Origin of the sequence: Streptomyces zaomyceticus (assembly GCF_014656215.1) — a bacterium.
GTDB classification, from domain to species: domain Bacteria; phylum Actinomycetota; class Actinomycetes; order Streptomycetales; family Streptomycetaceae; genus Streptomyces; species Streptomyces zaomyceticus.
Genome location: NZ_BNBZ01000022.1, coordinates 1 through 57671, shown reverse-complemented (window position 1 = coordinate 57671; position 57671 = coordinate 1). Strand labels below are relative to the sequence as shown.

Genomic DNA, 57671 nt, shown 5'->3' with positions numbered 1-57671 from the left:
GCCACATAGGGCGCGTCCAGGGCCTTGACCAGGACGCCTTCGTGCCCACGGGCCAGCGTGTCGCTGAAGAACCGCTCCGCTTCCTCGACCTGTGCGGGATCGGCCGGGTCGTTCACGACGAGACGGCGGACCCGCTGGCTCTCGGGGAGCAGTCGTGCGAGCACCTCGTGCCGGTCGTGGCCCGGCCGGTCGATCAGCCCCTCGCCCTCGACCGCGAGAACGTCGAAGAAGACGGGCGTGAGAGGCAGGCCGGCGTGTGCGCCGGCCACGTCGGTGCGGGAGCCGACCCGGGCGGCGATGGACTGGAAGGAGACAGGGCGTCCGGTGTCGGGATCGAGGGCGATCACCTCGCCGTCCAGGATGAACGCGTCGTCCGGAACGGCGCGCGCGGTCGCGACCACTTCGGGGAGCCGGTCGGTGATGTCGTCGAGCGAACGGGTGTGGACACGGACGTCTCCACCGTGCCGATGCACCTGGATGCGGATGCCGTCGAGCTTCTCCTCGACGACGCAGGGCCCGAGGGCGGCGATCGCCTCGGTGACGGAGGCGGAGGTGTGCGCCAGCATCGGCTGCACGGGATTGCCGACCCGAAGGGTGAAGCGGTCGAGCGCGGCGGCACCCTCGGCGAGCACTGCCTGGGCGACCGGCGGCAGCGACCCTTCGAGCATGACGGCACGGCGCAGTCCGACGGCGGGCACCGTGGCGGCCCGGGCGACGCCTTCCAGGGCGACGGCGTCGAGGGCCCCTTGACGCACCTCCCCGGAGAGCAGCCGCAGCAGGAGCCGCTGTTCTTCATCGGTGGCGGCCGCGAACAGGGCGTGGACGAGCCGGGTCCGCTCGGCGCGGGCGCCGGTACCGGAGACCGCGGCGAGTTCCGTCAGCACCTCGTCGACCCGCCGGATCGTGAGGCCGGGTTGTTCGGCGGGTGATACGGCGGGTGGGGCCACCTCTTTGAGGACGCTCCACCCGATTCCGATCCGCCCCTGCGGCAGTCGACCCGAGAGGTAGGCGATGACGAGAGGGCTGTCCTCGGGCTCGGCCTCCGCGAACAGCTCGGCGAGGAGGCCGATCTTGCGCGAGCGCGCGGAGGTCTCGGAGACCTCCCGGGACACCTCCGCTACACGGGCGAGCAGCATGGGCCCATCCTCCCCACACCCCGCCCACCACGCACGCCGACACCGCCGCGGGGCCCCGTCGCAGGCGTCGCCGTCAGGGCCAGGCAGCCGGTCGCTTTCGTCCCCCGGAGCGTCCCCCCACTCGCCCCTCGCCCGCCCCCCGCCCGCGCCGCAGCCGGTCGAGAAGGCTGGTACGGCCCCGGCGGCCCGGTCGACGGCCGTCCGCCACCGGACGCCCCGCCGGCGCCGAAGGCGTCACGGGTACGGAAGGGTGGACGGACACGGGAGGCGTCGCGGGCGCCTGACCGGTGGCGGGCACCCAAGGCGTCACGGGTGCCGCCGGCACTGAAGGTGGCGCCGGGGGCATCGGTGGCGGCGCCTGGACCTCAAGCCGCCTCCTCCCCACGCCCGCTCCGAGCGGAACGACCGACGCCGGCCGTGCGGACCGCTCGAACGGCCCCAGCGGGGCGAGCGGCACGGACGGTACGGGCGCCGTCGTCAGCACAGGCGGTCGGGGCAGCGGCACACGGCCGCCGAAACCGGCCCGCGTTGCGACCGACGGCTCAGCCCTCGACGTGATCGCATGCTTCTCACCGGGATACGGAGCCGGCTCCATGGCGCGCGCCTCGTCCAGGGACATGACCAGGCTCACCCGGTGCCAGAGGATCTCGTCCGGGTCGTCGGCCCGTGTGAGCCGCTCGGCGATGTCACGCGCCGCCGTCTGCACCGGCATCCCTGGCGGCGCCGGCGGATGCAGTCGGTCGAGGTGGGCGCGCTCGTACGGGTCGTCGACCACCTCCGCCACGTGGACCGGGTCGAGCAACGAGGCGATGGCGGCGGTCCGTGCCCATGGGTCGTCCGTGGCTCGGAGGAGCATCCCGAGCCGTCGCGCCCGCCAGTTCCTGGGCCTCAGGTCCTCGTGCGCGGCGAGGCGCTCGCGGAGTTCCAGGGGCAGACGCCCGGTGAGCAGCCCCGGGCAGGTGGGACCGAACTCGGCGACCTCCTCCGCGAGATACGTCCACACCACCGCCCGGTAGCGGTTCAGGGAGAACCGCACCGGGCTGAGGTGGCCCGTCCGGACCAGCTTGGTGAACCGCTCCGGTGTGATCTCGAGGAGTGCTGCGGCCTCGCCGGTGCCGACCGCCCTCACTCGCTCGCGCAAACCGACGGGAAAGTCCGGCGCGGCCTTGAGGCGGTCGAGCTCACACCGCTCGATCCGCCTCCGTCCGCGCTCTCCCGCCGGGACGGTCCTCACCAGGCCGAGCTGGACCGCGAGCCGGAACTCGTCGCGCCCAAGTTCCAGTTCCTGCGCGGCCCGCACCGGTGACACCGTGCGCGCTCCTTGGTCCACCGTCATTCCGTGGCCCTCCCCCGTACGTCCGTGTTCTCTCCGTGTCGCGGATCTCCTCGACCCACCACCAAGAACGTAACGCAGAGTGACGAACCCCGCACGACCTGTGGACAACGCCCTGTGGACAACTCATCACCCCATCGCCCACAGCCCCGTCCGCCGAAACGCCACGGCGTCGAAACGTCAGAGCGTCAGAGCCGATGAGCGTCAGAGCCGATGAGCGTCGGAGCCGATGAGACCCGGAGCCCAGAGCGTCACGGCCTCAGAGCACGCCACCGCCCGGACGGCCCGGCTGCCGCGCCTCCACGCCGAGGTGCTCACCGACACGGTTGACGAGCAGCGTCATCTCGTACGCCACCTGGCCGACATCCGCTTCCGCGGCACTCAGGACGCACAGGCAACTGCCCTCGCCCGCAGCCGTCACGAAGAGCAGCGCCTCGTCGAACTCCACCATCGTCTGCCGTGCACGGCCCGCCCGGAAGTGCCGGCCGGAGCCTCGGGCAAGGCTGTGGAGACCTGACGAGACGGCCGCCAGATGCTCCGCGTCCTCGCGCGCGAGCCCGCTGCTCGCGCCCGTCACCAGTCCGTCGTTCGACAGCACGAGCGCGTGCCGTATGAATCCGACCCGCTGGGTCAGGTCGTCGAGAAGCCAGTCCAGTCCCTTGTCCAACGCCATCAGTGGTCCTCCCCCTGGGTGGTGCGTCCCCGTCGACCCGGCCGCGCCGTGGTCCCCGTGCCGCAATGGTCCGCCGTATCACCCGCAAGCCTTACGCACTGTCGTGAACAGGGCAAGCACTGCACCACGCCCGCGCGTGCCGCAGGATGGGGACATGACGAGGATGACCGACGAACAGTGGCGGGCCTTCGTGTCCGCGGGAACCCGAACCGGCAAGCTGGCGACCGTCCGCGACGACGGCAGTCCGCACGTCGTACCGATCTGGTTCCTCCTCGATGGCGACTCGTTCGTGTTCAACACGGGCAAGGACACGGTGAAGGGGCGCAACCTCGCCCGCGACGGGCGCGTCTCCCTTTGTGTCGACGACGACAGGCCGCCGTTCGCCTTCGTCTCGCTCAGCGGTCAAGCCGAACTGAGCGAGGACCCGGCGGAGTTGCGTCACTGGGCCGGCCGCATCGGTGCCCGCTACATGGGCGCGGACCGGGCGGACGAGTTCGGGGAACGCAACGGCGTCCCGGGCGAACTCCTCGTCCGCGTACGCATCCAGAAGGTGATCGCCAAGGGCGGCGTCGCCGACTAGGGCTTGTCCGGGATCCGGCCGCTGCCGAGTGGGAACGGCTGCGGCTGTCGGTTCAGGATGCTGCTCACCCGGGCGTCATGCCCGACAGCCACGACCATGATCGGCGGGACAGGTCCTGAGTACCGCCGGCTGGACGCCCGCGCTCCTGAACCCAACCCTGCCCAAAGCCGCCCCCGCACCCGTAAACCGGATCCCGTGAACCGGATCCCGTGCTCCGGAACCCACTCGTCCGGACGCACGGGCGTTCTAGCGTGCCTGTCATGACCTCGCTCAGGTGTTGGCGGGCGCTGCTTCCCGCCCTCGCGGCCGCGCTGCTGTTCGTCCCCCAGACGGCCGTGGCGCAGGACCCAACAGAACCCACAGACCCCGTAGCCTCCGCGGCCCGGCCCCGGGCGGCGACCCCGGACCGTCCCTCGTACGACGTGACGCTCCGCGCGGACGACGACGGCTCGCGGTGGACCGGACGCCAGACGGTGTCCTTCCGCAACGCCGATCGCGCTCCGCTGCGTTCGGTGGACCTACGGCTCTGGGGCAACGGCACCGACGGCTGCGGAGCCGCGGACAAGCCGTCCCCGATCCGGGTCGGCAAGGTGGCCGGCGGCACCGCGCGGCCGCTCACCGTCGACTGCACCGCGCTCCGGATCGACCTGCCCGAGCCGCTGCGGTACGGGGCCCGTACGAGCATCTCGTTCGACGTCTCGATCACCGTCCCCGACCGTGTCCACCGTTTCGGCAAGGACGGTGCGCACCGCTACCTCGGCAACGCGCTGCCCCTGCTGTCCGTACGCGACGCGCAGGGAGAGCACCTCGATCCGGACGTCGGCTTCGGCGAGAGCTTCCACACCCTCACCGGTGACTTCAGAGTCGTCCTCGACCATCCCCGCGCCCTGCGCGTCCCCGCGACGGGCACCACCACCCGGCGCGCGGGAGCGCCCGGCCGCACGGTCAGCACCAGTGTCGCGCGCGGGGTGCGGGACTTCGCGTGGGCGGCGGGACCCTTCCGGTCGAAGACGGTGACCACGCCCGGCGGGGTCCGGCTGAACGCGTACTGGACCGCCGCCACGTCCCCCGAGGGGGTCGCCGTCGACCTGAAGGACGCCGTCGGCTCGGTCGACGAGTTCGGGAAGCGGTTCGGGCGGTACCCGTACGGCGAGCTGGACCTCGTCATGAGCGACAACCTCGACGACTTCGGCAGCATGGAGTTCCCGGGCCTGGTCCTGCTGTGGACCGAACCGGAGGGATCCGCCGTCGTCCACGAGATCGCCCACCAGTGGTTCTACGGGATCGTCGGCAACGACCAGTTCGCCTCGCCCTGGCTCGACGAGTCCTTCGCCCAGTACGCGACGGAGCTGTACTACCGGGAGGACACCAGCACCTGCTGGGACGACCACGGTGAGTGGCCCAGCGACACGGCCGCCGTCACCCGGTCCATGGCCTACTTCGCCGAGGGCCACCGCTCGGAGTACGGCCAGGTCGTCTACAGGCGCGGTTCCTGCGCCCTGCACGACCTGGAGCGTGTCCTGGGCGGCCCGGCGATGGCGGGCATGTTGCGCGGCTACGTGCGGGACCACTGGCTGGGCGTCGCCACCACCGCGGAGTTCAAGCGCGCGGCACAGGCGGCGGCGCCCCACGACCTCGGCCCGTTCTGGACGGAGCACAGGATCCACTAGCCGCACCCCGGCGACTCAGCCGACGGTGTCCAGGAGCCGGGCGGTGTGCATCCGGCCCGCGTACTCGACCAGGCGGATGAGCACCTCCTTGCCGGAATCGCGGTCACGTGCGTCGCACAGCACCACGGGGGTGCCCCGGTCCAGGTCCAGCGCGCGGGAGACGTCGGCCGCGCCGTACGTGCGCGCGCCCGTGAAGCAGTTCACGGCGACCACGAAGGGGATCTTCCGGTGCTCGAAGTAGTCCACCGCCGGGAAGCAGTCCTCGAGCCGCCGCGTGTCGGCGAGGACGACGGCCCCCAGGGCGCCCTGGGACAGTTCGTCCCACAGGAACCAGAACCGGTCCTGGCCGGGGGTCCCGAAGAGGTAGAGGGAGAGACCGGACCGGATCGTGATGCGGCCGAAGTCCATGGCGACGGTCGTGGTCGTCTTCTGGTCGACTCCCCCCGTGTCGTCGACGAGCTCCCCGGCACGGCTGAGCTGTTCCTCCGTGCGGAGCGGCCGGATCTCGCTGACCGCGCCGACGAGGGTGGTCTTGCCCACACCGAACCCACCGGCGACAAGGATCTTCAGGGCGAGGGCGGTGGTGTCCGCGCCGTCCTCCGCGCCGGTGCTCTCAGAGCGCTCGTAGGCCATCGATTACTTCCCTCAGGATTCTTTCGTCGGGGAGCTGTGCGGGCGGTACGGGCCGGCTGACGCGCACGAAGCCCGATTCGAGGAGGTCGCCGAGGAGGACCCGGACGACGCCGACGGGCAGGTCGGCGTCGGCGGAGAGTTCGGCCACCGACTGGGTCTCGGCCCGGCACAGGGCGAGCAGGGACCGGTGCTCGGGGCCGAGGAGGGACTCCTCGGCCGGTCCGGGCGGGTCGTCGTCCACGACGACGAGGGCGATGAGGTCGAACCGTACGTTGCTGGGCCCCGGCTTGGTCCGTCCACCGGTCATCGCGTACGGGCGTACGAGCGGTCCGGCATCGGCGTCGTACCACTGACTGCCCGGTACGGACGGACCGCCGCCGGCGCTGTCCTCGTTCATGGGTGTCTCCGGCTCAGCCGACGGCCGGCGGGGTCACCGTGAGCCGCGGCGGGGTGTGCAGGTGCTCGCCGACGCGCTTCACGAGGCGGGCCATCTCGTACGCGATGAGGCCGATGTCGGCGCTCACGGAGCTGAGGACGGCGAGGCAGGAACCGTCACCGGCGGCGGCGACGAAGAGGAAGCCGTCGTCCATCTCGACCATGGTCTGGCGGACGCCGCCGGTGTGGAACTGGCGCCCCGCACCCTTGGCCAGGCTGTTGAACCCGGAGGCGATCGCGGCCAGGTGTTCGGCGTCCTCGCGGCTGAGTCCGTTGGAGGCCCCGACGGCGAGTCCGTCGTTGGAGAGCACCACGGTGTGGCGGACCTCCCGGACCCGCATGGCGAGGTCGTCGAGGAGCCAGTCGAGCTCGCCGGATCGGTGGTGAGAGATCCTCTCGTGGTCGATCATGCGTGGTCTCCTTCGGAAGGGGGGTCGTCGAGGGGATTCGTGCCGTGGCCGAGGTCGTGGCCGGTGGCCGCACCATGAGTGCCGGTCCTGGTACCAGGACCGGTTCCTGTTCCAGTGCCGGTTCCTGTTCCGGTGCCGGTTCCGAGGGGGCGCCTGCTGCCCGGCGCCGCGCCGCCGCCCCGCTGCCAGCCGTCCCGGTAGGCCGACATCCGGTCCCGTACCACCTCGGGGGTGCGGGCGTCCGCGCCCGGTGTGGTCGGTACGAACACCGGTGCCGGCGCGGGTGCCTCACGCAGCTGCGGAACGAGGCTCGCCTGCCGTACGCGCCGGGGCAGTTCCCCCTCGGGGTCGCCGTGCCCGGCGGGACCGGTGGGCGTTCCGGGCCGCTGTTCCCGGGTCGGCGCGGGTACGGAGGGACCGCGGCGGCGCAGTTCGGTCACCCCGGCCGGCGGGGGTCCCGACTCCGGGGGCGGCGTGAGCGCGGGCACGACCGTCGGGCGCGTCAGGGACTGGGGGCGCGAGGCCGGCGGGACCGGTGGCCTGGGGCCGCCGCCCGCTTCCGCGGGCGGAAATCCGGGCCCGGTGCCGGCCGGTGGCTTCGGGGAGCTCCCACGGGGTGCCGGGACGGGCCCCGCGGGGGCGCCTCCCGTGATCGCGGGGCCCGCAGGGGTGCCGCCCGTCACGGTGGGGCCTGCGGAGGCGGGCGGAGTGGCCCCCGCCGGGGGGCGGGCCATCTGCGGGCGGCCGAAGCGGCGGGCTTCGGCGCGGTGCGCCTCCTCGCGTTCGCGGGCAGCGCGCGCGTCGTCCGTACGCCGGTCGGAGCCGAGCCGTTGGGGACCGAAGTGGTCGCCCGTGGTGTGACCGTCGTGGCTCCGCCGCTCATTCGTACCCAGGTGGCCCGCGCCCGGGGCGGGGGTACGGGGATCGCTCGCACGCGGGGGTCCGGCGTGCGGCGTGTCGGGTCCGTGGCCGCTCGCCGAGCGGGCGCGGCCCGGTGGCAGCGCGCCCTGGAGGAGCTCGGTCGGAAGCAGGACGACGGCCGTGGTGCCGCCGTAGGGGGAGGTCCGCAGCTGGACCTTGATGTCGTGGCGGGAGGAGAGTCTGCTGACCACGAAGAGGCCGAGCCGGTCGCTGTCGAAGAGGTCGAGGGCCTCCGACTGGGCGATGCGGGCGTTGGCGTCGGCGAGGGTCTCCCGGCCCATGCCGAGCCCCCGGTCCTCGATCTCCAGGGCGTATCCGTTCCCGACGGGTTCGCCGCTGACGCGCACCTTGGTGTGGGGCGGGGAGAACTGGGCTGCGTTCTCGATGAGTTCGGCCAGGAGGTGGGTGAGGTCGGCGACGGCGCCGCCGACGACGGCGGTCTCGGGGAGCCGTCGTACCTCCACGCGCGCGTAGTCCTCGATTTCGGAGACGGCGGCGCGGACGACGTTGGTGAGGGGGACGGGCATCCGCCAGGCGCGGCCGGGGGCGGCGCCCGAGAGGATGATCAGGCTCTCGGCGTGGCGGCGCATCCGGGTGGTGAGGTGGTCGAGCCGGAAGAGGTCGCCGAGTTCGTTGGGGTCGTCGGCGCGCCGCTCCATGCTGTCCAGGAGGTTGAGCTGGCGGTGGACGAGGACCTGGCTGCGGCGGGCGAGGTTGACGAAGACGCCGGAGATGCCGCTGGCGAGTTCGGCACGTTCGACGGCGGCGGAGAGAGCCGCGCGATGGACGGTGGTGAGGGCTTCGCCGACCTGACCGATCTCGTCCTGGGAGACGGGGCCGGGCGGGGCCTCGGCCTGGACGTCGATCTCCTCCCCGGCGCGGAGCCTGCGCATGGCGGCGGGAAGTTTCCCCCGGGCGATACCGAGGGCGGTGTTGCGGAGGCTGACGAGCTCGACGACGAGCCCGCGGCCGATCCGTACCGAGATGAGGAGGGAGGCGGCGACGGCCGCGAGGCCGAGGACCACCGCCGCGCCGCCCGCCGTGAGGACTCCGCCGGCGAAGGGGTCGGCCCGGTCGGCCGCGGCGGTGCGCGCGTCGGTCTCGATCGCGGTGAGTCCGTTGCGTACGGCGGCGAGGGTGTCGTCCCAGTCCGCGGAGGTGACCACCTGGGCGGCGGGGCGGCCGCTGCTCGCGGCGGTGATCCGGTCCTCGGCCCGGATGAGCCGGCTGTGGTCTCCGGCGGCGGTGAGGCGGGTCCACGCGGCGCGTTCGGCGGTGGGCAGGTCGACCGTGGCGGAGGCGGTGAGGGTGCGCCGGGTCTCGACGGCGCCGGTGAAGACGCGGAGCCGGTCCGCGGTGAAGCGGCCGGTGAGGTGGGCGGAGGTGAGGAGGGCGTCCTCACGGGACAGCATCTCCCCGGCCCTGCCGAATTCCAGGAGTACGCGCGCGTCGGACCCCTGCCGGGTGTCCTGGATCCCGGTGAGGGCGCCGCCGACGGCGAAGGCGGCGGAGACCACCGCGGTGTACTCCTCGTAGACCTGGTCCCAGTCGGCCCGTCCGTCGGTGGCCGCGGTGCGGAGCTCGGCCAGGCCCTCGACCTTGCCGACGAACGCGCTCACGCGCTCGCCGACGTCCCCCGGCAGGTCTCCGGTGTCGCCGACGGTGTGCGTGGCGTTCAGGCGGAGGCGGTCGACGGCCTCGTCCGTGCGCCGTATCCGGTCCCTCAGCTCGGCCGACCGGCCGGCGCCGGGGGCGGCCACCTGGCGTACGGCAGCGCGCCGTTCGGCCTGGAGGGCGGCGAGGGCGGCCGTCACGGGCTCACGGATCTCGGCGTCGACGCGCTGGAGCTGGCGGAGCCGGGCGACGTCCTGGGCGGTGGTGACGGTGGCGAATCCCCAGAGCGCGAGCAGCGAGACGACGGGGACCATCAGAAGCGAGACGATCTTTGCGCGGACGGTACGGGGGCGCAGGCCGTGACGGGAGGGGCCGGCGGGGAGGCGGGCGTCGGGGATCGAGGCGGCACGCACGGAGGACCCAGCGGCCGGGGCGGTCGCTGCGCCTCCCGCCGCGTGGCTGGTGGCGGCGTGGCTGGTGGCCGCGTGTCCTGCGGTCGTGGGCGCCTCGGGGGTGGGCTCCCCCTGCTCGTCGGCGGGCGGCCCGGCGTGTGCGCGCCGCCCGCGCGCGGCCGCCGACGGCGGCGGTGTCGCCTCGGCGTCCTTGGTCTTGCGGGGAGTTCGCATGGCCTCCTCGTTCCGGCTGCGGCTGTCTCTGGTGCGGTGGGTCCTGCGCGACGGGTGGTGGGGCAAGAGGGTGGTGAAGCGAGACCGATGGTGAAGCGAGAGGGGTGGTGAGGCGGGCGGAGTGCGGGTCAGTTCGCGGGCGTACGAGCGGTCTGAGCGGCGCGGAAGCCGGGCGGTGCGACGTCCACCGCCCGGTCGTCGGGCTCGGTGAGGCGACCCGCCGAGGCGTACGCGGCCCGCTCCTTCGCCGTCGGGGAGAGGGCCACGAACGCGGAGGTGATGAAGAGGTAGGAGCCGAGGCCGACCGCGAGCGGGAAGATGAACTGCATGACGGTGGCGCCGGGGAGGCTCGCGCCGGAGGGGACCACGTCCACGCGCACCGCGAACATGCCCGTGTAGTGCATGCTGCTGACGGCCGCGCCCATCACGAGCGAGGCCACGGCCACGGCCGCGGGTGAGTGGATGTTGAGGGCCGCCCAGAGGGCCGCGGTGGCGGCGACGACGGCGATGAGCACCGAGACACCGACCAGCAGGGGGTCGAACCGGACGTCGCCGTGGAGCCGGAGGGCGGCCATGCCCAGGTAGTGCATGCTCGCCACACCGACTCCCGTGGTGAGCCCGCCGACCAGGAGCGAGCGGACGCGGTCACGTCCGTAGCCGACGGCGAAGACACCGACGCCGACGACGGCCATGGCGACGACGAGGCTGAGGATGGTGAGCGGAACGTCGAAACGGATGTCGGTGCCGGTCACGCCGAAGCCGAGCATCGCCACGAAGTGCATCGTCCAGATGCCGGTGCCGATCGCGGAGGCCGCCGTGAGGAGCCAGTTGCGGCGCGAGCGGCCGGTCGCGTCGAGCGCCCGTACGGTGCAGCGGAGCCCGAGGGCCGCGCCGACGCAGGCCATCGCGTACGACAGTGCAGGTGTCAGCCAGCCGAAGGTGGCGTGGTCCAGGTGTCCCATGGCTCAGGGACGCTAGTGCGCATCGGGGGGCGCATCAGGGGCGCATTTCGAAAGCTGATGGAATATGACAGAGAGATGATCCCGAACGATCGCGCCGGACTCGAACGTGTACTCAGAACGTTCACCCCTCCGGGTACGGGATCATGGGTGCATGAGCGATGACCCCACACACGTCCGAGAGTTCTTCGGCGTTCGAGCCGCCGGGTGGGACAGCCGGTTCCCCGACGACGGTCCCGCGTACGCGGCCGCGGTGAACGAACTCGGTCTGCGCCCGGGCGACGCGGTGCTCGACGCGGGCTGCGGGACCGGGCGGGCCCTCCCGCCGCTCCGCGGCGCCGTCGGACCCACCGGCACCGTACTCGGCGCCGATCTCACGCCCGAGATGCTCGAACGGGCCACCGCCGCCGGTCGCGGCGGAGTCGACGGCACCGCCGCGCTGCTGCTCACCGACGTCGGGCGTCTGCCGGTGCGCGACGGCGCGCTCGACGCCGTCTTCGGCGCGGGGCTCGTCTCGCACCTCGCGGACCCCGCCGCCGGCCTGCGTGAACTCGCCCGTGTCGTCCGTCCCGGGGGCAGGCTCGCGCTCTTCCACCCGATCGGCCGCGCCGCGCTCGCGGCCCGCCACGGTCGGCAGATCACCCCGGACGACCTCCGTGCCGAGCCCCGGCTGCGCCCGGTGCTCGCCGAGGCCGGCTGGCGGCTCGTCAGCTATGTCGACGAGGAGACGCGCTACCTGGCCGTCGCCGTACGGGAGGGATGAGTCCCGCGCGGTCCCGAAACGCCGACGAGCGTGCCGGTACGGGATCCGGCCGCGCGCCCCGGCGACGCGGCGCCGGACCGTCCGCTCGTCGACACCGAAGCGGACACCGAAGCGGACGCCGAGGCCGACGTCGAAGCCGACATCGGCTTCCGTGCCGAAGGGAAGACGGAAGGGCAGACCGCCGCCCAGCCTGCGGCATCTGGCTGAGCCGCCGACTCAGGACCGAGCGGTCTCTCGACCTCTACCTCAGGGTGACACTCGAGCTCGACTTCAGCCTCGCCGTCATCGCGTCGCCCCCTCACCCCTCACTTCCTCACCCCGCCACCTCGTCATCACAGATGCCAACGCGCTCTTCTTTCCCGGCACTTCACTGCTTACCGTGGACATGCCGGGCAGTCCTGCCCGGGAAAAGGCGGTGGGACGTGGCACGGGTACCGGAAAGACTGCGCAGGCTTCTTCCCTCGGCCCGACGGGCGTCCGAGACCGCCGCACCGGCGCCACCGCGGCCCCGGCAGGGGCACAATCTCTTCGAGGCCGCGGCGGAGTACGTGGCCGCCTGCGCCGAGGGCGACCCGGCGCGGGCCGAGGAGGCGGCGAGCCGGGTCTCCCCGGGCATGCTGTCGTTCGGGGTCAACGAGCTGGCCTGCCGGGCCGTCCTCACTCTCGCCCGGGAACGGAACGAGTCGCCGAGCGCGGTGGCCCGCTCGCTGCTCGGACTCCGGGAGGAGCGCCGGACCCCGAGTCCCGCCGACGAGGCGACCGGCGAGTAGCGCCGCGGACGGGCGGCGCGAGGCCGCGGGTGCCTGCTCATTGGGCCAAGGCGGCGCGCACCGCGTGAGGTGCGGCATTCATGGGAGCGAGCTGGCAGATGACGATGACCTGACGCTTCGGGTCGTACATGGACCTGGTCGGAGGGACCGTCAGGAGAGGCGAGTCGGGCTGCACCTTCGCCACAAGAAAGTAGCCCTTCATGAAGAATTTCAGAACCTCCACGGAGGAGAAATCACTTCGATTCAGAACAGTCTGACTCCGGCTTCCCGTCAGGACGACCTGAGAGCGTGAAATGGAAAGAGATCCTCGCCATTTTCCACGCCAGATGACCAGCGCGCCGATCAGGACCCCGACGGCGTAGAGCGCGATGCCGACCAGTACGGGTACGGGATCCTCATCGAACACGCTCGGCTTGTTCGCCGGGCCGAAGATCTTATCGGAACGCTTGATGAACAGCATCACCCCGACGAAGAACCCGACGAATCCGCAGCCCAGAATCCACGCGATGGCGGATCCCGAATCCCCGGTGCGGCCTCCGTCGAAGACCACGAATTCTCCGGGCTGGACACCTGTCGGCGATGCCGCCCCACCTGCGGGCGGCGCGGCAGGCGTGCCTGCCGGAGACATGTCCCGGTAGACCTGGACGGCGATCGGCGTTGCGGCTATGACACATACACCGATGAGCGCGTACCAGACGATCGGCGACGGGTCGATTTTCGCCGTCACCACATTGCCGGCCAAAGCGAAGAGCGGCGCGCACAGTGCGACCAACCCTCCCGTGACCCGTCTGTCCATGGATTCCCCCCGAGAAAAGGTAGGCCGTTCCCCCTGCCGGGCCAACGCTACCCGCGGGAGCTCTCCTCGACTCCCCCGCTCAAAGGCTCTGTTGCGGACTCGTCACACACGACAGGGAACTGTTCGCACCCAGCGCGAACAGCATCAATTCGCACACCCATCTCTCATTCGAACACTCGCAGGAATGCAACCGGAATTCTGTTCGCTGCTTGTCATGGCGGCCGGTATCGCGGCCGCCTTCGGCGCCCGGTCCTGGGCGGCGCCCGCATCCAGGGACGGGGCGACCCCTGCGGCGATGCAGGTCACGGCGCCCACCTCTGGACAGGTCTCCCTACTCACTGGTTAAGGTGCGCCGACAACCAGATGGGGAGGCACGCGTGGCTGGGACGGACCCGATCGCCGAGGCCGAGGCCGTCGGCGACGCCGACGCCCTGTTCGTACTGACCGCGGCACTGCTGACACCCGCGCGTTTCCCGAGCGTGCTCGGCGACGACTACCCGGCGGCCTGCGCGACGCTGGGGCTGCAGCCGTACGCGGAGGGGTACGGGCTCGTGTTCGGCCAGGACGGTCTCGGGGCACGCTGGACGGTCGTCGTCGACGACGTCTCGCTTGTCGCGGTGGCCATCTCCTCCTGGGACTGCGGCATGGCCTATGACCTCTCCCCCGACGAAAGCACGGTGGTGGCGGGCTTGCCGGGCTGGCCGCTGGCGGTGCGAAGCCGCGCCCCGGGCGTACCGGCCCCGCACGATCCCGCGCCGGAGGAGGGTGACCCCGCCCCGCTCGTCCCGCCCTCCGGCAAGGAGTGGGGACCTGCCCAGCGACGCCTCGGCGCCGACGAGGTGGCCCTGCAGTGGGCGGCCTGGCGCGCCCGGGTGAGCGACGACGACCCGGCCCCGGCGGGACCGGCCGCCCCCGTTACCGGGGCCGCGGCCGCCGGGGCCGCACCCAGTGGCAGCGGTCCGTCCTCCGGGGTCAGGAGGGCCCTGGACGAGCTGCGCGGCTATCTGGAAGACCCACCGCCGGTGGGCCGGGTGCGGTCCGCCCCGGGTGCGGACGCCGGTACGCGGATGCTCCGCGCGGACGGCCCCGGCTGGTCCTTCGTGGCCAGGGCCGACGACATGGCGTTCATCCTTCTCGACGAGCTGCCGCGCGAGGTACTGCCCGTGACACGGGGGCCCCGGCTTCCCGCGCTCCTCGAATCCCTCGACGCGATGGCCGTGCGCCCGTCCTGACGGGTGGCGCGGTGCACGTGGGGTCGCCCTGACGGCGGGCCCCCGGATCGTAGGTCCGCGGTGACGGCCGCCGTGACAGACGGGCCGCCTGTCACGGCGGGCCGAGGCGGACTCAGGACCCCGGGCCCTGCCCCTGCCCCTGCCCCTGCCCCTGCCGAGCCGCGCGTACGGCTCCTCCCCCGTCGAACCGTTCGCCCACCCCGAGGAGCACGCGAGCCGTCAGGTCAGGGCGTGGCCGTACAGGGCGGCGAGCTCGTCGAGCTCCGGGTCTCCGAACATCGTGCGGAGCGCCCCGAACGCCACGACCTTGTCCTGGCCGAACCGGCTCACGGACCGGGCATAGGTGTCCGGTGAGAGGAACCTCGGCGGGGTGCTCTTGCTGTGGAACTTGTCCGCGTACATCACCAGCCGTTCCTCCCGTGTGATCGCCACGTAGTCGGCGGGAGGCAGCGGCAGACCCTGGCGGACCACGTCCTCCTTGGTCAGTCCGACCCCGGTGTGGCACGAGGAGAACCGGCACACCACCTCCGGCAGTCCCTCGGCCGTGAGGATCTCGTGCCCCAGCAGCCCATGGCGAATGTAGTTCCGGCCGTCCAGCCGCCCTTCGGAGTCGAAGAGGCGGTACACCCCGATGTCGTGCAGCAGACAGCCCGCACGCACGAGGTCCACGTCGACGTCCGAGCCGACCCGTGAGATCAGCCGCTCGGCCACCTTCCACACGATCTCGCAGTGGGTGAAGACGAGCTCGAAGGCCTCTTCATTCGGTGCGTGCCTCAGGTGCATCGCGCGTATCTCGTCCGCCGACGGAATGTCCACTCCCGCAGCGTAATGAGTGCGTCGGAGGCCTCCGACCACGGCTTGGGTGGCCCCGCCTCGATCCCGCGCCCCCCATAGGCCGACGGAACGAGATGTGGTCCCAGGACATGGCCCGGCGGGTGGGACGCGCCGCACGATGTGGCGCCCCACCCTTTCCGTCGTCCCACCGGAGGTCCACCATGCGCCTGTTCCCAGGCGTCTCCCTGCTCGCCGCGCTTCTGACGGGGGTCACCGTCCTCGCCCCCGCGAGCCCCGCCGGGGCGGAGGAGCCCGCCACCGCGCACTGCGCGCGGCAGGACCGGCTCCGGGTCCCCGGCGCCGAGCACCAGCAGTCCGCCTGTCTCACCGATCTGACGACCGCCGGGCTGGCCGGCACGCCCTACACCGACACGGCGGACCAGGCCGGGCTCGCCGCCCTGGGGACCCGTAACCCCTCGGGCGTGCCGGGCGTCCAGATCGACGGCTACTTCCCCGACGACTCCCGGCTGAACGCCACCCACGGCTGGGCTCACGACGCGCAGTTCGTCATCCGGCTCCCCGACCGCTGGAACGGCGGGCTGGTCGTCACCGGCGCGCCCGGTACCCGGCGGCAGTACTCCACGGACGCGCTCGTCTCCGACCAGGTCCTCGCCCGGGGCTTCGCCTACGCGGCCACCGACAAGGGCAACACGGGGCCGGACTTCTTCACCGACGGACGGGGTCCGGGCGACGCGGTCGCCGAGTGGAACCGACGGGTGACCGAGCTGACACTGGCCGCCAAGAAGGCCGTGCGGCAGCGTTACGGCCGGTCCCCGGATTCCACGTACATGACGGGCATCTCCAACGGCGGCTATCTGACGCGCTGGCAGCTGGAGAACCGGCCGGAGCTGTACGACGGCGGGGTCGACTGGGAGGGCGTGCTGTGGACCACTCGCGGCCCCAACCTCCTGACGAGCCTGCCCGTGACCGTGGCCAGATCACTCGGGCGGGCCTCCGACGAGGACTTGATCGGGGCGGGCTTCGCGCCCGGTTCGCGCTTCCTGTGGCCGTACCACGAGAAGGCCTACTGGGGGCTGACGCAGAAGATCTTCCGGGCCGAGTTCGACCCCTCGTACGATCCGGCCTGCCCCGGCACCACCGCCGGCGGGACCGTGGAGCAGATCTTCGCCCCCTGCGCCTCGGACGCCTCCTACGACTACGCCTCCCGGCCGGCGTCCGTCCACCGCGCGGTCGCGAAGATCGCGCTCACCGGGCGGATCGGCAAGCCGCTCATCACGCTCCACGGCGACCTGGACACCCTGCTGCCCATCGCCACGGACTCGGACGTGTACGAGCGGATGATCGACGCGCGGGGGCGGGGTGCGCTGCACCGCTACTACACGGTGCAGGACGGGACGCACACCGACGGGCTGTACGACACGTATCCCGACCGGTTGCGTCCGATCCTGCCGTGCTACCGCTCCGCGTTCGACGCGCTGACGCGCTGGGTCGAGGACGGTACGAGGCCGCCGGCGGACCGTACGATCGCGCGGCCCTCGAGCGGTGACGTGGTCAACTCCTGCGCGCTCGTGGAATAGGCCGGGGCTCCGACAGGCTCCTGCCCCGGGCCGCACCGTCCCGGCCGGCCCCACCCGGCCTCCGGGCCGCTTCGTCCCGGCCGGCCCCACCCGGCCTCCGGGCCGCTTCGTCCCGACCGGCCCCGCGCTGCCCTGCCCCGCCCCGCCCCGCCCCGAAGGGCACCGCTGTCTCGGTCAGACCCTTTCCAGCGGGCGGTGCGGGCCCTCGGGGAGCTCGGCGCGGATCGGGTCGCCGGGCCGCACCTCCCCGCCGCTCAGGACGATCCCCATGATCCCCGCCTTGCGTACGATCTCGCCGTTCTCGTCACGGCCGAGGACCTGCTTGAGCAGTCCGTGCCGGAAGGCGTCGATCTGGGCGCACGGGTTGCGCAGCCCGGTGACCTCGACGACGGCCTCGGCGCCGAGGTGCAGACGGGTGCCGGTGGGCAGACCGAGGAGGTCGATCCCCCGGGTGGTGACGTTCTCGCCGAGGTCGCCCGGGGCGACGTCGAAGCCGGCGCCCGCGACGTCGTCGAAGAGCTCGGCGTGGATGAGGTGGACCTGGCGCAGGTTGGGCTGGGTCGGGTCCTGGGCGACACGGGAGCGGTGCTTCACCGTTACGCCCGCGTGGACGTCGCCCTCCACGCCGAGCCCGGCGAGGAGCGTGATGCCCTCCCGGTTGGGCTTGGTGAACGTGTACGTGCCGTTGCTGCTGACCGTGGTGACCGTGCCGTCGCTCATGGCGAGGACCTCCCCTTCTCCGCTCTCCGGCGGGCGGGGCGCCGCCCGCCGGCGGTTCGGCGGACGACCGCCGAACCGATGATCACACCGTGCGTGACCGCCCCGACCCTACTCCGCCCACTCGGAACGCAGCGGCGCGCCCACCTCGTGGAGATGACCGAGGGCCTGGCGGTACGAGTCCACGAAGCCGGTCTCGGTGTACGGGACGCCGAGCGCGGCGCAGTGGGCCCGGACGGCCGGCTGGGCGAGGCGCAGATGGGGGCGCGGCATGCTCGGGAAGAGGTGGTGCTCGACCTGGTAGTTGAGGCCGCCGAGGAACCAGTCGGTCAGCGCGCCGCCCCGGATGTTGCGGGAGGTGAGCACCTGGCGCCGCAGGTGGCCCCAGTTGTCACCGTCCACGTGTTCGTCGGGCCGTTCCATGCCCTTGTGGTTGGGGGCGAAGGCCATGCCCAGGTGCACGCCGAACAGCATCTGGTGGGCGAGGGCGAAGACGAGGGCCTGGACCGGGGTGAGGAGGGTGAACAGCAGGGCCGCGTAGCCGGCGAAGTGGGTGAGGAGCAGCGCGCCTTCGACGAGCCGCTCGCGCCGGGTGCGGCAGGGGCCGTCCTTCGCCAGCAGGGACCGGACCCCGTACACCTTGAGCGCGATGCCTTCCAGGGTCGTCAGCGGGAAGAACAGCCAGGCCTGGTGGCGGGTGAGGAATCCGCGCAGCCCCTTGCGGCCGGTGGTCTGGTGCTCCGCGAAGACGAGGATGTCGGCGGCGACGTCCGGGTCCTTGTCGAGGTGGTTGGGGTGGGCGTGGTGGCGGTTGTGCTTGTCGTTCCACCACTCCCGGCTCATGCCGAGCAGGAGGTTGGCGTGGACGAGCTGGACGATCCGGCTGATCTTCCGGTTCGCGGTGATCTGGGCATGACCGGCGTCGTGGGCGACGAAGGCGACCCGGGCCGAGAGCAGCGCGAGGGGCAGGGCCAGCGGGAGGGCCCACCAGGAGGGACCGATCAGGGCGATCCCGGCCACCACGGCGGCGATGCCGAGGATGTTGACCGCGATGCCTCTGGCGTACCAGCCGGGGCGGTGTTCCAGGAGGCCCTGTTCCCTGACGGTCCGCAGGAGCGGGGTGAACTCGCTGCCGCCCCTGGCGCGGCCGGGCGCCGGGGCGGGGGCGGCGGCCGGGGGCAGGATGGTGGCCTGGGACATGGCGGGCTCCGGTTTCTGTCGGTCGGGAGGCGGCGGCGACTCGTGCGGATTCCGTGCTCGTACGGCCTGTGGGCGCCTACCGAGAACGTACGGATTCCCGGCTCTCCGGAGCCATGACGTCACCACCCGCCCTCGGGCGGGGGTGCGCCGGGGGCCGGGGGTAGGGAGATCCCCACCACTGCGGCCCTGTGGTGTGGATCACGCGAGGCGAGTGCGACGTCACCGTTTCGCGTCAGGTACCCTCGGCCGCTCGGACTTCAGGTAGTCAAATTTGAGGAATGCGTTGTCGCTGTCGCACGGACCCGATGATTCCGCCCGCGAACCCGCTCGGGAACTCTCCCACGCACTCACCCGCCTCTCCGCCGTCTTCCTTCCCGCGGATCCACCCCGCGCGGGCCGGATCGCCTTCTGGTCACCGGAAGGTGACGACCTGTCGGACACGCTCGGCACCGCACACGACCCGGACGCGCCGGACGCGACGCCGGGCGCGCCGGGTGCCGCCCCGGACACCACCCCGGGCCTTCCTTCCCCTCGCGTCGACATCACGGTCGTGGACGCCGGGAGTCTCCGGCCGGTGACCGTTCCCGCGCTCACCCTCTCCGTACGGGACTCCCTGCCGCTGCTCGCCCGCGCCCGCTTCTCCGACACCGCGTCACCCGCGAGCGCCTTCTGGGGTGCCGCCTCGCTCCTCGCCCTCGACCTCGTCTCACGCGGCCTGCTCCTGCCGGGTCTCAGCCCCGGCGACGTCGATGCCTGGCGGGCCGCCCCTCTCGGCCCCGCCGAGCTGGCCGAACTGCGGGCGCTCGCCGCGTCGATGCCGCCCACCGCCCACGCCGTACCGTTGTCGTCGGACGAGCCGCCGCTCCTGCCCGAACCGGAGGCGCTGCTCCGCGCCTTCGCCGACGCCGTCGCGGACACCCTGCCCCGTACCCCGGCGGCTCCCCTCGCCGCCGACGGGCCGGCCTTCGCCGCCGACGCGCCGCGGACGATTCCCGAGCACCGGGCGTGGGCCGCCGACGTGGCCGCGGTGCACGACGCCGGTGTACGTCTCTCGCTCCGCCTCGAACTTCCCGGCTTCACCGCCGAGTCGGAGGAGGCACCCGCCTTCCGTGCGGTGCTGCAGCTGCACGGCGTCGCCGACCCGACCCTGGTCGCGGACGCCGCGGAGGTGTGGGCGGGCTCCGGCCGAACCGGAGCCGCGTTCGGTCCCCGGGCCCGGATGGACGTCCTCCTCGCCCTCCGGCGCGCCGCTCGTGCCTGGCCTCCGCTGGCCCCGCTCCTCACGGCGGCCGTCCCCGACACGGTCGAACTCGCCGACGAGGAGGTCGCGGAGCTGCTCGGCGCGGCGGGACAGGCCCTGGGCGCGACCGGTGTCCAGATCCACTGGCCGCGCGAGCTCGCCGACCGGATGACCGCGAGCGCGGTGATCGGGCCGGTGGGCGGAGGGGCGGACGAACAGCGGGGAACCACCGGGGAATTCGAGAATCCCGAGGGACTCGGAGCGGCCTCTCGCATGGGAGGGGCCGGGGACTTCGCGGGGGCCGACGGTTCCCAGGAGGCCGAGGAGAACCGCTCCTCCGGGCTCCCCTCCTTCCTCTCCGCCGACGCCCTGCTCGGCTTCAACTGGCGTTTCGCCGTCGGCGACCACGAGCTGACCCGCGCCGAGCTCGACCGGCTCGCCGAGGCCGGGCGGCCCCTCGTGCGCCTGCGCGACCGTTGGGTGCTCGTCGACCCGGCCGAGGTACGCAGGGCCCGTTCCCACCGGGACCACAAGGTGACTCCGGTGGACGCCCTTTCGGCCGTCCTCACCGGCACCGCGGAGATCGGCGGCCACACCGTCGAGGTGGCGGCGAGCGGCTGGCTGGAGCGGCTGCGCGAGCGGCTCGCCGATCCCGAGGGGGGCCGGCCGGAGGTCTCCCAGCCCCCGGCGCTCACCGCCACCCTGCGCGACTACCAGCTGCGCGGTCTCGACTGGCTGCATCGGATGACCTCCCTCGGCCTCGGTGGCTGCCTCGCCGACGACATGGGGCTCGGCAAGACGATCACGGTCATCGCCCTGCATCTCCACCGCCAGGCCGACCCGGCCTCGGCGGGGCCCACCCTCGTCGTCTGTCCGACCTCGCTCATGGGCAACTGGCAGCGGGAGATCGAGAAGTTCGCACCCGGTACGCCGGTGCGCCGCTTCCACGGCGCCACTCGTGACCTGGAGGACCTCGCCGACGGCGGCTTCGTCCTCACCACGTACGGCACCATGCGCCTCGACGCGCCACGACTCGCCGCGCGGACCTGGGGACTCGTCGTCGCGGACGAGGCCCAGCACGTCAAGAACCCGTACTCGGCGACGGCCAGGCAGCTGCGAACCATCGGGGCACGCGCGCGCGTGGCGCTGTCCGGTACTCCGGTGGAGAACAACCTCTCCGAGCTGTGGGCGATCCTCGACTGGACCACCCCGGGGCTGCTCGGCAGCCTGGGCGCCTTCCGGACCCGGTTCGCCGCCGCCGTGGAGGGCGGCCGGGACCCGGCAGCCGCCACGCGGCTCGCCGCGCTGGTCCGGCCGTTCCTGCTGCGCCGCCGCAAGTCCGACCCGGGCATCGCACCCGAGCTGCCGCCGAAGACGGAGACCGACCGTACCGTCTCCCTGACGCCGGAACAGGCCGGTCTCTACGAGGCGGTGGTCCGGGAGACCCTGGAGGCGATCGCCGAGGCCGACGGAATGGCGCGGCGCGGTCTGGTCGTGAAGCTGCTGACCGGTCTCAAGCAGATCTGCAACCATCCGGCGCAGTACCTCAAGGAGGAACGGCCGAGGATCGAGGGGCGTTCGGGCAAGCTGGAGCTGCTCGACGAACTGCTCGACACGATCCTCGCCGAGGGCGCCTGCACCCTGGTCTTCACCCAGTACGTGGGGATGGCCAGGCTCCTGGAGGCCCACCTCGCGGCACGGGGCGTGCGGACCCAGTTCCTGCACGGCGGGACGCCGGTCGCCGAGCGCGAGGCGATGGTCGCCCGCTTCCAGAACGGCGAGGTACCGGTCTTCCTCCTCTCCCTGAAGGCCGCCGGTACGGGCCTCAACCTCACCCGCGCAGAACACGTCGTGCACTACGACCGCTGGTGGAACCCCGCCGTGGAGGCCCAGGCAACCGACCGCGCGTACCGGATCGGGCAGGACCGGCCGGTGCAGGTCCACCGGCTGATCGCCGAGGGAACGATCGAGGACCGGATCGCGACGATGCTCGACCGCAAGCGGGAGCTGGCGGACTCCGTCCTCGGCACGGGCGGGGACACCCCGCAGGAGCTGACCGAACTGACCGACGCCGAGCTGGCGGAGCTCGTACGACTGCGGGGGGACGAAGGATGAGCGGGTACGGACACGAGGGCGACGAGCGGACGTTCGCGGCGCTGCCGCCCACGCAGGGCGCGGCCTTCACCCGGACCTGGTGGGGCCGGGCATGGCTCAAGGCCCTGGAGGACACGGCGCTCGACGGCCAGCAGCTGAAGGCTGGACGCCGTCAGGCGCGGGCCGGCGCGGTGGGCGCCGTGTCGGTGCGGCCCGGCCGCATCACGGCGGTGGTCAAGGACCGCGACGGCACGGCGTACCGCAGCGACGTACTGGTGCGGGAGCTCTCGGAGGAGGAGTGGGAACGGCTCCTCGACCTCGCCGTGGACAGCGCGGGACACATCGCGGCGCTCCTCGATCGCGAGATGCCGCCGCATCTGGTGGAGGACGCGGCGGCGGCCGGTCTCGATCTGCTGCCGGGGATCGGCGATCTCGATCCGGAGTGCGGCTGCGAGGCCTGGGACCACTGTCCTCACACATCGGCGCTCTGTTATCAGGTGGCTCGTCTCCTCGACGAGGACCCGTTCGTGCTGCTCCTGATGCGGGGGCGCGGTGAGCGCACCCTCCTGGACCAGCTGCAGGCACGCAGCGCGTCGCGTGCCGCGCGCGGCGGGCGGGGAACGGACGACACGCGGGAGGCCGAAGGCGCCGAGGGTGTCGGCGGGATGCCCGGTGTGTCGGCCGAGGAGGCGTACGCGGCGGAGTTCCTCCTGCCGCCGTTGCCCGCCCCGCCGGTCGCCCCGGACGCGCCGGGCCGGTCCCCGTCCCTGGACACGGAGACGGAACCGGCGCCGGGGATCGACCCGGCGGCCCTCGAGTTCCTCGCCTCGGACGCGTCGGACCGCGCGCACCGGATGCTCGTGGAGGCGCTCGGCGGCGGCACCCCGGGCGGGCTCATGGCCGGTGGGGGCGGCGCGGGCTGTACAGGCGGTACAGGCGGCGGATCCTGGGCCGCGGCCGCGCCGCTGACGGTCGCTCAGGACGCCGTGCGGCTCGCGTCGGACTCCCCAGCGCCATGGCTCACGGCACGGCTCACCTCCGGTTCGGGGCGGACGCGTGCGGAGATGGACCTGGCCACGCGCGCATGGCGGTTCGGGGGCGCCGCCGCCCTCGCCGTACTGGAGGAGGAGTGGACGCCGGACACCGAGGCGCTCATGTGGGCCGGGACCCGGCTCTCGGAGGCCTGGGAGGACGACGAGCGGCCCGTGATGCGACGGGCGGGTGCGCGCTGGACCGTGGTGGGCGCGGAGGCACAGCTGCGGCTCGGCGAGGACGGGCGCTGGTGGCCGTACCTCAAGTCCGGGGCCCGCTGGTCGCCGGCCGGTCCGCCGGACCGCGATCCGGCCACCGCCCTGGCGACGGCCCTCGCCGGCGGGCCTACTGGAGCCGGTGGCTGATCCTGCCGCCGATGGCGGAGGGGGCGGCCAGGCTGCAGGCCACGGTGTCCGAACCGAGAAGGTAGCTCGTTCGGTACGGGTACTGGACGAAGGTGGTCCAGCGCGTACCGGCCGGCTGCCGTGCGGCCTTGCGGCGCAGGGGTTCACGGCACAACAGCGTGGCAGCCTCACGGATCGCCTCGTCGGTGGCCCGGAGGCCGGTGAGGCGGAGCCGGGCGACGAGTTCGGCCCTGTGCGGCGTGTCGCAGGCGCGCCGGAGGGCGGTGCCCGGCGCGTCGCGATCGATGTCGAAGCAGTCGCCGACGCGCAGCGCCTCGAAGGAGACGGACCTCGTGGAGCCACCGCCGCGCGTCGCGGAGGCGGTCGGGCGGGGCGTCGCGGTGCTCCCGGCGTGGGAAGACGTCGGAGCCCGGCTCTCCCCGGAGGGAGCGGACCGCTGTGGGCGCGCGGTGCGGGTCGGCGTGCCGTCCGTGGTCGCACCCGTCGTCGGCGTGTCGGCGGTCGAGGTGCCGGCGGCCCCGGTGTCGCGCGTGTGTGTGCCCGCGGGGCCTCCGTCGGCCGACGGGGTGGGCTCGGGCGTCCTGTCGTCGTCACTGACGGCGGGCACCGGCGCGCCGGTCTCGGCACCTCCCGGCCGCCCGTCGGTGGACACACCCTGTGGGGTTCCGCCACGGGCGGCGAGGAAGGCGGTGGCCACGAGGGCGGCCACCAGCAGCGGGACGAGCGGCACGCCGAAGCGGTTGGCGCGCCGCGCGGCGGGACCGGGCCTGGGCGCGCCCAGCCGGACGAGCCGGGGCGACCAGCCCGACTCGGAACCGGCCCGCGGGGGTACGGCGGGGCGGGCGGCCCGACTCGCATCGGTCGCGCCGTGGCCGGACGAACCGATCCGGCCGGACGAACCGACCGGAGCGGAGGCGTCACGCGGGGCGGACTCGCCGCGCACGGCGGAGCCGACGGGCGGGCCGGATCCGGTGGGCGCGGCGGACGCGCCGTGCGGGTCGGGTTCGCCCGGTCGGCGGTCCGGCGGCGGGGTGTCGGTGGACGGGTGCGGCACGGGGTCCAGGTTCGCCGGTCGGCGGCCGTGCGGCCACCCATTTCCGCGCCCCGGACGAGGCCCGTACAGAACCGTGACAATCGTCGACGCCGCTCCCTCACGCCACCGCTGCCGCCTTCGCCCCGTCACACGTCGTCCCTACAGACCGAGCTGACGCTCCGCGCCCTCGACCGTCTGGGCGAGGAGCACGGCGATGGTCATGGGGCCGACACCACCGGGGACCGGGGTGATGAGGGAGGCGCGCTCGGCGGCCGACGCGAAGTCGACGTCGCCGATGTTGCCCGGGTTGTAGCCGGCGTCGACGACGACGGCGCCGGGCTTGATGTCCGCGCCCTTGATGAAGTTCGGCTTGCCGACGGCTGCGACGAGGACGTCCGCCTCGCGGACCACGGAGGAGAGGTCCTCGGTTCGGGAGTGGCAGTAGGTGACGGTGGCATCGCGGCCGAGGAGGAGGAGTCCGGCCGGCTTGCCGAGGATCGCGCTGCGGCCGACGACGACGGCGCGCTTGCCCCGGAGTTCGACGTCGTACGCGTCGAGGAGACGCATGATGCCGCCGGGCGTGCAGGAGACGAAACCGGGCAGGCCGAAGCCCATCGCGGCGAAGGAGGCCATGGTGACCCCGTCGACGTCCTTCTCCGGGGCGATGGCCTCGAACGCGGCGCGCTCGTCGATGTGCGGGCCGACCGGGTGCTGGAGCAGGATGCCGTGGACCTCGGGGTCCTGCGAGAGCGCCGTGATCGCGGCGACGAGCTCCTCGGTCGTCGTGGAGGCGGGGAGCTCGACGTGCCTGGAGCGGATTCCGGCCTTGGCACAGCGGTTCTGCTTCATCTTCACGTACGTCACGGAGGCCGGGTCCGAGCCGACGAGGACGGTCGCGAGACAGGGGGTGACGCCGGTGCGGCGGGTGATCTCGGCGGCGCGGGCGGCGGTCTCCTCGACCGTACGGCGGGCGAGGGCCGTGCCGTCCATGAGGGTGGCGGTGCTGGTGGACATGGGAACTCCTGGGCGTCGTCTCTGACCGGTGATTCGCCCAGGCGCACGGCATCGGTACGGGCGCGCCGGTGGAACGCGCTCCCGCCGGGCCGCTCCCCGGTGGTGATCCACCTCAAGCGCCAGTCACGGCCCGAGCCCCACTCTACGTGAGGGGTCGGGGACGGCTCCCGGACAGGGTGCATATGCCCGGGTGCCGGGGACCTTGTCTGCGGCGCGCCGCCGCACCACGATGTGCCCGACGAGCCGGACGACCTCGACGGGGAGGCCGAGTTGAGCGATGCGTGGGTGGCCGGGCGAACGGGGGCGAGGGCCTCGTCCACGACGGGCAAGGTCCTTGCCGAGGATTCCCCGGTCTCGGGCGAGGCTCCCCCGTCGTCCGGCGGGGCTCCCCCGGAGTCCGGGGTGGCACCCCAGGAGTCCGAGGTGGCACCCCAGGAGTCCGGGGTGGCACCCCTCGGCCCGGGCGAGGCGTCCCCCGCCCACGGAAGGGCAGCGCCCGGCCCTGCGGCTCAGGCTCCCGGCTCCGGACACGTCAGACCGCTGGTCGCCGCGTCGTGGCAGCGCTCCGCACGCGCGCGCGTGAGTCCGGACGGGGCGGCGCGGGTGGAGCTGGACGAGGACGAGCTGACCGCGTACCGGGACGGTCATCCGCTGGCGGCGGCGATGCCGGTGATCAGGGAGCTGATGGGGGCGTACGCGACGGACGGGGAGCATCTTCTCGCGGTATGCGACGCCGCCGGGCGGATGCTGTGGGTCGAGGGTCATCCGGCCACCCTGCGCAAGGCGCGCGGCATGAACTTCGTGGCCGGGGCACGCTGGTCAGAGGCGGCGGCCGGGACGAACGCGCCCGGGACAGCCCTCGCCGTCGACCGCCCGGTGCAGGTGGTCGCCGCCGAGCACTTCCGGCATCCGGTCCGGGCGTGGACCTGCGCCGCCGCCCCCGTGCACGATCCGCGCAGTGGGCGGGTGCTCGGCGCGGTCGACATCACGGGCGGAAGCCGGCTCGCGCACCCGCACAGTCTCGGCTTCGTCCAGGCGGTGGCGCGGGCCGCCGAGTCCCAGCTGGCGCTTCTCGCACCCGCACCGGCGCCGGGCGGGCTCGGCCTGTCGGCGCTCGGTCGCGACGAGGCACTGCTCTCGACCGGTGGACGCCGGGTGCGGCTGAGCCGCCGGCACAGCGAGATCCTGGTGCTGCTTGCGCACCGCCCGGACGGCGTGGGCGGCGAGGAACTCTTCACACTGCTGTACGAGGACGAGTCGGTCACCCCGGTGACACTGCGGGCGGAGCTGTCCCGCCTCCGGGGGCTGCTGGGTCCCGATCTGCTGCGGTCGCGGCCGTACCGGCTGACGGGCCTGGTCGACACCGACTTCACGGCGGTCGACCGGCGGCTCGCCTCGGGGGCCGTCGCGGCGGCGGCCGGGGCCTACGCGGGCCCGCTGCTCCCGGCCTCCGCCGCACCCGGGGTCGTACGGCTCCGGGAGCGGCTGGCGGACCGGCTGCGGGCGGCTCTGGTGGACCGGGCCGATCCCGGCCTGCTGGCCGACTGGGCGTACAGCACGTGGGGCGAGGACGACGTGCTGGTCTGGCGCGCACTGTGCGCGGCGGTCCCGGCGTCGCAGCTCCCGCCCGTACGCGCACGGCTCGACTCCCTGGAGGCGGAACTCTCCGCCGGTGCAACGGCCTTGCAACGTCCGGGTCCGCACACTCGCCGGTGAGCGTCGGCCGGGGACGGCCGGCACGTCCCAGGGAGGCCATGCCCATGACCCGATACGCCGCACCCGGTACCGAGGGCTCGCTCATGTCGTACGAGGCCCGCTACGACCACTGGATCGGAGGCGCGTACGTCGCTCCGGCACGCGGACGGTACTTCGAGAACCCGAGCCCGGTCGACGGCCGCCCCTTCACCGAGGTCGCGCGCGGCACCGAGGAGGACGTGGAACGCGCCCTGGACGCGGCGCACGCGGCCGCCCCGGCGTGGGGGCGGACGGCGCCAGCGGAGCGCGCGGCGATCCTGCTGCGGATCGCGGACCGGATGGAGAGCAACCTGGAGGCGCTGGCGGTCGCGGAGACCTGGGACAACGGCAAGCCGGTCCGGGAGACGCTGGCCGCCGACATCCCGCTGGCGATCGACCACTTCCGCTACTTCGCGGGGGCGTTGCGGGCCCAGGAGGGCACGCTGAGCGAGATCGACGACGACACCGTCGCGTACCACTTCCACGAGCCGCTGGGAGTCGTCGCGCAGATCATCCCGTGGAACTTCCCGATCCTGATGGCGGTCTGGAAGCTGGCCCCGGCGCTGGCGGCGGGCAACGCGGTGATCCTCAAGCCGGCCGAACAGACCCCGGCCTCGGTGCACTTCTGGCTCGGCCTGGTCGCGGACCTGCTGCCGCCCGGCGTCCTGAACGTCGTCAACGGCTTCGGCGAGGAAGCCGGCAAGCCGCTCGCCTCCTCGCCGCGCGTCGCCAAGATCGCCTTCACCGGCGAGACGGCGACGGGGCGGCTGATCATGGGGTACGCCACCGAGAACCTGAAGCCGGTGACGCTGGAACTCGGGGGGAAGTCGCCGAACATCTTCTTCGACGACGTGTGGGCGGCGGACGACGACTTCCGCGACAAGGCCCTCGAGGGCTTCACGATGTTCGCCCTCAACCAGGGCGAGGTCTGCACCTGCCCCTCGCGCGCCCTCGTCCAGCGGGGCCACTACGGCGAGTTCCTGGAGGCGGCGGTCGACCGCACCGAGCGGATCGTCCCGGGCCACCCCCTGGACACGACCACGATGATCGGCGCACAAGCCTCCGCGGAACAGCTCCGGAAGATCGTGTCGTACGTGGAGATCGGCCAGAAGGAGGGCGGGAAGATCCTGACGGGCGGCCAGGTCGTCGAGCACGGCGGCGAACTGGCGGGCGGTTACTACATCCAGCCCACGATCTTCGAGGGCGACAACCGTATGCGGATCTTCCAGGAGGAGATCTTCGGCCCGGTGGTGGCGGTGACCTCGTTCACCGACTTCGACGACGCGATCCGCACGGCCAACGACACCCTGTACGGCCTCGGCGCGGGCGTCTGGACCCGCGACACGAACACCGCCTACCGCGCGGGCCGCGCCATCCAGGCGGGCCGGGTATGGACGAACTGCTACCACGCGTACCCGGCCCACGCCGCCTTCGGCGGCTACAAGCAGTCGGGCATCGGCCGCGAGAACCACCGCATGATGCTGGACCACTACCAGCAGACGAAGAATCTTCTCGTGTCGTACTCGCCGAAGAAGCTCGGCTTCTTCTAGGGGCACAAGAAAGGGCGCCTGACCTGGGCTTTTACCCAGGCAGGCGCCCACCGGTCGCGTCGGCCAGCGCGAGATAGGTTATGCGGTGTAACTCCCAGTTTCTCCCACTGCCATCCCACTCCTGACCAGCTCTTCCGGTCTATTTCCGGTCCAAGTCCGGTCCGGCTGAGGGGGTGACACCCCGGCTGACACGGTCCCATTCCTCCATGGACTGCTCGATGAGACGGTTCGCCTGCTCTCGAACGCCGTCCAGGAACTTGGCGTAGAAGCGGAAGAGGACCTCGATGCTCTGACCGGCTCTGCGAGCGCATTCGGCCGGATCCACACCGGAGTACAGCCAGAAGGAGATGCCGGCATGGCGGAGGTCATACGGCCGCTTGGCCAGGCCTGAGTCAAGCTCCATGCGCGTCAAAGCATGCTTCCTGGCCCGCGCCCACGTCAGGCCGTAGGCCGATGCCTCCACATAGTTCCCTTCCCGGTTCCGGAACAGGCGGCCGTCCGGCTCCACGCCGAACCTCTCTATGTGGGCGGTAAGCATGCGGACGAACTGCGGCGGGATCGGGACAGGACGCGTCGCGGTGGCTGCGCGTCGCTTGAGGGAGTGAACCTCGTACACACTGCCGTCATCCGTCCACTCCTTGCCGGCGGTGACGACACCCCCGGACAGATTCAGCATCCCCCATCCCGACTTGGGCAGGTGGCACTGCTCAATCCGGAGATGGATGACCTCCGCCGGCCGCATGGCCGCGAAGTACATGCAGCCGAAGAACGCCACCAGGTGCGGTCCACGTCCGGGCAGGCCAGCGACGGCGTCGAGCAAGCGAGTGATCTGCGCGGGGTTGGGTACGGAAGCCGGGTCTACCTCCTCGTTGACCTGCGGAGGGCTCCACTTGATCCCATGAAGAGGGTTCTGGGCGAAGTACCCCTTCTCGACGGCGGTGTTGAGTACCTCGCTGAAGGCAGACCTCTTGCGCCGGGCTGTCTTCGCGCTCGCCACCTTGCCATCGAGCTTCCGCCCCAAGGCGTCGAGAGCCCTGCGCAGCACGTCAGCATCAGCGAGAGCCCCGACGGGCAACGAGTTCCGCCTCATCCAGTCCAGGGCACTCCGCCACTCCTCGTCAGGCTCGCGCGCCCACGCGTTCTTGTTGAACGCCCACGAGTACAGGGCGCGCCGCAGTACCCGCGGTTCGGCAAAGGTCTTACCGGGCTGCACGAGGGCTGGTGTGACGGTCGCGAACGCATCGGCCAGGGTGCGGCGGGTATTTCCTGGTGTGCGCTCCCAGCGCTGGTCGATGTATTCGTGAACGAGGTCGTACCAGGTGGTGCGCTGCTTGATGGCCCGAAGTTCGGAGGCCGGCAGGCCGGTTGCCTCATCGAAAGGCTCGCCCTCGCGTGCTGCAGTAAGCAGCTTCGCGTGCCTGCTCTCAGCGAGCGCGTAGGCGGCGAACGACTCGGACCACTCGCGCCCACTGACGGTCCACCTGACCTGGAATCGGCTCCGCCGACCGGGACGCTCTCGTATCTCCCAGAATCGGACCTTGTAGCTCAGCGCCAATTGTCAGGATCCCTCTCACATGCCTCCCACCAGGCATCCAAATCTGCACGGCGACACCTGAGTTCACCGTTCGGCAGCTTGATCATTCGAGGCGCTTGCCCCCGCGACCGCAGTCGGTAAAAGGCTGACGGACTCATACGGATCTCCGCCAATACTTCCGCGAGCTTCAAAGCGGGCGGGCGCGCCATATCTTCCCCATTCAATCGACGCCCAGCCTGATCGAAGTCGCACGGATGCACCGCACACAGCCCCCACGTTCGGGCGACCGCCAGTCTTCAACCCGCTCGGCGAGTGACCATTTCAGTCGCTTCGCTCCACCGCGAGGTGGAGCGAAGCGACCGGCAGCAATGATCCAGACGATCCCCGGTTTCGGAAACCGGGGATCGTCTGCTATATATCCGCCAGCGAATGCCACCCCACCCAGGCCGACAGGCAACTGGTCGGGGCTCAGGTGAGCTGCAAGCTGTAAAACATAGGGCCTACGACGGATGAATCCGACCTGGACCAAGCCTTCGGTGAAGAGTCACCGTCGGCGAGCGGAAGGGGATGCCCTCACCGGCGAAGAGGGAGGGGCGGAGCGGCTGCGGAACTGAGGGATTGGAGCGGGGCTGAACAGAGGTCCTCCTCGAATGGAATCCGGCCTTTCCGGGGCGCGAACCCCCAGGCCTGCCTTGATCAGGGGTGTTGTAGGTTGGCATGCATTTTCGATTTATTCCAGTCCTGGCCGGAGGCTCCCTGTCTGCTGTAAGCAAACTCGAGGCCGAACCGTCTTCTTTCTTCTGCGCTCGGCCGGGTGCTCAAGTAGTTTGCAGCGCAGTCGCACAGGGCTTGATCGGAGGAGCGCGCCTTCCGAGTAGCAGCGGGATGCAGCACCGCCAAGGGCCTGTACCTAGGTGGAACTGGCACAGCCCCGATGCACGTCTGTCACATCGCGTACCTGGTCGACGACCACAGAAATCCCGTGGCCCATGAGCGGAGACATGGCGCTGACCTCTCGCGCGCCTTCCCAAACACCCGCCAGCGGCGAGCGAAACGGCACAACGATCACATCTTGCTCAGCAAACGGCTTGACTTCCAGATAGCGCATCCCGCCGGTGCCGCAGAGGTAGCCGCTCGCGCCGACAGCGGCGGCTAGGGACTGTCTCTTTGAAGCGTCCGTGAGATCGTCGTGCTCGTGATCGAGTCGTGGGTGATCAGTGACGACAGCCTTGTGCCTGTGTCGTCCGAGATGGTGTTGGAGGTTCTTCGGTCGAGGATCGACAGCGGTCAGCTTGAGACATGGCTGACCAGTTCGTCCGGACGGTCGCTGTCCTTCGTGACGAATACCGAGCGTGCGATGGTGATGCTGCTCGAAGACGAGGGCGATCCCGGCGAGCATGCCGTGGACCCCGGAGCTGATGGGTCGAGTGACGGGTTCGTCCTCTCCAACGGACAGGACGACGAGTATCCAGATGAGGACACCCTCCCCATCCGTGAGGCGTTCCGGCTCGTGGAGCACATCGTGGGCACGGGGTCCTGGCCGATGGACGCGCGCTGGGTGGTCGATCGCTGAGCGGGCTATCGCCGTGCCCAGATGAGGATGGCGGCGAGGTGGAGTGCGGCCTGGTAGGCGATGGCGAGCTTGTCCGTTCGCATAGCCAGGCCGCGCCACTGCTTGAGCCGGTTGATGCATCGCTCGACCGCGTTGCGCTGTTTGTACGCCTCCGCGTCAAAGGCCGGCGGTCGGCCACCTGCACGGCCTCGCCGCAGGCGGTGGCCGACCTGGTCGGACGGCTGAGGGATGACAGCGCGGATCCCGCGTCGCTGGAGGTGACTCCGGATTGCCCGAGATGAGTACGCGCGGTCCGCCAGGACGGCATCGGGTCGGGTCCTCGGTCTTCCGGGTCCGCTTCGCGGAACGCGGATGGCGGCCATGACGGTCTCGAAGGCCGGGGCGTCGCCCGCCTGGCCTGCGGTGACGCGGAGGGCCAGGGGTCGTGCACGGCTGTCGCTGGCGAGGTGGACCTTCGTGCTCAGGCCGCCGCGGGAGCGTCCGAGTGCGTTGTCGTCGGGTTCGGCCCGGCCTGGAGCCCCTTTTTCCTGGCTCCGGCGGCGTGCTGGTGGGCTCGGCAGACGGTGGAGTCCACCGACACGGTCCAGCCGATGTCGTCAGCGCCCTCGGCCGCTGTCAGGACCGCGGCAAGGATGCGTTCCCAGGTGCCGTCCACGGCCCACCTGATCAGGCGTTTGTGGGCGGTCTGGAACGAGCCGAGCTCGTCCGGCAGGTCCCGCCAGGGCGAGCAGGTGCGGTATTTCCACGCGATGGCTTCCAGGGTTCGGCGGTGATCGGCCCACCGCCGGCCGCGGACCGGATCGGCCGGCATCAGCGGCTCGATCCGGTCCCACATCGCATCAGTGATCACTAACCGGACGGACACATCCGATCAACTGACCAACCGATCAAAGAGACACGCTCAAGGCCACTGGCGACGACTCGACGAAGTCCCACACAGTGAAGCCGCTCCGAGAGCCGGTCCAGCTCCCGGGCCGCCGCCGCGTCCCCCTCGCGACTCCGGTATCGCCCGCTCACCGCTGGCCCCCTTCCGACTGACGCACTGAGCCGGCGAACTCGTCGTCCTCGACCGCCCCGCCCAGCCGCCATCCAGCCGGAGTCCCCGACGGGCGGCGGCACCGTATTTCGCACCGACGTTACCCCCGCGGGGCAGGGCATCTGGGACGTCCCCAACGCCCACACCCGCGAGTTCGTCGGCTTCATGGCCGACCGCGCCGCCGTCGAACGCTGGCGCCAGACCATGGTGCTGTACTTCGGCGAGGTCTCCGGGCCGCCCACCCCCGGCTGGCTCGGGCTGTCCCCCACCTGCCACGCCTGAACTACTCTCTGCCCCGATTCAGCCGCTGCGTGAATACGACGAGCCGGCTTCACGGCCCCTGCTGTGGACGTCAGTGGCCAGCCCCTTGTATCAGCGGTTACCCATCCAGACGATCCGTCCGGCGAAGCTGCCTCGCTCGCCTGCCTTCGCAACGCGGATCGCTTCCAGCTGTTCCGGGCTGAGGCCGAGATCAGCGGCAAGCGCGAGCAGCACCTCCGCCACGTCGGCCAGCTCGCCGGGCGCCGACCCTTCATCCGCGTCCAGGAGCTCCGCGACCTCCTCACGCAGCTTCTCCCGCAGCCGGGCCCGGTACTCCTCGGCCCCTGCGACATAGGTAACCGGATCGGCTCCCTCATTCCGGATGATCTGCGGGATCCGGTCCCGCACCGACTTGCCGTCTCCAGCGCTCGTCTCGGTGCCTGCCATCAGACCTTCCTCAGCTCAATGAGTGACCGCCGGGTGTCCGTCTGCCCTGAGGAGATGCGAACACGTGCGGCTGACCGTGTTGTTCCACTTCGCCCCGGCTGGCCGGACCGGGCTGAATGGATCACGTCATCCTGCCCACAGGATGCCGACCGCCGGGCGCGTTCTACCTTCGGCCATCACCCGTGCGGGGGACAGGGTGGCGGCCCGGCCCGTACCTCGGTCACGATGCCCGGATGCAGGATGACGAACCGCTGGAGGAGTGGGCTCGCTGGCGCGATGCACGCCAGGCCGCCTCGAAGGGCAGGCGGCGCGCGGTGCCGCTCGGTGACGGCCCTCATCGTGGGGCCCACGTGGACCCCGAGGCCCCGAGAGCGATCGAGGAGTGGACCGGTAGCGAGTGGATGGTTGTCGGCGTCGTCGAGGACTTGGCTGCCGCGAAGGCCCTGTTGTATCCGCCGCCGCCCATGCAGGAGAAGCCTGCCGAGTGGGACCGGCCTGCCATGGACGAGGGACGCGGCCGGCACCGGAAGCCGTCCTCCGCTGAGGATCGGGACCAGTAGGTCCGAGGTGTGTCCCGGCCTCGCGTCCCTCGCTCATCTCGAAGCCGCCTTCGATTCCTCCCCCGACCTCGCTCGGCCGCAGCACCTGACCCTCTGATGCGGATAGCTCCGCGTTACGGTCGAAGCGACCCGCAGGGCGTCGTTCCGGCGTCCGAGCCATCGCACCGAGGAGACCGACCGTTGGACACCGCCCCCCTTCCCACCGATGGGGACCTGTTCTGGCAGGAGCGCCGGACCTGCTTTCTGACCACCCTCCGCCCCGACGGCTCCCCGCACACCACCCCGGTCGGCGTCACCTACGACCCCGAGACGCGGATCGCCCGCGTCATCACCGACGGCAGCAACAAGAAGGTCCGCAACGTCCGCGCCGCCCTGGCCGCCGGGGGCGAAGCCCGCGTCAACGTGAGCCAGGCCGAAGGCCGACGCTGGTCCACCCTCGAAGGCACCGCCGTCATCAAGGACGACCCCGCCGCCGTCGCCGACGCCGAGCGCCGGTACACCGAGCGGTACAAGATCCCGCGCGTGAATCCCAACCGGGTCGTCATCGAGATCACCGTCACCCGCGCCCTGGGACCCACCAAGCCTTCCGACTGGTGACCCCGCCCGGCCTCGGCGCGGGCGCAATATAGGCGAAGATCCCCGGTTTCCGAAACCGGGGATCCTGCGGAGGATGGACGACACCACCGCCACTCCCCGCCCCTCCGTCGAAAGGCACCTCCACCACCGAGATCCCCGCCCCGCCAAGCGCTACGCCGCGGCGTACGACAGCCGGAACAGCTCCAGTGCCCGCTCCACGTCCTTCTCGGAGCGCAGCTGGACCTCCAGGTCGCCCGTGCCGTGATGGCCCAGCCCGGTCACGTCCCGAGTGAAGCCCGGCACGAGTTCCACCGTGGCCGGCGCGACCTTGAGGTACACCAGCAGCTTGTCCTGCCGTCCGGTGACGCAGGCGAAGTTCCGCAGTCGCTGGTAGGCGTCGTACTGCTTGCGCTCGACCTTCGTCACGCCCTCGCCCAGCCCGAGCAGCGTCTCGTCGACCACGGCCTCGAGCTCTGCCATGGCGTCGGTCCGCCGGCGCGGTGACGTGCCCCGTCCGCCGCGCAGGCTCTGCCGCCGCGTCCCGCTGCCCTGGGCAGCGACCGACGCGACCGTCTCCAGCGCGATGTGGTGCTCGCCGAGCATGGTGTAGCGCACGAGGTCGATGGACCGGCGGTGCTCGCGCACCGCGTGCAGGTCGTAGCGCGTGAAGCCGCCGGCCACGCAGATCAGCCTGGGCGTGCTCCACAGGACGCCGGCGGCTGCCGCCAGTCCGAGCCGCTCGCGGACCAGGGCCTCGAACTCCTCCCGGTGGTCCATCAGCCAGGCCACGTAGAACAGGCCCTGCGACAGGACACCCGGGTCGGTCGCCCGCTTGTACTCGACGATCACCGGCGAGCCGTTCTCGTCCAGCCCGAGCGAGTCGATGCGCCCGCCGTGGACGGGGCCGGTGTTGTACTCGGTGGCCAGAAAGCGGACCCCGAGCATGGGCTCCATCGCGCTCTCGACGAGCGCCTGCACATCGGCCTCAGTCTCAGCCAGCCACGGCGTGACCTCGGTCACGCCGTTTGCCGTGTCGAACAGTTTCAGGTCCAGCCACCTCCGCGCTCGTGATTGCCGAGCGGTAACGCTCTCGAACGGAGGGATATTTCCAGACAGCCTTCCAGCCGCCTCTGCATCCGAGGCCGCCCAAGTCGACGACTACTGCGTCCAGATCGGCCGCTGCCGCCGGGCTCTCGTGATGGATGGGCTATTGGATTTTCATGAAGCCATCCCAGACTGCGGTCTCCGTCCCTCGTTCTCCCGTTACCTCGACGTGCGGGTCGCTGTGATCCGGTCGCGTAGCTCCCCGATGTCGAGTCCCAGGCGGTCGGCGACGTCTGAGATGCGGATGTGTGGAATTCGGGAGGCGAGACGGATGGCGTCTGTGTCCCAGGCGCACTCCAACGGGGCTCCGCTGCGGAGGAAGTCCGTGGCACAGGTCGCGGCATCGTTGACGAGGGCGTGCAGGTGCTCGCTGGTGGGTGCGGGCGGGGGTGGCGGAAGCCAGGCTGCGGGGCTGGGCGGCTCGTTGGAGAGCGAGGGCAAGTAGTTGGGGATGGAAGGCAGGTCAGTGCATTCCCGAAACCAGGTCCAGGCGTGGTGTGCCGAGAGCCGGGTCTTCGTTCTGGTGCCGGCGCTCGTGTCCGCGGCGGGGATGTCCTGGGCAGGGAGAGAGGGCTGACGCAGGCCGCGCAGGACGGCGAGGTCCCCTGGGTGGGTGCGTAGCCGGTCGAGGAATGCATGGGCGAGCGCGGCTGCGTGACGGCAAGCGGAGGTGGCCGGGCAGGTACAGGCGAAGCTGAGTTGAGCGGGATCGGGGAGAAGGTTCACTCCGCCAATGTGGGCTGGCTCGGCCATACAGTCGGGCAGTGCGGCGTCGTCGGCTTCGTGGTGCCCGCACTGGGGCGTTGCTGTTCCGAGGTTGGCCGCCTGGTCGGAGGTGAGGACCGGCAGCGTGATGGCGGCATGGAGCTCCGCGCCTGTGTTGCGTGCGGTCACCAGGCCGGAGATACGTCCGGGTGAGATCAGGAAGCGCTCGATGCCTCGCTCGTCCAGGTCCGCTCGGCCGGCAAGGAAGGTTTCCTGGTCGGCGATGGCGACGCTCGCGGCAGTGCCGAAGTGGTCGGCCCAGAGGTTGGTGTGGTTCATCGTCGAGCTCCCAGCGCGATCAGCTCGCAGATTTCGCCGTCGGTCAGCTCGCTGAGGGCGGAGCTGTCGCTGGTGAGGATGGCGTCAGCCAGGGCGCGTTTGTGGCGGAGGAGTTCGTCGACACGGTCTTCCAGGGTGTTCTCGGTGGTGAGCTGGTGGACGGTGACGGTGCGGGTCTGGCCGAGGCGGTGCGCTCGATCGATGGCCTGGCTTTCCTTGGCTGGGTTCCAGGGGCGGTCGAAGAGGATCACGTGGCTGGCCTGGGTGAGCGTGAGGCCGGTGCCGCCGGCCTTGACGGTGATGACCATGGTTTGGCCGGGGCGGTTTTGGAAGGTGTCGATAATGCGCTGGCGGTCGCGGCCGGCGGAGATGTCGCCGCTGAAGTAGAGCGTGTTGATGCCGTGGCGTTGCAGGTGATGGACGAGGCGGTGCGCCATCGCCCGGTATCGGGTGAAGATGAGGCAGGACTCGTCCGGGTTGCGGAGGATGGGCAGGAGGTCGTCGAGGGCCGCGAGCTTGCCGGATCGGGCGGCAGCCTGTTCGGGGTCGTAGGCATCGCCGAGCGGTTCGTCCAGGAAGTGCTCGGGCGCGTTGCAGATCTTCTGCAGCTGGTCGAAGAGCTTGAGCAGGAGACCCTTGCGCGCGATGCCTTCAGCGGCACGGATCTCACGGAGCGTTTCGTCGGCGACGTGCTGGTATAGGGCCGCCTGCTCGGGCGTCAGTGTGACGATTCGCGGGCTGTGGACCTTGGGCGGGAGTTCGGGCAGGACTCCGGGGTCACTCTTGCGCCGGCGGAGCATGAAGGCTTTAAGGAGGCCACTGAGGCGGTCGGTCAGCTCGGTGTCGGTGATGTTGGCTTCGATCGGCTTGCCGAACTGCTCCCGGAAAGTTCGCAGCGCTCCGAACAGGCCGGGGTTGAGCCAGTCCATCAGAGACCAGGCGTCGTTGAGGTTGTTCTCGACGGGGGTCCCGGACAGGGCGATGCGGATCTGGGACTGGAGGCGTCGCATGGCCATGGCCGTACCGGTCCGGTGGTTCTTGATCAGCTGCGCTTCGTCGGCGATGACGAGGTCGAAGGGGTGCGCGACGAGGACGTCGATGTCGCGGCGGATGGTCTCGTACGTGGTGATCACCACGGTGCGGTGCGTCGTGCCGTCCAGGGTGCGGTCCGGGCCGTGGTAGCGGACGGTGGGCACCGTGGGGGCGAACCGCTGTACCTCACGTTCCCAGTTGATCACCATGGAAGCGGGACACACGATCAGGGAGGGCCCAGTAGGCCGACGCGCACCGTCGCGGCGGTGCAGGTGGAGCGCGAGGGCGGTCAGGGACTTTCCGAGTCCCATGTCGTCGGCGAGGAGGGCTCCGAAGCCAGCGTCGGTGGTGTTCGCCAGCCAGGCGAGGCCGAGCTTCTGGTAGTCGCGCATAGTGGCCGACAGCCCGTGGGGTGAGTTCACTGGTGCGCTTCGTGAGCCGGCGCGCAGGAAGTCCACGAGTTCGGCGAGGTCGCCCGCTGGCTCGCAGTCGAAGGTGGTGCCGTCGATGTTGATCTGGCCGGTCAGGGTGGCCCTCAGCGCCTGGTCAGCGGCGACGGGCGGCATCACGCGGTGTCCTGCCCGCTGGGCTGTCTCCTCGTCGACAAGCACCCACTGGTTACGGACCTTCGCCAGCGGCACGGAGGTCTTCGCGAGGTCGTCCATCTCGCTGTCGGACAGGTCGCCGCCGGCCACCGACAGCTGCCAGCGTCCGTCGAGTACATCGTCCAGGGCGAACCGGGGGCGCGCTGCGGAGGCTGGGGCTGCCGGGCGGCGCTCCAGCACCGCACGGGTACGTAGCCGGTCTGTCCATTTGTGGTGCCACTCCACACGCAGCCCTGCCCGTTCCAGCTGTTGGGCGGCTTGTCCTCTCAGAAGAACGGCCTCAGCCGCTCGCAGAGTGAAGGTGTCAGGGGCGGGCCTTTCCAGGAGCCGTTCGGCGGGTGCCCACTCGGCGGCGATGTGACGCAGCCGGCGGCGCAGGAGGGCAACGAGCTGAGGGTCGGAGGCGATGTCCGCAGCAGGGCGCCAGTTCCGTTCATGGACCGTCGAAGCATCCGGCATGCGAAGACGGAGGTCTGCCCAGAGGAGCTCGGTGTCGTCCGGGCTGTCCTTCTGGGGGGCGCGGACCGACAGAACCAGCTCCAGCGCCTCGGCGCCCTCTCCGTCCCGCAGAGCGTCGCCCCACTGGACGAGGGCTGGCGTGTGCTGGGGCTGGGGAACCGACCCTGTAAACGGCCCGTGGCCGAGCACGGTCGACGTACCCGGGCCGCGGAGCATCGCCTCGGCGACCGTGTCGATTCCGGCGAGGACCGCGGTTCTCGGGGACCACAGTCGGTGCGGTTTCGTGTCGGTGACCATGCCGCAGTGCGCCGGCGGCACCATGGCATCGGCGAGTCGCCCCACCCACTCTTCCTCTTCGGCAGTCAACGGACCGGCTCGCCACACGTCCGTCCCGTCGTCGGCCAGCTCGGGGTAGACGCGGCCGTCGGCCGCGACGGCCAGCCCGAGACGGATCACCTGTCGCCACACGCTGACTGAATGCGCCTCCTTGCCGCGTTCCTCCTCCAAGGCGATCACGTTGGCCAGCAAACGCAGCGGGACGTGCCAGCACTCCACGAGCTGGACCCGGATCGCGGCTCCCGTGTTCGGCAGGACCAGCGCGGCTGTGATGGGGCGGATCGGCCGATGGGGCATCTCCTGCATGGGCAAGCCATCAGCGCTGTACAGCAGGAATCGTGCACTTCCGCCCTGGATGTCGATGGTGAGTTCCGCTCCCTGCCGCAACAGGGCCGCCAGGGAAGCCGCTGCCGCGGTGATGTCGTCGGCTCCGGCGACCGGTCCAGCGGGCCCATGCCTCACGCGGTCGTCGTGGATATCCGGCTCCGGCTCAGCAGCTTGCGGCGGGATGCTGGGGGGCGCGGCCAGCAGCTCCAACATAGCTTTCGCCGCGTTTCGCTGGGCCGGCCGCTTCGCCGCTCCGGCCGCCTCCGCCCGCAGGTCCTGTCCGGCGACCCGGCACCTGACAGTCGCGAGATATCCGGCCCCGGGCTCGAGCCGGGGATCACCGATGACCAACTTGGAGATCCGGCCCTTCTGTTTGAGCTGGTTCAACACCTGGAGGGCAGTCATCTCATTGAACGCAGGTACGCTGCCCTGTCCCGGCCAAACCGGGAGTGCGGGCGCCTTCGTCCGCTTCCACTCACTGAGCAGGTGCTTCGCCGCTTCAAGACGGGCGCCGGACCTTCCCACGCTACGGCCGGTGCCCGAGAGCACCTGCCCGTTGCTGACGCAGGCGGCCACACACACGAACAAGGGCTCCAGCCCCGTGATGCTCGGCTGCTCTTTGAAGGCCAACTCGCTGATGACACCACCCTCCTGCATCACAAGGAGCCGATCCTGCGCGCCGAGAGCGGCCGTCTTGGCAGCCGGAGCAGGCGCTTGCTGCTGCCTCGGCAGGGGAATCTCGACGGGCAGACCCGCGAGATCGGACAGAACGCGCAGTGCGACCACGCCACGGGCGTCGCGCTTGTTGCTGCGCCACGGACCGGTCACGGTCGCCGTCTCGCCATCGGTGACGTACGTGACGTGAGACCGGAACAGCACCGCGTCTCCGGGCTTCTGCTCCTCTTTGAACACTGGGACAGGTTGATTGCGCACAGAGTGATACAGCGTCAGCACAGCGACCGCGGCCCCAGGTGTCTCGGCAGCAGCGCACAGCACCGCCTTACGGGCCGGATCCCAGGCAGAGGACGCGGCGTCGAAGAGCACGGCATGAAGATCTCGCGGGATCAGCGCACCCGCAGCGATCCGTGTGGCTACCTCCGCAACCACGGCCGGGGCCACGACCGGCTGCGCGAGAGCGACGAGCAGCCGAGATGCAAAGTTCGGGTCAGCGGCTGCCATCGCCGAGCCGGCCGAGTAGCGGGCCGCCGACTGCCAGCCCTTCTCGGCGAAGTCGCGCTGCTCCACCGGCTCGCAGCCGGACATGTGACCAAGCAGGCTCACGGCAGCTGCCTGCAGCGCTGCCTTCTTCGTCCCGCGGGTTGCTGCAGCGCCGTGGAGTTGCCGACCCTGGTCACGCCAGCCGGCCTGCACGACGAACAGTTCAGGACCACCGGTATTCAGGTCTCGCACCACGAGGGCAGTCGGGACGCCAGTGTCCTGGGCGTGCGAGTGCAACAACGACGTCGCGAGCTCTGGCCTCGCCCCTACCACCGTCCAGGCCGCCGCCCTCGCCTGCTCGGCGAGGCGCGGCCCCTTGAACTGGAGGAGGAGCAACCGTAGCTCCTTCACACCCAGCTGGCCGTTTCCAGCACGGACGGCCGCCTCGGCAGCCAGCTCCGGCGTGAGGTGCCGGGCCTCGTGCGCCTTCTCCAGCAGCTTGGAGAACACCGAAGAATCAAGAGCACTGAGGTCCACCCGGGCACCGAGCGAGGGACGCGGCACCTGAGCTGACTGATCGGAGGAGAGAGTCGCCATGACGAACCTTCACAAGAGCACACGGCCTCACCAAAGCAGCAAGGCGATCACAGGCAGTAGCCGATAGTTGCACTTCGTGCACGACAGGCGAGGTAGGTCGGAGCAAGGTCGCCATGAACTACCCGGACGAGTTCACATAGCACCAACGCCTTGACGGAGATCGACGGCAGACGTCCACGATCGGCTCAACACCATCCCGCTTGGCTGGCGTTACGACGATGCAGGAACTGCCGCAGCCTCCCCCGCTGACGCCGCAGCAATCCGCTTGTGCTTCGGAACTCCACAGGTCCGCCTACCGCACACCGTGCCGTCCAGCTGGACCACGAGGCACCGCTCCACGTGCCCGGCGCACCGATCCTTTCCATGTACGCGAGGCTCCCGGCACAACCTTCCCCGGTCGGGGTAGATGCATCGGCCCAAGGCATCTGCATTCGCAGGGCTGTGTTCCGGGCAGGTCCTCCCTCGCTCGCCACAATTTCCGCGCAGAACGATCGAGGGGAGCGGTTCTTGGACGGGTCGTCGTACAACGGCTCCAAGCACATGGGCCCGCTGAACCTGCGGAGGTCTTCTGCGAGTTCGCTCTCTTCGTGGTGTTGGGCCAGGTCCGCCAGCGCGCGCAGGAGGCCCGGCGTAGCCTCGACGGACCAGTCCGCGTAGTCCGTGCCGTTGATATATCCGGGCGTGGGCCTCAGCTCTGTGGCGGCGTCGAGGATGGCCTCGATCGCGCTCTTCGTATTGCGTGCGCGGGTGGGGACCGACGCCTTCGAGGCTCGGGGCAACAGGGCTCCTCAGGTCGTAGATACGAGGGCATCCTGCTCGTCTCCGAGTGGCCTGCGTGGCGACACGCTGGTTCCCTTCCCCTGACTGCTGCATCGCCCGCGCATGTACCAGTGGTTCGACGTCAACGGACACGCGAGAACCACCCACACGGGCCCCGACGAGCAATCCCTGGAACGGCATGGTGCTGATCAATACCCGTGACCCTCCCAGCGGCAAAGCCTTCGCAGCGCGACGCGGCAACCCACTCGGGGGCCGTCCACCGATACGGTGCGTTACCACATTCCGCGCCTCGACTGAGATCCCTCGCCAGCGAGAATGGCAGCACGGGACGGACGCGGCTGGGGAGAATCTGGGGAGAATGGAGGCGCCTGGGGAGTGGCTGGGGAGAATCGACCACGTAAGACGGCATCACTATGAAAGCCCTGGAAATCTGCAAAGTCGCAGCTCAGCAGACCTCACTCGGCTATCCCCGCAGGTCAGCGCGTTGAGGGCGACGACTTCAAGCGGATCTCGTCCTGGGCCGCCATCCTCTTTGCTCCCACACTCGTGGGAACTGTCTACGGCATGAACTTCGACTCGATGCCGGAGCTCCACTGGGGCCTCGGATACCCCTTCGCGATCGGCCTGATGGGGGCCGTATGCGTCAGTTTGTACGCCATCTTCAAGCGCCGGGACTGGCTACAGGAGGCGACCACCTCACACGCACAGCACACACGGTTTTGCTACCGCACCTCCTGCATGAACCGGTCATATAGGGCGAGAAGGGATGTTGGTGATCTCCTTGCCCTCCCCCAGACGGGCCCATGACCTCGGCCATCGTGGGTTCCCCGGTGCTGGAACGAATCTGGGGAGAATCTGAGCGGCCGACCGCACCTCCCGCCTGCGCCATCCACCCGACCCATCACACAATCAACCGACCTCGGCTCAGCTCACCAACGGCGCGGTTCATGACAGGTAGCGACGACGGGCGGTACGTCCATCCCGTACGCGGCTGACGAGACCCGAAGGAACACCGGTACTCCGTTCCGGCACGTAGAGCTGCCCCGGGTCCACTCACTGAGCGCGCCCTTCGTCACCCGTTCGGCCCCACCCATAGCGTCGCCGGGGACCCCTCCGGCGACGCTATGGGGAGATGCCGAACGGTTCGCGGCCGCGTCAAGGGAGTGGGTGACGGTCGCGGCGGATCAGGAGGGGTCGTCATGGCCTACGTACCCAAGCGAGCCACACCCGCCACAGCTGCCGCGAACAGCGAGGCTGCGACACGTTACGACATGGACGATCGGCAGGACTTCACCGATGCGGACCGGGGATTCTTGGCGCCCTTCCCGGACAAGCTCTACGGAGCCGATGGGCATCTCATATTCGACTCGGCGAGGTTCGATTACCTCGCCGAGGACGCCCCGGCACCGGACACCGTGCACCCCAGTCTCTGGCGGCAGTCGCAGGTGATGCGCAAGGGCGGCCTGTACAAGGTGGTCGACGGTATCTACCAGGTGCGCAACAACGACCTGGCGAATCTCACCGTCGTCGAGGGCGACAAGGGGCTGGTGATCGTCGACTGCATGTCCTCCGTCGAGGCAGCGGCGCAGGGCATGGCGATGATCCGGGAGCACGTGAGCGACAAGCCGGTGGCCGCGGTGATCTACACCCACACCCATATCGACCACTACGGCGGGGTCAAGGGCGTTGTGAGCGCCGAGGACGTGGCCTCGGGGAAGGTGCCGATCATCGCCCCCGGCACCATCGCCTCCTTCGACAAGCACGCGATCGGCGAGAACGTGATCGCGGGCAACGCCATGTCACGCAGGGCCGGCTACGCCTTCGGAAGTCTCCTCGACCTGGGCCCGACCGGGTGCGTCACCTGCGGCATCGGCATCACGTCGCTTCCCGGTGTGACCGTCTCGTACATCTCGCCGACTGACGGCGTCACGGAGACGGGCTCGAAGCGTGAACTGGGCGGTGTCGAGTTCGAGTTCCTCTACGCGCCGGACACCGAGGCGCCTGAGGAGATGCACATCTGGATCCCGGAGCTGGCGGCGCTGACCTGCGCGGAAAACGCCAACCACTCGCTCCACAATATCCAGACGCTGCGCGGCGCGCGGACCCGTGACGCCCGCAACTTCGCGCGCTATCTCGACGAGACCCTGGAGCGGTGGGGCGGCGAGGCACAGGTGCACTACGGGCCGCACACCTGGCCGGTGTGGGAGAACGGGGTCGTGGCCTCGTTCCTGGAGTCGCAGCGCGACACGTACAAGTACATCCACGACCAGGCGCTGCGTCTCGCCAACAAGGGGTACACGCCGCTGGAGGCGGCCGAGGTGATCGAGCTGCCCGAGGAGCTGGGCCGCAGGTGGTTCAACCGCGGCTACCACGGCACGCTCCACCACGACGTGCGGGCCGTCTTCACGAAGGAACTCGGGATGTGGGACGGCGATCCGGTGTCCCTGCACCCGCACACGCCCGTCGAGTCCGCCCGGCGCTTCGTCGACTTGATCGGCGCCGAGGGCATCATGGCCGAGGGCCGGCGCGCCTTCGACGCCGGCGACTACCGCTGGGCGGCTCAGATCCTGCACACGCTCGTCTTCGCCCAGCCCGATCACCATGCCGCCCGTGGACTCCAGGCCGACGCGTACGAGCAGATGGGCTACCAGGCCGAGGGGCCGCAGTGGCGCGGCATCTTCCTCACCGCCGCGAAGGAGTTGCGCGAGGGCGTCCAGCCCGCCACCTTCGCCACCGCGAGCCCGGACACCATCCTCGCCATGCCCGTCGACATCCTCTTTGACTTCGTCGCCGTCCATGTGATCGGCGAGCAGGCGGCGTCGGCCGAGCTGCGCGTCGACTTCACGTTCACGGAGAGCGACGAGACCTGGACGATCTGGATCGCACGCGGCGTGCTCAACGCCCGCCGCGGCGCCTCGCCCGACACCCAGCTCACCGTCAGCGGCCCGAAGCCCGAGCTCGTGGGTGTGCTGCTGAAGCCGGGCAGCGCCGCGAAGCTCGTCGAGGCCGGGAAGGTCAAGCTGGACGGTGACGCAAGCGCCCTGGACACACTCGCCGGGCTCCTCGACACCTTCGATCCCGACTTCCCCGTTGTGACCCCCTGAAGTGCCCGGTGGTCAGCCGAGGGCGCGGATCGCGGTCAGGACGTTCGTCATCAGCGCCGGGTCCGCGTCCGGGGCACCGCTGACCGAGAGGCGGTCGACCACGTCGGCGTAGCGGCGGTGGATATCGCGGGCGACCGCGTCCGGTTCGCCGGAGACGGCGAACGTGGCGTACACCTCGTCGTCAATCAGCTCGCCCATCTCCGTCCACCGGCCCCGTACGGACAGCCGGTGCAGCTCCTCGTGGAGTGCGCTCCAGCCGTGGGTCTCCATGACGGGCCGGTAGGCGGGGGTGGATGCGTAGAAGGCGACCCGTTCACGTACGGCGACGTGGTTGGCCCGTAGTTCCTCCTCGGTGCGGCCCGTCGCGGTCAGGACGTTACCCACCACCTCGAAGGGGCGGGCTGTCCAGGCCTCGTCGGCCGCCTCCGCCTTCGCGCGGGCCTCGCGGACTCCCGGGAGGACCTTGCGGGTGAGGTACTCGACCGACGTGAAGGGGTGGCTGAGGAATCCGTCGGCGACCGCTCCCGCCGTGGCGGTCATCAGCGGGCCCACCCCGGCGAGGAGGATGCGGGGGACGCCGCCGGGCACCGGGTCGGGTGCGAAGACCGGAGTCATGAGGGTGTGGGTGTAGAAGTCGCCGCGGAAGGTGAGCCGTTCACCGGTCTGCCAGCTGTTCCAGATTGCCCGGACGGCGTGGACGTACTCCCTCATGCGCGCGGCCGGGCGGTCCCACGGCATGCCGAAGCGGCGCTGGATGTGTGGCTTGACCTGTGATCCGAGGCCGATGACCGCCCGGCCGCCCGACGCCTCGTGCAGGCCCCACGCCTCGTAGGCGAGCGTCATGGGCGTACGGGCGAAGGCGATCGCCACCCCCGTGGCAAGCTCGATCCGGGAGGTCTGGTCGGCTGCCCTGGCCAGCGGGAGGAACGGGTTGTGCGAGGTCTCGGCGACCGTCAGCCGGTCCATACCCCGGCTCTCCGCGTCGCGGGCGGCCGCGAGGATGCGGCCCGGATGCGCGGGGGCGGAGACGTCGAGGCGGAGGCGGCCGGCCGGGGTGGTGGATGCGGTCACGTGGCCATTCTCCTCGGGGTACGGGACGTGTGTACGCGGCTACTCCGACCAGCGGGCCCCGGCCCGCTGGTCGGCCCGACGGAAATGCGGCGGTCCGTCGGCTCAGACGATGTCGACGATGGTGCGCAGCGCCTCGCCAGTGTGCATCTGGCGGATCGCCTCGTTGATGTCCGTCAGCGGTACGTGATGGGTGATCATCGACTCCAGGTCGATGCGACCCGCGCGCCACAGGTCGATGATGGTGGCGTACGTGCGGCGGATGTCGTCGCCGCCGTAGAACGAGGGCAGGATCGCCTTCTCGTTGAGGACCAGTTCGGCCATGCTGATGTCGGTCATGTCTGTGCGCGACCCGGCGCCGACCAGGCAGACCGTGCCGCCGAGCCGGGTCGCGTCGTACGCGGCGCGCAGCGTGCCGGCCTTGCCGACAGCCTCGAAGGCGTAGTCGACGCCGAAGCCTCGGGTGAGGCGCTTGACGGTCTCCGCCAGTTCCTCGGGGGCGATGGCGTCCGTGGCGCCGAACTTCAGCGCCCACTCGCGGCGGTTGGGCGTCGGGTCGACGGCGATGATCCGGGCCGCACCGGCGACCTTGGCGCCCTGGAGGATGCTGATGCCGACGCCGCCGAGGCCGATGACGACGACCGACGAACCGGGCTTCACCTTCGCGGTGTTGAGGGCGGCGCCGATGCCGGTGGTGACACCGCAGCCGATGAGGGCGGCGATGTCGTACGGCACGTCGTCGGGGATCGGGATGGCGGCGTAGGCCGCGATCACGGTCTCCTCGGCGAAGGTTCCGGCACCGAGCATGCCGGGGACGGCCATCTCGCCGTGGCGGAAGTTGAGGTGGGCGAGGTTGCGGTAGCCGCTGCGGCACAGGTGACCGTCGCCCGCCTTACAGGAGGGACAGGCGTCGCACGGCGGCATCCAGCAGACGATGACGCGGTCGCCGGGCTTGACGTGGGTGACGCCTTCGCCGACCTCGATCACCTCGCCGGCGCCTTCGTGGCCGGGGACGAACGGCGCGGGGTGGGTGAGCACACCGCTCATGGCCGACAGGTCGGAGTGGCACAGGCCGGCCTTGTGCATCTTGACGCGGACGCGGCCGGGGCCGAAGGACGCCGACTCGACGTCGACGACGTCCAGGGTGTCGTCTCCGGTCTTGTGCAGGACTGCTGCGTGCATCGGGGGCTCCTCTGGGAGAGACGGGTCAGGCGCGTGCGGGGGCGGGCAGGTGGATGGTCTTGGTCTCCAGGTACGCGGCGAAGCCCTCAGGGCCGTACTCGCGGCCGATGCCGGAGTTCTTGTAGCCGCCGAACGGGCCGGCGACGTCGAAGCGCTGACAGTTGACGGAGTACGTGCCGGTGCGGATCCGTCGGGCGATCTCGGTGCCGTGCTCGTCGGTGCCCGCCCAGACGGTGCCGGCCAGGCCGTACGGGGAGTCGTTGGCGATCCGGACAGCGTCGTCCTCGTCCTCGTATCGGATGAGGCAGATGACCGGGCCGAAGATCTCCTCCTGGGCGATCCGCATCCCGTTGTCGACGTCGCCGAAAAGTGTGGGTTCGAGGTACCAGCCGGTGGTCAGGCCCTCGGGGACGCCGCCGCCCGTGAGGAGCTTGGCGCCCTCCTCCTGGCCGATGCGGATGTAGTCGAGGTTCCGCTGTCGCTGCTGCTCGGTGACCATCGGACCGATCAGCGTGGCCGGGTCGGACGGGTCGCCGACCTTGAGCGAGGCGACGGCCGCGGTGAGCTTGGCGGCGATCTCGTCGTAGCGGCTCGCGGGGGCGAGGATCCGGGTCAGGGCGACGCACGCCTGGCCGCTGTTGGCGAAGGCGCCCATGACGACCTGCGGCAGGGCGGCGTCGAGGTCCGCGTCCTCGAGGAGGATCGCGGCGGACTTGCCGCCGAGCTCCAGGGTGACGCGGGTGAGGTTCCCGGCGGCGGAGGCCATGATCTGCTTGCCCGCGCCTACCGATCCCGTGAAGGCGACCTTGTCCACGTCCGGGTGTGCGACCAGGTGGGCGCTGGTCTCCCGGTCGGCCGGAAGGACGCTGAGCACGCCTTCCGGCAGCCCGGCGGCCTCGCACACCTCGGCCAGGAGGTAGGCGTCGAGGGGGGTTTCCGGGGACGGCTTGAGGACAACGGTGCAGCCGGCGAGCAGCGCGGGCGCCAGCTTGCCGGCGATGGTCAGCTGCGGCACGTTCCACGGGGTGACGGCGGCGACCACGCCGACCGGCTCGCGTCGGACCAGAAGGGGGCCGGTGAGGCCGGGCCGCTCCTCCTCCGTCACGAGGCCGGCGGCGACGGACAGTGCCGCCCCGAAGGCGGCGACGGCGCTGAGCGCCTGGGCCCGTACGGAGACGGTAATGGGGCAGCCGTTCTGCAGGGTGATCAGTTCGGCGAGCTCCCGGTGGCGGGCGAGGAGGCCGTCCTTGATCCGGGTGACGGTCTCGATGCGCTCGGCGGGCGTCATCCGGGGCCAGGGGCCGTGGTCGAACGCCTCGCGGGCGGCGGCGACGGCGCGGTCCACGTCCTCGGGGGTGGCGTGCGGAACGCGCCCGACGACCTGTTCGGTGACCGGTGAGAGCACGTCGATGGTCTCCCGGCCCGCCGGTTCGGCCCACCTGCCGCCGATGAAGAGCGTGCGGTGTTCCAGGATGTCGGTCATGTGCGGAGCCTCGCTTCGTTGCGCGGGAGGGCCGTGCGGTCGGCCGCCCCAGGACCCGACGGCCTCGCGAAAGTGAATGAACCCTGATCCAGCGACCGTCACAGATGGCGCAGAATCCAGGGATTCATGGCAGTAAGTTAATCCACGCTAACGCACCTGTCCAGGGTGGGATCAGCTCACGTAGGTGTAGAAGCCGCGCCCCGCCTTACGGCCGACGGCACCGGCCGCGACCATCCGGCGCAGCAGCGGCGGGGGCGCGTACAGCGGCTCCTTGAACTCCTCGTACATCGACTCGGCGATCGACAGCGCCGTGTCGAGGCCGATGAGGTCGAGGAGGCGCAGCGGCCCCATGGGGTGGGCACAGCCCAGCACCATGCCGGTGTCGATGTCCTCGGCCGAGGCGACCCCGGACTCCAGCATCCGCACGGCGGAGACGAGGTACGGGACGAGCAGGGCATTGACGACGAAGCCCGCTCGGTCGCGGGCCAGGACGACGGTCTTGCCGAGCGTGCCCTCGATGAAGGCGGTCACGTCGGCGGTGACCTCCGGGGCGGTGAGCTGGGTGGGGATGACCTCCACCAGGCGCTGTACCGGTACGGGGTTGAAGAAGTGGACGCCGACGACATGCCGCGGCCGTCCGGTGGCGGCGGCCAGGTCGATGATCGGGATCGACGAGGTGTTGGAGGCGATGACCGCGTCGCGGCCGGTGAGCACGCGGTCGAGCCGGGCGAAGACGGACGCCTTGACGTCGCGCCGCTCGGCGACCGCCTCGACGACCAGGTCGCGGTCGGCGAGGGCGTCGAGGTCGGAGGTGTACGAGAGCCGGCGCAGGGTCGCGTCGCGCTCCTCCTCGCTCAGCTTCCCGGCCCGGAGCCCCCGGTCGAGGGAGGCGATCAGCCGGGTCCGGCCGGCCGCCAGGGCCTCGGCGCCGCGTTCGGCGACCATGACGTCGAGGCCGGCGCGCGCGCAGACCTGGGCTATTCCGGAGCCCATCAGGCCGCAGCCCACGACCCCTATCCGGCTGAACTCACGCATACGTCGAACGTCCTCTCACTGTGACCTGCGGGAGATGGGAACGGCATCCGTGTCACACACCCCGGACACCTCGAACACGAGCTCGCCCGCCTCCGGATCCGTACCGGAGACCAGGCGCACCCGGGTGCCCGCGCGCACGAGGTGCGGCGGGGCGCCGACGACGCGGCAGCGGACCTCGAAGCCCTCGGGGAGGCGGACGACCGACTCGCCGCGCGCCGCCCGCCGGTACCGCTGCTCCGCGGCCGGGCGGACGACGACGCCCTGGCCGTCGCTGCGCCGGGGCGCCAGGTCGCCGGAGGCGCAGACCGGGCACAGGAGCTTCCGGAAGGCGGTCGTGCCGCACCAGTCGCAGCGCTGGTAGACGAGCCCGCCGTCGGAGGGGGCCGCTCCCGGAACTTGCCCTCCGACCTTCATCGACAGCGGGCCGCTCCATGCAAGCGCCGCATCACCAAGGGACACGATATCCCCCCTTCCACCATGGAGAATCCTGCACTCAGAACCTAGACATCAAGGTTATTGGAGATTAACTTAAGCGCCGTTCGACGAAACCGCCAGGCATGCGAGGGAAGGAATGGTGACCGTGCGCCGCAGCGTGTTCACCCAGGACCACGAGGCATTCCGGACGGCCGTCCGGGACTTCATCGCCCAGGAGGTCACCCCGCACTACGCCGAGTGGGAGCGCCGGGGGCAGGTCCCCCGCGCCTTCTACCGCAAGCTCGGCGAACTGGGCGTCTTCGGCATCAACGTGCCCGAGGAGTACGGCGGGGCGGGCGTCACCGACTTCACCTACCAGGCCGTGATCCGGGAGGAGTGCGGCCGCGCGGGCGTCGGTTTCGGTGCCGAGTCGGTGCACACCTGCCTCGTCCTGCCCTACCTCCTGGAGTTCGGGAGCGAGGAGCAGAAGCGGCGCTGGCTGCCCGGCTTTCTCTCCGGCGAGATCATGACCGCCATCGCCATGACCGAGCCGGGCACCGGCTCCGATCTGGCCGGCATCGCCACCCGCGCCCGGCTCGCCGAGGACGGCACCCACTACGTCCTCGACGGCGCCAAGACCTTCATCACGGGCGGCGCCCAGGCCGATCTCGTCCTGGTGGTCTGCCGGACCGCCGCGTACGACCCCGCCGACCGTCGGGGCGGGCTGTCGATCCTGTGCGTGGACACGACCAGCGACGGCTTCGCCGTGGGGCGCAAACTCGACAAGATCGGGCTGCGCGCGCAGGACACCGCCGAGCTCTCCTTCACCGGCGTGCGGGTCCCGGTCGGGAACCTGCTCGGCGAGGAGGGCGCGGCCTTCAGGTACCTGACCCACAACCTCGTGGTGGAGCGTCTCGGCGCAGCGATCAACGCCTACGCCAACGCGGCCGGGGCGATCGGCTTCGCGACCGCGTACGTGCGCGAGCGCGATGTGTTCGGCAGGCAGGTGGCGGCGTTCCAGAACACCAAGTTCGTCCTCGCCGAGTGTGCGACCGAGGTCGCCGCCGCACAGGCTCTCGTCGACCGGGCCCTGACAGAGCACGCCGCCGGGGAACTGACGGCCGCCGACGCCGCCAAGGCCAAGCTCTTCTGCACCGAGGTCGCGGGCCGTGTCATCGACAAGTGCCTCCAGCTGCACGGCGGTTACGGCTACATGCTTGAGTACCCCATCGCCCGCCTCTACGCGGACACCCGGGTGAACCGGATCTACGCGGGGACCAGCGAGGTCATGAAGACGATCATCGCGAAGGACCTCGGGCTCTGAGTCCGCGCGAAGGACCCCGGGCCCATCCCGGGCCCACCCCACTTTCCCCTCAGGAGGACCCCATGCGCGACGCAGTGATCGTCGACGCCGTCCGTACCGCCGTCGGCAAGCGCGGCGGCTCGCTCTCCCGGCTGCACTCCGCTTCGCTCTCCGCCCATGTCCTCAAGGCCCTGGCCGAGCGCAACAGCCTCGACCCCGCCGTCGTCGACGACGTCATCTGGGGCTGCGCCTCCGGCGTCGGCATGCAGGCCGGCTGCGTCGGCCGTGCCGCCGTGCTCGCGGCGGGCTGGCCGGAGTCCGTCCCCGGGCTGACGGTCGACCGCCAGTGCGGCTCCTCCCAGCAGGCCGTCCACCAGGCCGCCGCCGGGGTGATCTCCGGCCAGTACGACGTCGCCGTCGCCGGTGGCGTGGAGATCATGAGCCGGCTCCCGCTGGGCACCACCCGCGGCGACGGCAGCCTCGGCGAGCCCTTCGGCCCCGACGTCTTCGCCCGCTACGACGGCATCCGCTTCAACCAGGGCACGGGCGCCCAGCTGATCGCCGACGAGTACGGCATCACGCGCACCGAGATGGACCAGCACGGCCTGGACTCCCACGCCCGGGCCGCCCGGGCGATCGACGAGGGCCGCTTCAAGAGCCAGATCGTCCCGATCACGGTCACCGACGAGGACCACACAGCCCGGGTCTTCGACACCGACGAAGGCGTACGCCGCGGCTCCACCCTCGAGAAGCTCGCCGGGCTCAAGCCCGCCTTCACGGAGGACGGGACGATCACCGCAGGCAACGCCTCGCAGGTCTCCGACGGCACCGCCGCACTGCTCGTCACCACCAGCGAGTACGCCGCCTCCCAGGGCTGGACGCCGCTGGCACGCGTCCACACCGCGGTGGTGACGGGCACCGACCCCGTCACCATGCTCAAGGGCCCCATCCCGGCGACCGCCAAGGCGCTCGCGAAGGCCGGCCTGTCGATCGACGACATCGGCGCCTTCGAGATCAACGAGGCGTTCGCCTCCGTCACCCTCGCCTGGCTGCGCGAGACCGGAGCCGACTACGCCCGGATGAACCCACTCGGTGGCGCGATGGCCATCGGTCACCCCATCGGCGGCTCCGGCGCGCGCCTCATGACCACCCTCGTCCATCACATGCGCGACAACGGCATCCGTTACGGCCTCCAGTCCATGTGCGAGGGCGGCGGCATGGCCAACGCCACCATCCTCGAACTCCTGTGAGGGCGCACACCGATGCCCGTACTGCCCGAGAGTGAGACAAAGCAGCTCCGGAGCGGGGCCGTGGGCAAGGACTTCGTCGGACTCCTGAGCGTGGAGCAGCTGGACCAGGACGTGTTCCGCGGGTGGTGCCACGACGGCATGCCCTCACGCGCCTTCGGTGGTCAGGTGGCGGCCCAGGCACTCGCGGCCGCCGCCCTGACCGTGCCGGAGGGCCGGACCGCGCATTCGCTGCACGGCCACTTCCTGCGTCCGGGCGACACTGCACGCCCCCTCGACTACACGGTGGAGAGGGTCCGGGACGGATCCTCCTACCTGTCCCGCCGGGTCACCGCCGTCCAGGGCGGTGAGCCCGTCTTCGCCCTCACCGCGTCGTTCAAGCGGCCGGAGACCGCAGACGACCGCCAGCCGGCGATGCCGCGGACCCCGGGGCCGGACGAGCTGCCCGACATGTACGAGATCTGGGCGAGGAACAGCCCCGAGGACTTCGCGCAGGCGAAGTTCTGCCGGGTCCTTGACATGCGCTACGTCCCCGGACCACCCGAGCCGACCATGCCAGGCCTGACGGAGCAGAAGCTGTGGATCCGGGCGACCGAGCGGCTGCCCGACAACCCCGCGCTGCACGCCCGTGCGCTGGCGTACGCCTCCGACCTCTTCCTCGCGCCGGCGGCTGCGCTGGGGCACCAACTGCCCCGGATGCTGCGCGACGAGCCCTCCTCGGTCTTCCTCACCTCGCTCGACCACTCCGTCTGGTACCACCGGCCGTTCCGCGCCGACGAGTGGATGCTGTTCGCCCAGCGCAGCCCGACGTCGGTGGACGGCCGCGGCCTCGCCTTCGCCGACGTCTGGAGTCTCGACGGCCGGCTGATCGCCCATGTGGTGCAGGAGACGGTGGTGCGCCCTTCGCGGACGCGCCGCCGCTGACCCCACTGCCCACCTCCTTCTCTGCACTCATCGGAGGAACCCCATGTCCGACCTGGTCCTCACCTCGTTCGAGGACGGCGTCGCCGTCGTGACCATCAACCGCCCCAAGGCCCGCAACGCCGTCAACAGGGCCGTGGCCGACGCCGTCGCCGAGGCCGTCGACCAGCTCGACGCCCGCGACGACCTCGTCGTCGGTGTCATCACGGGCGCCGGCGGCACCTTCTGTGCCGGCGCCGACCTCAAAGCCCTCGCCGCAGGGGAACGCTCCGGCATCCCCGGCCGGGGCTTCTGCGGGATCACCGAGACCCCGCCCGCCAAACCGCTGATCGCCGCGGTCGAGGGGTACGCGCTCGGTGGCGGCACCGAACTCGCCCTCGCCTGCGACCTGATCGTCGCGTCCGAGACCGCGAAGTTCGGGCTTCCGGAGACCAAGCGAGGTCTGATCGCCGCCGGGGGCGGCCTCGTCCGGCTGCCCCGCCGGATCCCGTACGCCGTGGCGATGGAGTACGCACTCACCGGCGCCTTCCTCGACGCCGGGCGGGCCTACGAGCTCGGCATGGTCAACGCCCTGACCCCGCAGGGCGACGCCCTGGAGGGGGCCCTCGCTCTCGCGAGGGAGATCGCGGCCAACGGGCCGCTCGCCGTCCGGGCGAGCAAGCGGATCGTGGCCGAGTCGGCCGACTGGACTGCCGACGAGGTCTGGGCGCGCAATCGCGCCGCCTGCGACCCGGTCTTCGCCTCGGCGGACGCCAAGGAGGGCGCGCGCGCCTTCGCCGAAAAGCGTGCCCCTCGCTGGATCGGACGCTGACCGCCGCGCCGCTCCGGCTTTTCAGGGGGACCCCAGCTACCGTCCCGAGACACCGCTCGGGCATGACCGGACGAAGGAGTTCGCCATGACCACCACCTGGCCCCAGGGGCTGCCCCGCACCCTCGACTACCCCACGGGCACGATCGCGGACCTCCTCGCCGGCTCCGCACACGCCTACGGCGACCGCACCGCGCTGGTCGACGGCGAGGACCGGCTGACGTACGCGGAGCTGTACGAGGGGGCGCTCCGGGTCGCGCAGGGACTGCGGGAGCAGGGCATCGCCCCCGGCGACGCTGTCGCCCTGCACCTGCCCAACACCTGCTGGTTCACAGTCGCCTACTACGGCATCTTGTTCGCCGGAGCCGCGGTGGTGCCGGTCAACCCGACCCAGCCGCCGCTCGCGCTGCGCCGCCAGCTCGACGACTCGGGCGCGGTCGCCGTCTTCACGCACCCGGCCGTCGCGAAGGCGCTGAGCGAGGCGGTCGACGGCTCCCGGTCCGTCCGTCTCGTCTGCGTGACACCGACGACGGCCGCCGCCCCGGGCCCCTCCGACGAGCCCGCCACCCTCGCGTTCCCGGCCGCCACCGTCGCGTTCGACGAACTGATGAAGGCGCAGGCGGAGCCCGCGACCGACGTCGACGGCGACGCGGTCGCGCACCTCGCCTTCACCGGCGGGACGACGGGCGTGCCCAAGGCCGTCCGGGTCCTGCACCGCAACCTGGTCACGAACGTGCTCCAGGTGGCGTGCTGGCGCAGCGCCGCCGTCTCCTCCGCGGATGACCGGGGCCGTATCGTGCTGCGGCATGTGCCCGCCGCGCGGACCCCGCACCACATCCCGCTGGCCGCCGCCACCGGCATCTCCGTCGCCCCCCTCTTCCACGGCATGGGCATGGTCAGCCAGAGCGTCTTCGCCGCCGCCGGCCTCACTGTGACGGTCTTCGGCCGCTTCGACCCGGTCAGGTACCTGGACGCCATCGAGGAGCTCCGCGTCCACGCGATCACCGGCTCCCCCGCGCTCTGCCACGCCCTGCTGTCCGTACCGGGCGTGCGGGAGCGCGACCTTTCGTCCGTGCGGGTCGTCAGCAGCGGGTCCGCGCCCATCAACCCGGCCGTGGTCGCGGAACTCGCCGAGATCTTCCCGAACGCCGTCGTCAGCGACGGCTATGGGCTGACCGAGGCCACCATGGGGGTCGCGATCAGCCCCCTGGACAGCACGATGCCGCGCCCCGCCGGCAGCACCGGCCTGGTGCTCTTCGACACCGAGGTCGAGATCCGCGAGCCGGACCTCGTCACCCCCGTGGCACCGGGCGAGCGGGGCGAGGTCTGGGTCCGGGGCCCGCAGGTCACCGACGGCTACCACGGCCACCCGGAACTCACGGCGGAGCAGTACGTCGGGGGCTGGCTGCGCACGGGCGACCTGGGCACGCTCGACGCGGACGGATGGCTCTCGCTCGTGGGCCGGGCGAAGGACATGCTCATCTACAAGGGGTACAACGTGTACCCCGGTCCACTGGAGAACATCCTGCGTGAGCATCACGCCGTCGCCCAGGCGTCGGTCGTGGGGCGGCCGCACCCGGAGCACGGGGAGATCCCCGTGGCCTTCGTCTCGCTGAAGTCCGGGGCTGGGACGTCGGTCACGGCCGAGGGCCTGATCGCGTATGTCGCCGAACGCGTGGCGCCGTACCAGCGGGTCCGGGAGGTGGTGATCGTGGAAGAGCTGCCGCTCTCGGCGACCGGGAAGATCCTCAAGACCGAGCTGCGGAGGCGGGCCTCCGAATCCTGAGGCGGGGACTCCCGCTTCCCCGGACCGGTGTGGCCGGGCAGAGTGAACTCTCTGCCCGGCCACGTGTGCGTGCTCTTCGGGGCTACTGTGCGTAGGCCCGAAGCGGGGGCTCGGCCGGGACCTTCGTGGCGTTGAGGATCTCCGCGGTGAAGTTGGCGCCGGTGACCGCCGTGGCCGCCACGGCCTCGTGGGGCCAGACACCGGGGAGGTTGACGTCCAGGCACTTGCCGAACGGCAGCCGGCTGGGGATGGCAGTGCCGGGGTTCGAGAGGGCGTCGACGACCAGTCGGTAGGTGACGGCGTCGTAGAGCATGCTGAAGTGGGCGACGACCCGGCCGGGGCAGACGTCCTGGACGAGGATGTTCTTGGCGCCGTTCAGGGGCGCGGTCGTGAACGGGGTGATCGCCTCGTCGGTGAGGCTGTAGATGTTGGTGTAGGAGACGGCGCCGGGGGTCTCGTCATCCCGGTTGAGGGCGGCGACGAAGTCGGACCCGATGTTGAACTGGTGCAGGGCCGGTGCGCACCAGCCGACGCAGAAGAGGTTGCCGCCGGTGATGCCGTGGCCGGGGTTGGCCAGGAGGACCGCGTCGTCGACCTTGCTGTGCAGGCTGGGCCACCACTTCAGGGCCCAGCGGATCTCCATGTTGCCCTGGCTGTGGCCGATGACGTCGACCTTGCGGCCGGTGGCGGCCTGGATCTTGTCGATGGCGTGGACGACGTACTCGGACGCGTCCTGGATGTCGCTCATCGACCTGTTGGGCAGCTCGACGCCGCAGACGTCGTAGCCGGCGTCACGCAGGGCCGGGGCGTAGTTCCAGCCCCAGGTCTCGTCGTAGGTGGACGTGGTGCCGTGGACCAGCAGCACGGGCTCACGGTTCGGGTGGGTGAAGGAGGAGGGGCACTTCAGTGCGGCGTCGAGAGTGGCGACAGGAGTGCTCAGCGACGGCTCACCGGCGGCCGAGGCGGCCGGGGCGGGGGCGAGCAACGCG

Annotated in this window: 47 protein-coding genes, 1 pseudogene and 1 riboswitch (1 of these 49 running past the window's edge); of the genes and pseudogenes, 21 read left to right on the top strand and 27 right to left on the bottom strand. The window is 71.1% G+C overall.

What is annotated here, in order from left to right; genetic code table 11:
- The 3 genes from IE311_RS25525 to IE311_RS25515 form a co-directional block, all read right to left on the bottom strand.
- Positions 1-1136: the 5' portion of an ATP-dependent DNA ligase gene (locus IE311_RS25525; RefSeq protein WP_189834148.1), read on the bottom strand. It extends 436 nt beyond the left edge of the window; 1136 of the gene's 1572 nt are visible here — the first part of the coding sequence; it begins with the start codon at positions 1134-1136; its stop codon lies beyond the left edge, outside the window.
- Between the two features lie 73 nt (positions 1137-1209).
- Positions 1210-2472, bottom strand: a complete 1263-nt coding sequence (locus tag IE311_RS25520; protein ID WP_189834147.1) for a DUF6397 family protein — start codon at positions 2470-2472, stop codon at positions 1210-1212.
- Between the two features lie 256 nt (positions 2473-2728).
- Positions 2729-3142 carry a roadblock/LC7 domain-containing protein gene (locus tag IE311_RS25515; RefSeq protein WP_189834146.1) on the bottom strand — a complete coding sequence of 138 codons (414 nt, stop codon included), beginning with the start codon at positions 3140-3142 and terminating at the stop codon, positions 2729-2731.
- A gap of 154 nt (positions 3143-3296) precedes the next feature.
- On the opposite strand from IE311_RS25515, the gene IE311_RS25510 reads away from it, so the two are divergent.
- The gene (locus IE311_RS25510) at positions 3297-3722 is read left to right on the top strand and encodes a PPOX class F420-dependent oxidoreductase (protein ID WP_189834145.1); all 426 of its coding nucleotides are present in this window, start codon (positions 3297-3299) and stop codon (positions 3720-3722) included.
- A 260-nt stretch (positions 3723-3982) separates the two neighbouring features.
- Positions 3983-5392: a M1 family metallopeptidase gene (locus IE311_RS25505; RefSeq protein WP_189834144.1), complete on the top strand. Its 1410-nt coding sequence runs from the start codon at positions 3983-3985 to the stop codon at positions 5390-5392.
- Positions 5393-5407: 15 nt separating this feature from the next.
- On the opposite strand, the gene IE311_RS25500 is transcribed toward IE311_RS25505, so the two are convergent.
- The 5 genes from IE311_RS25500 to IE311_RS25480 all read right to left on the bottom strand — a co-directional run bounded on the left by IE311_RS25500 (position 5408) and on the right by IE311_RS25480 (position 10993).
- Entirely contained in the window at positions 5408-6025 is a 618-nt protein-coding gene (locus IE311_RS25500) for a GTP-binding protein (RefSeq protein WP_189834143.1), read from the bottom strand.
- Entirely contained in the window at positions 6006-6422 is a 417-nt protein-coding gene (locus IE311_RS25495) for a DUF742 domain-containing protein (RefSeq protein ID WP_189834142.1), read from the bottom strand. The genes IE311_RS25500 and IE311_RS25495 overlap by 20 nt, the downstream gene beginning before the upstream one ends.
- A 13-nt stretch (positions 6423-6435) precedes the next feature.
- On the bottom strand, positions 6436-6870 hold the full coding sequence (locus IE311_RS25490; RefSeq protein WP_189834141.1) for a roadblock/LC7 domain-containing protein: 435 nt from the start codon (positions 6868-6870) through the stop codon (positions 6436-6438).
- Positions 6867-10031 (bottom strand): sensor histidine kinase, encoded by a 3165-nt coding sequence (locus tag IE311_RS25485; RefSeq protein WP_189834140.1) that lies wholly within the window; start codon positions 10029-10031, stop codon positions 6867-6869. The genes IE311_RS25490 and IE311_RS25485 overlap by 4 nt, the downstream gene beginning before the upstream one ends.
- Before the next feature lie 128 nt (positions 10032-10159).
- Positions 10160-10993 carry an MHYT domain-containing protein gene (locus IE311_RS25480; protein ID WP_189834139.1) on the bottom strand — a complete coding sequence of 278 codons (834 nt, stop codon included), beginning with the start codon at positions 10991-10993 and terminating at the stop codon, positions 10160-10162.
- Between the two features lie 151 nt (positions 10994-11144).
- Here IE311_RS25480 and IE311_RS25475 point away from each other — a divergent pair, with 151 nt between their 5' ends.
- From IE311_RS25475 to IE311_RS25465, 3 genes are all read left to right on the top strand, one after another.
- On the top strand, positions 11145-11753 hold the full coding sequence (locus IE311_RS25475; RefSeq protein ID WP_189834138.1) for a class I SAM-dependent methyltransferase: 609 nt from the start codon (positions 11145-11147) through the stop codon (positions 11751-11753).
- A gap of 30 nt (positions 11754-11783) precedes the next feature.
- Entirely contained in the window at positions 11784-11960 is a 177-nt protein-coding gene (locus IE311_RS25470; RefSeq protein WP_189834137.1) for a hypothetical protein, read from the top strand.
- Between the two features lie 215 nt (positions 11961-12175).
- Complete coding sequence (locus tag IE311_RS25465) at positions 12176-12523, top strand: hypothetical protein (RefSeq protein WP_189834136.1); 348 nt, start codon at positions 12176-12178, stop codon at positions 12521-12523.
- A gap of 37 nt (positions 12524-12560) precedes the next feature.
- On the opposite strand, the gene IE311_RS25460 is transcribed toward IE311_RS25465, so the two are convergent.
- Complete coding sequence (locus IE311_RS25460) at positions 12561-13319, bottom strand: hypothetical protein (RefSeq protein ID WP_189834135.1); 759 nt, start codon at positions 13317-13319, stop codon at positions 12561-12563.
- 377 nt (positions 13320-13696) lie between these two features.
- On the opposite strand from IE311_RS25460, the gene IE311_RS25455 reads away from it, so the two are divergent.
- Positions 13697-14551 carry a hypothetical protein gene (locus IE311_RS25455; protein WP_189834134.1) on the top strand — a complete coding sequence of 285 codons (855 nt, stop codon included), beginning with the start codon at positions 13697-13699 and terminating at the stop codon, positions 14549-14551.
- 219 nt (positions 14552-14770) lie between these two features.
- On the opposite strand, the gene IE311_RS25450 is transcribed toward IE311_RS25455, so the two are convergent.
- The gene (locus tag IE311_RS25450; RefSeq protein ID WP_189834133.1) at positions 14771-15367 is read right to left on the bottom strand and encodes an HD domain-containing protein; all 597 of its coding nucleotides are present in this window, start codon (positions 15365-15367) and stop codon (positions 14771-14773) included.
- Positions 15368-15546: 179 nt separating this feature from the next.
- Here IE311_RS25450 and IE311_RS25445 point away from each other — a divergent pair, with 179 nt between their 5' ends.
- Positions 15547-16923 carry a tannase/feruloyl esterase family alpha/beta hydrolase gene (locus tag IE311_RS25445; RefSeq protein ID WP_189834132.1) on the top strand — a complete coding sequence of 459 codons (1377 nt, stop codon included), beginning with the start codon at positions 15547-15549 and terminating at the stop codon, positions 16921-16923.
- 174 nt (positions 16924-17097) lie between these two features.
- On the opposite strand, the gene IE311_RS25440 is transcribed toward IE311_RS25445, so the two are convergent.
- Both IE311_RS25440 and IE311_RS25435 read right to left on the bottom strand, forming a co-directional pair.
- Entirely contained in the window at positions 17098-17643 is a 546-nt protein-coding gene (locus tag IE311_RS25440; RefSeq protein ID WP_189834131.1) for an MOSC domain-containing protein, read from the bottom strand.
- Positions 17644-17751: 108 nt separating this feature from the next.
- Positions 17752-18840, bottom strand: a complete 1089-nt coding sequence (locus tag IE311_RS25435; protein ID WP_189834130.1) for a fatty acid desaturase family protein — start codon at positions 18838-18840, stop codon at positions 17752-17754.
- A 283-nt stretch (positions 18841-19123) separates the two neighbouring features.
- Here IE311_RS25435 and IE311_RS25430 point away from each other — a divergent pair, with 283 nt between their 5' ends.
- On the top strand, positions 19124-22195 hold the full coding sequence (locus IE311_RS25430) for a DEAD/DEAH box helicase (protein ID WP_373313962.1): 3072 nt from the start codon (positions 19124-19126) through the stop codon (positions 22193-22195).
- Positions 22192-23571 (top strand): SWIM zinc finger family protein, encoded by a 1380-nt coding sequence (locus tag IE311_RS25425; protein ID WP_189834128.1) that lies wholly within the window; start codon positions 22192-22194, stop codon positions 23569-23571. The genes IE311_RS25430 and IE311_RS25425 overlap by 4 nt, the downstream gene beginning before the upstream one ends.
- On the opposite strand, the gene IE311_RS25420 is transcribed toward IE311_RS25425, so the two are convergent.
- Positions 23552-24625 (bottom strand): hypothetical protein, encoded by a 1074-nt coding sequence (locus tag IE311_RS25420; RefSeq protein ID WP_189834127.1) that lies wholly within the window; start codon positions 24623-24625, stop codon positions 23552-23554. The two genes, IE311_RS25425 and IE311_RS25420, sit on opposite strands and share 20 nt — an antisense overlap.
- Before the next feature lie 138 nt (positions 24626-24763).
- Entirely contained in the window at positions 24764-25618 is an 855-nt protein-coding gene (locus IE311_RS25415) for a bifunctional 5,10-methylenetetrahydrofolate dehydrogenase/5,10-methenyltetrahydrofolate cyclohydrolase (RefSeq protein ID WP_189834126.1), read from the bottom strand.
- Positions 25619-25646: 28 nt separating this feature from the next.
- Positions 25647-25755, bottom strand: a riboswitch (ZMP/ZTP riboswitch).
- A gap of 286 nt (positions 25756-26041) precedes the next feature.
- Between IE311_RS25415 and IE311_RS25410 the strand changes: the two genes are divergently transcribed.
- On the top strand, positions 26042-27334 hold the full coding sequence (locus IE311_RS25410; RefSeq protein ID WP_229902151.1) for a GAF domain-containing protein: 1293 nt from the start codon (positions 26042-26044) through the stop codon (positions 27332-27334).
- A gap of 44 nt (positions 27335-27378) precedes the next feature.
- Positions 27379-28902 (top strand): acetaldehyde dehydrogenase ExaC, encoded by a 1524-nt coding sequence (exaC, locus tag IE311_RS25405; RefSeq protein WP_189834125.1) that lies wholly within the window; start codon positions 27379-27381, stop codon positions 28900-28902.
- A gap of 139 nt (positions 28903-29041) precedes the next feature.
- Here exaC and IE311_RS25400 read toward each other — a convergent pair whose 3' ends face one another.
- Both IE311_RS25400 and IE311_RS36830 read right to left on the bottom strand, forming a co-directional pair.
- Complete coding sequence (locus tag IE311_RS25400) at positions 29042-30457, bottom strand: tyrosine-type recombinase/integrase (RefSeq protein WP_189834124.1); 1416 nt, start codon at positions 30455-30457, stop codon at positions 29042-29044.
- Positions 30448-30645: a helix-turn-helix transcriptional regulator gene (locus tag IE311_RS36830; RefSeq protein WP_229902150.1), complete on the bottom strand. Its 198-nt coding sequence runs from the start codon at positions 30643-30645 to the stop codon at positions 30448-30450. Before IE311_RS36830 ends, IE311_RS25400 begins: the two co-directional genes overlap by 10 nt.
- A gap of 986 nt (positions 30646-31631) precedes the next feature.
- Here IE311_RS36830 and IE311_RS25395 point away from each other — a divergent pair.
- Positions 31632-32009, top strand: coding sequence for a hypothetical protein (locus tag IE311_RS25395; RefSeq protein ID WP_189834123.1), 378 nt, complete (start codon positions 31632-31634; stop codon positions 32007-32009).
- A gap of 5 nt (positions 32010-32014) precedes the next feature.
- Here IE311_RS25395 and IE311_RS25390 read toward each other — a convergent pair.
- Positions 32015-32874, bottom strand: a protein-coding gene (locus IE311_RS25390; protein WP_229902149.1) for an IS5 family transposase whose coding sequence is annotated in 2 segments (ribosomal slippage) — positions 32015-32532 and positions 32532-32874 — 861 coding nt in all. Because the reading frame shifts where the segments join, the coding sequence is not laid out codon by codon here.
- A gap of 543 nt (positions 32875-33417) precedes the next feature.
- Entirely contained in the window at positions 33418-33753 is a 336-nt protein-coding gene (locus IE311_RS25380; RefSeq protein WP_189834122.1) for a nucleoside triphosphate pyrophosphohydrolase, read from the bottom strand.
- 233 nt (positions 33754-33986) lie between these two features.
- Between IE311_RS25380 and IE311_RS25375 the strand changes: the two genes are divergently transcribed.
- Together IE311_RS25375 and IE311_RS25370 are read left to right on the top strand one after the other, a co-directional pair.
- On the top strand, positions 33987-34313 hold the full coding sequence (locus tag IE311_RS25375) for a DUF6087 family protein (RefSeq protein WP_189834121.1): 327 nt from the start codon (positions 33987-33989) through the stop codon (positions 34311-34313).
- 180 nt (positions 34314-34493) lie between these two features.
- Complete coding sequence (locus tag IE311_RS25370; RefSeq protein ID WP_229902148.1) at positions 34494-34910, top strand: TIGR03618 family F420-dependent PPOX class oxidoreductase; 417 nt, start codon at positions 34494-34496, stop codon at positions 34908-34910.
- 150 nt (positions 34911-35060) lie between these two features.
- Here the strand turns inward: IE311_RS25370 and IE311_RS25365 are convergent, their stop codons facing one another.
- From IE311_RS25365 to IE311_RS25355, 3 genes are all read right to left on the bottom strand, one after another.
- On the bottom strand, positions 35061-35909 hold the full coding sequence (locus tag IE311_RS25365; protein WP_229902147.1) for a DUF5655 domain-containing protein: 849 nt from the start codon (positions 35907-35909) through the stop codon (positions 35061-35063).
- A gap of 243 nt (positions 35910-36152) precedes the next feature.
- Positions 36153-37037 (bottom strand): hypothetical protein, encoded by an 885-nt coding sequence (locus tag IE311_RS25360; protein ID WP_189834119.1) that lies wholly within the window; start codon positions 37035-37037, stop codon positions 36153-36155.
- Positions 37034-41551, bottom strand: a complete 4518-nt coding sequence (locus tag IE311_RS25355) for a DEAD/DEAH box helicase (RefSeq protein WP_229902146.1) — start codon at positions 41549-41551, stop codon at positions 37034-37036. Before IE311_RS25355 ends, IE311_RS25360 begins: the two co-directional genes overlap by 4 nt.
- Before the next feature lie 1281 nt (positions 41552-42832).
- Here IE311_RS25355 and IE311_RS36825 point away from each other — a divergent pair.
- Together IE311_RS36825 and IE311_RS25345 are read left to right on the top strand one after the other, a co-directional pair.
- Positions 42833-43012, top strand: a pseudogene (locus IE311_RS36825) (CorA family divalent cation transporter); the annotation flags it as partial.
- A gap of 518 nt (positions 43013-43530) precedes the next feature.
- The gene (locus IE311_RS25345; RefSeq protein WP_189834118.1) at positions 43531-45435 is read left to right on the top strand and encodes an alkyl/aryl-sulfatase; all 1905 of its coding nucleotides are present in this window, start codon (positions 43531-43533) and stop codon (positions 45433-45435) included.
- Between the two features lie 12 nt (positions 45436-45447).
- Here the strand turns inward: IE311_RS25345 and IE311_RS25340 are convergent, their stop codons facing one another.
- The 5 genes from IE311_RS25340 to IE311_RS25320 all read right to left on the bottom strand — a co-directional run bounded on the left by IE311_RS25340 (position 45448) and on the right by IE311_RS25320 (position 50617).
- Positions 45448-46506: a TIGR03617 family F420-dependent LLM class oxidoreductase gene (locus tag IE311_RS25340; RefSeq protein ID WP_189834117.1), complete on the bottom strand. Its 1059-nt coding sequence runs from the start codon at positions 46504-46506 to the stop codon at positions 45448-45450.
- Between the two features lie 102 nt (positions 46507-46608).
- Positions 46609-47685, bottom strand: coding sequence for a zinc-binding dehydrogenase (locus IE311_RS25335; RefSeq protein ID WP_189834116.1), 1077 nt, complete (start codon positions 47683-47685; stop codon positions 46609-46611).
- A gap of 25 nt (positions 47686-47710) precedes the next feature.
- The gene (locus IE311_RS25330) at positions 47711-49168 is read right to left on the bottom strand and encodes an aldehyde dehydrogenase (protein WP_189834115.1); all 1458 of its coding nucleotides are present in this window, start codon (positions 49166-49168) and stop codon (positions 47711-47713) included.
- Positions 49169-49339: 171 nt separating this feature from the next.
- Positions 49340-50203: a 3-hydroxybutyryl-CoA dehydrogenase gene (locus IE311_RS25325; RefSeq protein WP_189834114.1), complete on the bottom strand. Its 864-nt coding sequence runs from the start codon at positions 50201-50203 to the stop codon at positions 49340-49342.
- 15 nt (positions 50204-50218) lie between these two features.
- Positions 50219-50617: a Zn-ribbon domain-containing OB-fold protein gene (locus IE311_RS25320; protein WP_189834207.1), complete on the bottom strand. Its 399-nt coding sequence runs from the start codon at positions 50615-50617 to the stop codon at positions 50219-50221.
- 166 nt (positions 50618-50783) lie between these two features.
- Here IE311_RS25320 and IE311_RS25315 point away from each other — a divergent pair, with 166 nt between their 5' ends.
- The 5 genes from IE311_RS25315 (at position 50784) to IE311_RS25295 (ending at position 56682) form a co-directional block, all read left to right on the top strand.
- A complete protein-coding gene (locus IE311_RS25315; RefSeq protein WP_189834113.1) occupies positions 50784-51941 on the top strand; it encodes an acyl-CoA dehydrogenase family protein in 1158 nt (385 codons plus the stop codon).
- Positions 51942-52003: 62 nt separating this feature from the next.
- A complete protein-coding gene (locus IE311_RS25310; protein WP_189834112.1) occupies positions 52004-53170 on the top strand; it encodes a thiolase family protein in 1167 nt (388 codons plus the stop codon).
- Positions 53171-53230: 60 nt separating this feature from the next.
- Entirely contained in the window at positions 53231-54091 is an 861-nt protein-coding gene (locus tag IE311_RS25305; RefSeq protein ID WP_229902145.1) for an acyl-CoA thioesterase, read from the top strand.
- Positions 54092-54134: 43 nt separating this feature from the next.
- A complete protein-coding gene (locus IE311_RS25300; RefSeq protein ID WP_189834110.1) occupies positions 54135-54899 on the top strand; it encodes a crotonase/enoyl-CoA hydratase family protein in 765 nt (254 codons plus the stop codon).
- A gap of 85 nt (positions 54900-54984) precedes the next feature.
- Positions 54985-56682 (top strand): class I adenylate-forming enzyme family protein, encoded by a 1698-nt coding sequence (locus tag IE311_RS25295; protein WP_189834109.1) that lies wholly within the window; start codon positions 54985-54987, stop codon positions 56680-56682.
- Between the two features lie 82 nt (positions 56683-56764).
- Here IE311_RS25295 and IE311_RS25290 read toward each other — a convergent pair.
- Positions 56765-57671: esterase/lipase family protein (locus tag IE311_RS25290; RefSeq protein ID WP_189834108.1), on the bottom strand; the 907-nt coding region annotated here is incomplete at its 5' end.

What these genes read in the sequence shown, in the direction of transcription:
- IE311_RS25500 (WP_189834143.1), bottom strand. Translation starts at nt 6,025, where the DNA reads ATGGCCTACGAGCGCTCTGAGAGCACCGGCGCGGAGGACGGCGCGGAC.
- IE311_RS25475 (WP_189834138.1), top strand. Translation starts at nt 11,145, where the DNA reads ATGAGCGATGACCCCACACACGTCCGAGAGTTCTTCGGCGTTCGAGCC.
- IE311_RS25335 (WP_189834116.1), bottom strand. Translation starts at nt 47,685, where the DNA reads ATGCACGCAGCAGTCCTGCACAAGACCGGAGACGACACCCTGGACGTC.
- IE311_RS25295 (WP_189834109.1), top strand. Translation starts at nt 54,985, where the DNA reads ATGACCACCACCTGGCCCCAGGGGCTGCCCCGCACCCTCGACTACCCC.
- exaC (WP_189834125.1), top strand. Translation starts at nt 27,379, where the DNA reads ATGACCCGATACGCCGCACCCGGTACCGAGGGCTCGCTCATGTCGTAC.
- IE311_RS25380 (WP_189834122.1), bottom strand. Translation starts at nt 33,753, where the DNA reads ATGGCAGGCACCGAGACGAGCGCTGGAGACGGCAAGTCGGTGCGGGAC.
- IE311_RS25345 (WP_189834118.1), top strand. Translation starts at nt 43,531, where the DNA reads ATGGCCTACGTACCCAAGCGAGCCACACCCGCCACAGCTGCCGCGAAC.
- IE311_RS25485 (WP_189834140.1), bottom strand. Translation starts at nt 10,031, where the DNA reads ATGCGAACTCCCCGCAAGACCAAGGACGCCGAGGCGACACCGCCGCCG.
- IE311_RS25375 (WP_189834121.1), top strand. Translation starts at nt 33,987, where the DNA reads ATGCAGGATGACGAACCGCTGGAGGAGTGGGCTCGCTGGCGCGATGCA.
- IE311_RS25415 (WP_189834126.1), bottom strand. Translation starts at nt 25,618, where the DNA reads ATGTCCACCAGCACCGCCACCCTCATGGACGGCACGGCCCTCGCCCGC.
- IE311_RS25330 (WP_189834115.1), bottom strand. Translation starts at nt 49,168, where the DNA reads ATGACCGACATCCTGGAACACCGCACGCTCTTCATCGGCGGCAGGTGG.
- IE311_RS25325 (WP_189834114.1), bottom strand. Translation starts at nt 50,203, where the DNA reads ATGCGTGAGTTCAGCCGGATAGGGGTCGTGGGCTGCGGCCTGATGGGC.
- IE311_RS25300 (WP_189834110.1), top strand. Translation starts at nt 54,135, where the DNA reads ATGTCCGACCTGGTCCTCACCTCGTTCGAGGACGGCGTCGCCGTCGTG.
- IE311_RS25425 (WP_189834128.1), top strand. Translation starts at nt 22,192, where the DNA reads ATGAGCGGGTACGGACACGAGGGCGACGAGCGGACGTTCGCGGCGCTG.
- IE311_RS25510 (WP_189834145.1), top strand. Translation starts at nt 3,297, where the DNA reads ATGACGAGGATGACCGACGAACAGTGGCGGGCCTTCGTGTCCGCGGGA.
- IE311_RS25515 (WP_189834146.1), bottom strand. Translation starts at nt 3,142, where the DNA reads ATGGCGTTGGACAAGGGACTGGACTGGCTTCTCGACGACCTGACCCAG.
- IE311_RS25505 (WP_189834144.1), top strand. Translation starts at nt 3,983, where the DNA reads ATGACCTCGCTCAGGTGTTGGCGGGCGCTGCTTCCCGCCCTCGCGGCC.
- IE311_RS25320 (WP_189834207.1), bottom strand. Translation starts at nt 50,617, where the DNA reads ATGAAGGTCGGAGGGCAAGTTCCGGGAGCGGCCCCCTCCGACGGCGGG.
- IE311_RS25435 (WP_189834130.1), bottom strand. Translation starts at nt 18,840, where the DNA reads ATGTCCCAGGCCACCATCCTGCCCCCGGCCGCCGCCCCCGCCCCGGCG.
- IE311_RS25480 (WP_189834139.1), bottom strand. Translation starts at nt 10,993, where the DNA reads ATGGGACACCTGGACCACGCCACCTTCGGCTGGCTGACACCTGCACTG.
- IE311_RS25360 (WP_189834119.1), bottom strand. Translation starts at nt 37,037, where the DNA reads ATGAACCACACCAACCTCTGGGCCGACCACTTCGGCACTGCCGCGAGC.
- IE311_RS36830 (WP_229902150.1), bottom strand. Translation starts at nt 30,645, where the DNA reads ATGGCGCGCCCGCCCGCTTTGAAGCTCGCGGAAGTATTGGCGGAGATC.
- IE311_RS25440 (WP_189834131.1), bottom strand. Translation starts at nt 17,643, where the DNA reads ATGAGCGACGGCACGGTCACCACGGTCAGCAGCAACGGCACGTACACG.
- IE311_RS25490 (WP_189834141.1), bottom strand. Translation starts at nt 6,870, where the DNA reads ATGATCGACCACGAGAGGATCTCTCACCACCGATCCGGCGAGCTCGAC.
- IE311_RS25310 (WP_189834112.1), top strand. Translation starts at nt 52,004, where the DNA reads ATGCGCGACGCAGTGATCGTCGACGCCGTCCGTACCGCCGTCGGCAAG.
- IE311_RS25495 (WP_189834142.1), bottom strand. Translation starts at nt 6,422, where the DNA reads ATGAACGAGGACAGCGCCGGCGGCGGTCCGTCCGTACCGGGCAGTCAG.
- IE311_RS25355 (WP_229902146.1), bottom strand. Translation starts at nt 41,551, where the DNA reads ATGGCGACTCTCTCCTCCGATCAGTCAGCTCAGGTGCCGCGTCCCTCG.
- IE311_RS25460 (WP_189834135.1), bottom strand. Translation starts at nt 13,319, where the DNA reads ATGGACAGACGGGTCACGGGAGGGTTGGTCGCACTGTGCGCGCCGCTC.
- IE311_RS25445 (WP_189834132.1), top strand. Translation starts at nt 15,547, where the DNA reads ATGCGCCTGTTCCCAGGCGTCTCCCTGCTCGCCGCGCTTCTGACGGGG.
- IE311_RS25520 (WP_189834147.1), bottom strand. Translation starts at nt 2,472, where the DNA reads ATGACGGTGGACCAAGGAGCGCGCACGGTGTCACCGGTGCGGGCCGCG.